Below are 57,671 nucleotides of genomic sequence, written 5' to 3'. Positions count from 1 at the left end.
CGCACACCACCGCCGTTCATCGTCACCGGCGAACCATTCCCGGCGAACGCCTCGTTGATCGCACTGTTGATCGCACCACTGATGGCCTGGCCCGAGGTCTGCGCAACGACCGGCGCTGCAATCACCTGCATCGCGCGCAGCTTGAGACTGTCCAGGGGATCGCCGACCGATTGCTGGAGCACGGCCGAAACGCTTGCCGAGAAGCCCAAGCCGCCGCCATAGCTCGCGGTGATCGCATGCGATCCGCGCGTCAGGGCAGACGTCGCGAAGCTCGCAACGCCGGCGGACAGCACGGCCGTGCCGATCGTCGTTCCGCCGTCCTTGAAGGTGACAGTTCCCGTCGGCGTTCCCCCACCGCTCGTCACCGATGCGGTGAAGGTCACGGACTCTCCGAGGCGACTGGGATTGCTGCTCGAGGTGAGCGCCGTCGCCGTCCCGGACACGGGCACGATCGTATCGTTATCGGTGGCGCTGTTATTGGCGGTATTGGATTCGTTCAGAAAGGCGGTCCTGATAGACACGGTCGCAGTATTGCTCAACGTTCCACTTGCGGCCGGCGAAATACTTGCCGAGACCGTGTAGGTCACGCTGCTGCCCGCGGGAAGGGTGACCGTCGCATCGTTGATATTGCCGGACCCGGCCGCGGTACAAGTGCCCCCGCCCGCTCCGCTGCAGGTCCATGTGGCGCCCGTCAACACCGCGGGCAAGGTATCCAAAACGGTCGCGTCTGCCGCGTTGGGACCGGCATTGCTCGCCGTGATGGTGTAGGTCGTCGTTCCACCCGCGGTCACGCTGGTGACGCCGTCCGTCATGTTGATGACGAGATCGACTCCGGCGGCGACGACATCACTATCCGTGCTTGAGTTGTTGCCCGGGTTTGGGTCCGTGGTGCCGCCGGGCGTTGTCACGGTTGCGGTATTGTTCAGATTGGCGGCTGTCAACGCCGAAGGTGAAACCGTGGCTTGGAGCGTATAAGTCACGCTCCCGCCAACGGGAAGATCGACCGCATTATCGTTGATGCTGCCGGATCCCGACGCCGTACAGGTCCCCCCTCCTGCCCCGACGCAGGTCCAGCTCGCGAGCGTCAGGTCCGCAGGCAGGACATCCACGACAGTCGCGCCCACGACAGCGTCAGGGCCGGCATTGCCCACCGTGATGGTATAGGTTTCTGCCGCACCAGCAGCAGCCACGGCACCGCCTTGGTCGCGTTGCCGACGGTGAAGAAAAGGCTTGTCGTTCCCGCATAGACCTCCTTGCTGAGGCCGAGCGGCAGCAGATACATCGCCAGCGGCGGCCCGCCGGAATGCGCGACCATCGTCGTCACGCCAGAGGCAAGACCGGCAGCGACCGCCTTCGGTGTCGAACGCGGGCGAATGATCACCTTTGGATCGCTCACCAACCACAAGCCAACGAAGATCAGCGTGACGACCGCCATCACGATCGCGACGGCGCGATGGTCCAGCACGCGAAACAGGAGATAACCGAGGCCGATGCCGACCACGAGCCCGGGCAATAGCAGCACGAGGTCCGGCTTCGACCAGGTCGAGGGTTTCCAGTAACGCAGTGCGAACAGGTCCATCGCAATGAACAGCGGTGCGAGCAGCCCACCGGCCGTCACCGGGTCCATCACGAACGACAGCAACGGAATGCCGACGATCGAAAAGCCGCCGCCGAACGCGCCCTTCATGAAGCAGATCAGGAAGACGCCGGTAAACGCGACGAGAATCGTGCTGACAGTCAACTCCATCTGCGCTTCTCCAGCTCCGTCGCGCGCAAGTCCGTCACGCCTTTCCGGATAGCGGCATCGGTCCGCTTACGACCTCGGATTCTTGTTCTGGAAAAACAGGCCGGGCAGCGCTGAGGGCACTCCAAAGGTCAATCCGAGGAACGCCAGAAACAGATCGAAATAACTCAGGTGCATTGTCGTCGCTCCGTAGCCACCGAGCGCGCCCGGTGCAATTTGCTCTTTGCCCGGAATATGATCCGACTTATTTCTCGGTACAATAAGAACATTGCACTCGGTACAATATTGCCCGGGGTTCTGAGCCGTAGGCACATGTCGGGCGGCGGCCCGCCCTCCGCGAGGTATGGCGGTGTGTTGGAGCTGATTGAGGTCGCGGTCTTGCTGCTGCGGCACGCAGGTTACGACCGCGGCCCTGCGCAGGCGTGATTGCTCGACCTGGTGGTCGAGTTCGCAGCCAAGCTGAGAGCGGGAGTCGCGGTGCTAGCAGCCGAGCTTGTCGGCGACCCCGCCAAAATCCTTGGCGACGATGTCCCAATTGCCGGTGGCTTCGAAATCAATCTTTTGCAGCGGACCGTACTCGGTCGGCCGCGCGACGAAGGCGGTCTTCAGCCCGTAGCTCTGCGCGGCCTTCAGGTCGTAATTATGCGCGGCGACCATCATCACCTCTTCCGGCTTGAGGCAAAGCAGTCGCGCGGCGCCGAGATAGGTCTCGGGATCGGGCTTGTAGTGCTCGAACAGCTCCGCCGACATGATGAGGTCCCAGGGGAGCCCTGCAAACTTCGCCATGTTGGTGAGGAGCGCGACGTTGCCGTTCGACAGCGGCGAGATCACGAACTTCGTCTTCAGCCGAGTCAGGCCGGCGACACTGTCGGGCCACGGATGCAGGCGGTGCCAGCCTTTGGTGAGGTGATCGAGATCGGATTCGGTGAGACCCTTGATCTGGAACTTCTCGACCAGCTTTTCCAGCGAGCGGCGGTGCAGATCGTCGAGCATGACGTAGCCGTGCTGCGGGTTCTTGCGCACCTCGTCCATCGAGGCCGAATAGACCGCGCGCCAGCCGTCAACCAAAGCGGTCCAGTCGGCGCTGATGCCGCGGCCCTTCCCCCACCACGTGAAGTCGGTAATCAGGCTGGTGCGCCAGTCGACGACCGTGCCGAACACGTCGAAGACGAGGGCTTTGACGGCGGAGAGATCGGGCATGTGCGTTTCTCTCTATATTGTTTCTTCTTGGTCATTCCGGGATGCGCGTCAGGCGCAGGCCCGGAATGACGGCAGTTGCATTGCTTAGTCGAGGTGGAATTTCGCGAGCTCGCGATGCTCGGCCTTGATGTAGCGCACGGTGCCGGTCACCGAGCGCATCACCACCGTCTCGGTCTCGATCACGCCGTCCTTGCGGAATTTTACGCCCGAGAGGAGCGAGCCCGTGGTGACGCCGGTGGCGGCGAACAGGCAGTCGCCGCGCGCCATGTCCTCGATGCCGTAGATCATCTTGGGATCGTTGACGCCCATCTTGGCAGCGCGCTCGCGCTTCTCGTCGGAATCCAGGATCAGGCGGCACTGCATCTGGCCGCCGATGCAGCGCAGCGCCACGGCCGCAAGCACGCCTTCCGGCGCGCCGCCGGTGCCGAGATACATGTCGACGCCGGTGTTATCAGGATCGGCGCAATGGATCACGCCGGCGACGTCGCCGTCGGTGATGAGGCGCACGGCAGCACCCGTCGAGCGCACACTCTCAATGATGCTGGCATGGCGCGGACGATCGAGCACGAGCACGGTGATCCCGGCCGCTGTGACGCCCTTGGCCTTGGCGAGGCGGTGAACGTTTTCGGCGGGCGAGGCATCGAGCTCGACGACGCCCTTGGCGTAGCCGGGGCCAATCGCAAGCTTCTGCATATAGACGTCGGGGGCGTGCAGCAGCGTGCCGCCATCGGCCATTGCCATGGTGGCAATCGAGCCCGGCATGTTCTTGGCGCACAGCGTTGTGCCTTCGAGCGGGTCGACGGCGATGTCGACCTCCGGGCCCGTGTTCATGCCAACCTTCTCGCCAATGAAGAGCATCGGCGCCTCGTCGCGCTCGCCTTCGCCGATCACGATGGTGCCCTGGATCGGCAGCTTGTTGAGCTCGCGCCGCATGGCGTCGACGGCGGCCTGGTCGGCAGGCTTCTCCTGCCCGTGCCCGCGCAGCCGCGCCGAGGACACCGCCGCCCGCTCCGTCACGCGCACGATCTCCAGCGTGAGAATGCGCTCGAGCAAGGCTTGCGGCGGGACTGAAATATGGGTCGACATCGGCTAACTCCTTCGAAACAGTTTGGGACGGAAATCTCCGCCCGCATCAACTCGTAACACCCACAGTTCGTTCGAACCGTGTCATTGCACGCTCAGTTCTTCTCGATCCGGATCACCTGCGGCCGTCCGCTGATCACCTTGTCCTTCTGCACGGCGGCGAGCGCGCGGCGTACCGCGTCCTCGTGCGTGGCATAGGTGATCAGGATGACGGGCACGGGCACCGCCTTGCCATCTGCCGGCGCAGCGCCGCCATTGGGATGACGCTGCACGATCGACTCGATCGAAATCTTCTGCTCGGCGAGCCGGGTCGCGATCGCAGCCGCAGTGCCGGGGAAATCACGCGCCAAGAGACGGATGTAGTAGCCGCCCTCGTGACGCTCCATCGGCGCCTTCTTGGTGTCGCGCAAATGCGAGATCGGCCGGCCGAACGGATTGGCGCGGATGCCGCGCGCAACATCCGCGATGTCGGCGACGACGGCGGATGCGGTTGCAGCACCGCCCGCGCCGGGGCCGACCAGCGTGATCGGCGGAATGCCCTCGCCATCGATCGTGACCGCATTGGTGACACCCATCGCCTGCGCGATCGAGGAGGATTTTGGAACCATGGTCGGATGCACGCGCTGCTCGATGCCCTTGGCGGTGCGCACGGCAACGCCGAGCAGCTTGAGCCGGTAACCGAGATCGTCAGCGGCGCGCAGATCTTCCGGCGCGATGGAGGAGATACCTTCGACATACACCGCGCTTTGAGCAACTTTCGTGCCGAAAGCGAGGCTGGCGAGAATGGCCAGCTTTTGCGCGGTGTCGTGGCCATCGACGTCGAAGGACGGGTTGGCCTCGGCATAGCCGAGCCGCTGCGCATCCTTGAGGCATTCGGCGAAGGACAGGCCCTCCTGCTCCATCCGGGTCAGGATGTAATTGCAGGTGCCGTTGAGGATGCCATAGACGCGATTGATGCCGGTTCCGGCAAGACCCTCGCGTAACGTTTTGATGACGGGGATCGCAGCACCGACCGCTGCCTCGAAATTCAGCGCACCGCCGTGCTTTTCGGCGGCCCTGGCAAGCTTCAGACCGTGCTTGGCCAGTAGCGCCTTATTGGCGGTGACGACCGATTTGCCGGCGTTGAGCGCGGCTTCAACTGCCGACAGCGCGGGATCGCCGGCGCCGCCCATCAATTCGACGAAGCAGTCGATCCCGGGATGCGTGGCCAGCGCCATCGGATCCTTGACCCATTCGACGCCGCGCAGATCGACGCTGCGCTTTTTGGCCTTCGAGCGCGCGGTGACGGCGACGACGCGAATTGCCCGGCCGCTGCGGCCGGCAAGCACGCGGCTTTGCGTTTCAATCAGACGGACAACTTCGGCACCCACGGTGCCGAGCCCCGCTATGCCCACTTTCAGGGGTGCGACCATGATGCTTTAGTGAACCTGCAGAAGAGAATTAGCGCCGGTTGGCGAGCGGAACGACGTTGTGCAACGTTTCGATGCCGCTTTCAAGGAAGCGGCGCACGCCGCGCGCGGCCTGCCTGATCCGTTGCTCGTTTTCCACCATGGCGATGCGGACATATCCTTCACCATGCTCGCCGAAGCCAACGCCGGGCGAGACCACGACGCCGGATTTCTCCACCATCAGGGTCGCGAACTGCATGCTGCCGACGCTGCGGAAGGCCTCCGGCAGCGGCGCCCAGGCGAACATCGAGGCATCCGGCGGTGGAATGTCCCAGCCGGCGCGGCCGAACGATTCCACCAGCGCTTCGCGGCGCTTGCGGTAGGTGTCGCGCATCTCCTTGATGCAATCGTCGGGGCCGTTCAGCGCGGCGGTCGCGGCGACCTGCACCGGCGTGAAGGCGCCATAGTCGAGATAGGATTTGACGCGGGCGAGCGCTGCAATGACGCGGTCATTGCCGACGGCAAAGCCCATGCGCCAGCCAGCCATCGAATAGGTCTTCGACATCGAGGTGAACTCGACGGTGACGTCGATCGCGCCGGGCACCTGGAGCACCGAGGGCGGCGGGTTGCTCTCGTCGAAATAGACCTCGGCATAGGCGAGATCGGACAGGATCAGGATCTCGTGCTTCTTCGCGAACGCAACGAGATCCTTGTAGAAGTCGAGGCTCGCGACATAGGCGGTCGGGTTCGAGGGATAGCAGACGACGATCGCCAGCGGCTTCGGGATCGAGTGCACGATCGCCCGCTCCACCGCCTCGAAGAACTCTGGCGTCGGCTCCGAGGGCACCGAGCGGATCACGCCGCCCGCCATCAAAAAGCCGAAGGCGTGAATCGGGTAGCTCGGGTTCGGGCAGAGGATGACATCACCCGGCGCGGTGATCGCCTGGGCCACGTTGGCAAAGCCCTCCTTGGAGCCGAGCGTCGCCACCACCTGAGTGTCGGGGTTGAGCTTCACGCCGAAGCGGCGCTCGTAATAGGCGGCCTGGGCCCGGCGCAGGCCTGGGATGCCGCGGGAGGCCGAGTAGCGGTCGGTGCGCGGCTTGCCCAGCGTCTCCTTCAGCTTCTCCAGCACATGGGCCGGCGCCGGCAGGTCCGGATTGCCCATGCCGAGGTCGATGATGTCGGCCCCGGCATTCCGCGCGGCCGCCTTGGCCCGGTTGACCTGCTCGAACACGTAAGGCGGAAGGCGGCGGATGCGGTAAAACTCGTCCATGGCTCTCTGGGCTCCGGGCAACCGGTCAGGACAGAATCGACAGGCTACGACGCCCGTCTGAAAGGCGCCCGCCCCTTGCGTAAAAATCGCTCAAAATCAATTACTTGGAGCGAATTTCGGCGACAAGGGCTGAACACCTTCGCCCTGACTCTCGGCTGAACTGAGGTCTTTTTAGCACGGAGTGGCGGGGGCGCCAGCGATTACCTTGCACCGCGCTACTTCGCATCCTTGGCGGCGACGGACTGGCGGTCGCGCGCGGCGGCAAGCTCGGCTTCGATCTTGGCGCGCTGGTCCGGCGGGATGACCGCTTGATCACGATCGGGCGGCAGATCGTGCACCGGAAGGTAGCTGCCGGGCTCCCTGGGATGGGCCTGCCCGTCGGTGGGCGTGTAGTCAGCCAGCTGACTCGAGCAGCCACCCAAGGCAAGCGCCGCTATCAGCAACGCGCCACAGATCGGCAGCGACTTTTGCAGGTCCCTCAACGCCAACACTTGGGAAATCCCCACCTCGTCCCAAAGCAAGCCGCCGGAGACTAACCCGACAACCTGCCCAAGCTCAAACCATTGCTGCCCACAAATGGTACGAGCGAGAATACTTCCAAGGCCCACTGGTCCAAGACGTGCCTTCTGATTGTGACAAAACCAAGGGCTCTGTCGCAGTGCAGCACATCTTGCAGCGTGTTTAGCGCCAAAAATGCGAGCTTCGCGGTGACGAATACGGAATGAATCGTTACTGTTCTGCTCATGAGTACCGCCACGACCGATACGCCCAAACCCGAGACGAAGTTCGATGCGAACGCCTTCGCGATGAATGTCGCGCAGGCGATGGAGAGCGGCGGCAAGGCGCTCGCCGCGTATCTGAAGCCGCGCGAGAGCGGCGAGGTGCAGGACCGCCCGCCGGCCGAGCTGACGGAAGTGGTCAAGACCTTCACCTCGGTCGCCGAATACTGGCTGTCGGACCAAACGCGTTCATCGGACCTCCAGACCAAGCTCGCCAAGGACTATCTCGACCTCTGGGGCTCGGCGGCGCGCCGCATGGCCGGCCAGGACGCCGCACCTGCGATCGCGCCCTCGCCGCGCGACAAGCGCTTTGCCGATCCGGAATGGAAGTCGAACCAGTTCTTCGATTTCATGATGCAGCTCTATCTGCTCACGACCAAATTTGCGCAGGAGCTGGTGCACGATGCCGAAGGGCTCGATCCGCAGACCCGCCGCAAGGCCGAGTTCTACGTCCAGCAGCTCACCAACGCGATCTCGCCGTCGAACTTTGTGCTGACCAATCCGGAAGTGCTGCGTGCGACGGTCGCGAGCAACGGCGAAAATCTCGCGCGTGGCCTGAAGATGCTGGCCGAGGACATCGCGGCCGGCAAGGGCACGCTGAAGATCCGCCAGTCCAACCCGGACAATCTCGTCGTCGGCGTCAACATGGCGACGACGCCGGGCAAGGTGATCTACCAGAACGAGATGATGCAGCTGATCCAGTATTCTCCGACCACGGAGAACGTGCTGCGCACGCCGCTGCTGATCATCCCGCCCTGGATCAACAAGTTCTATATCCTCGATCTCAAGCCGGAGAAATCCTACATCAAATGGTGCGTCGACCAGGGCGTCACCGTGTTCGTGATCTCATGGGTCAATCCTGACAAGCGGCTCAGCGGCAAAAGCTGGGAAGACTACATGAAGGAAGGCGTGTTGACGGCGATGGACGTCATCGAGCGCGCCACCGGCGAATTGAAGGTGCACACCGCCGGCTATTGCGTCGGCGGCACCATGCTCGCGACCACGCTGGCCTGGCTCGCCGAGAAGCGCCGCCAGCGGGTGGCGTCGGCGACGTTCTTTGCCGCGCAGGTCGACTTCACCCATGCCGGCGATTTGCTGGTGTTCGTCGACGAGGACCAGATCGCAGCGCTCGAGCAGGACATGAAGACGGCCGGCGTGCTCGAAGGCTCCAAGATGGCGATGGCCTTCAACATGCTGCGCTCCAACGATCTGATCTGGTCCTATGTCGTCAGCAATTATCTGAAGGGCCAGCAGCCGAGCGCGTTCGACCTGTTGCACTGGAATTCGGATGCGACGCGGATGACCGCGTCGAACCATTCCTATTATCTGCGCAACTGCTATCTGGAGAACCGGCTGTCGACCGGCACGATGGTGCTCGACAACACCCTGCTCGACCTCTCCAAGGTCATGGTGCCCGTCTACAACCTCGCCACCCGCGAGGACCACATCGCACCGGCCGAGTCGGTGCTGTACGGCTCGCAGTTCTTCGGCGGGCCGGTGAAATACGTGCTGTCCGGCTCGGGCCACATCGCCGGCGTCGTCAATCCGCCGGCCTCGAACAAGTACCAGTACTGGACCAACGACAACATCAAGGACGTCACCGTTGCGGACTGGCTGAAGGGCGCGGTCGAACACAAAGGCTCATGGTGGCCGAACTGGCGCGAATGGCTGGGCACGCTCGATCCGGAGGAAGTCCCGGCGCGCGTGGTCGGCAGCGAAGCCCTGCCCCCGATCGAGGACGCGCCCGGCAGCTATGTCAGGGTTCGTGCATAGCGCAATGGCGCGCGCTTTCATATAAGCTCACGACATCTAAGCTCACGAGATGGATTTTGGAGGGGACCGGACTATGACGCGTGAATTGTTCTGGCTGACGTGCACGGTGATCCTGACCGGGATCCTCTGGATTCCCTACACCATCAACCGCTGCCAGGTGCGCGGGCTCGGTGGCGCGATGGCCAACCCCTCACGCGCAGACAAGCCGCAAGCCGAATGGGCGAACCGGCTGATGTTCGCGCATGACAATGCGGTCGAGAACCTCGTGCTGTTCGCGCCGCTGGTGCTGATCCTGAACGCGATCGACTATTCCTCGAAATGGACCGTGCTCGCCTGCGCCGTCTATTTCTGGTCACGCGTCGCGCATCTGATCGTCTATGCGCTGGGGGTCCCGGTGTTCCGCACGCTGGCCTTCACCGTCGGATTCATCGCGCAAGCCGTGCTGGCGGTGGCGATCTTCAAGGTGGTCTAGAGATCAGGCCCCAGCCTTGCGAACGACGAGATTCAGCATGTTGGCTGGTGTCTGATCAAAACTCTGGATCACAGAGGTCTCCGACGTCAGCGTGAGCCACGGCCCCGCGCTGGCGTAGGTCGCCTCAAGCCACTCGGGCGATACGTAGCTGTAGTACCGTCCGAGGCTGTCGCGCCCATCGTCCTCGCCCATCTTGTAGCTGGCGTAAAACACGCCTGACGGTTTGAGCGCGCGATGAATCCTTCCGAGGATGCCGGCGAGTTCGTCTCGCGGCACGTGCAGCAGACAGGCACTCGCCCAGACGCCGTCATAGGCCTCTTCCGCGTCCAGTTGATCGAACCGCATCGCCTCGACGGGATGACCGAGCCGTCGTGACGCGATCTCCGCCATCTCCGGCGAGCCATCGGTCGCGCGCACCGAAAAACCTTCGGCCAGCATCACCGCCGAATGATTGCCGGCACCGCAGCCGAGCTCGAGGATCGCGCCGCCTGGTGACAGCAGGGCGAGAAAACCCCGCAGCCGCGTCGATGGCGCCTTCGCCCAGTCCGCGTAAGACTGGGCGTTCTGCCGATAGAATTGCAGAGTGGTCTCGTCCATGCGGTCACTCGCTCCCGGAGGCGCTACCTCCTACTCCTCCGGCAATCCCAGCATCAGCCGCATGTTCTGCACGGCCGCACCCGAGGCGCCCTTGCCGAGATTGTCCAGCCGCGCGACCAGCACCGCCTGATGATATTTGTCGCTGGCGAAGACATAGAGCTCGAGCATGTTGGTCTCGTTGAGCGCCTCCGGCTCGAGCTTGCCGCCCTCGCTCTGAAGCGGCATCACCGAGACGTATTTCGAGCCGGCGTAGCGCTTGGCTAGCGCGGCTTGCAGGTCAGCACCGCTCGGCTTGCCCGGCAGCGCGTCGAGCTGGAGCGGAATCGACACCAGCATGCCCTGCCGGTAATTGCCGACCGAGGGGATGAAGATCGGCCGCCGCGTCAGGTTGGAGTAGAGCTGCATCTCCGGCAGGTGCTTGTGCTCGAAACCGAGGCCGTAGAGCTCGAAGGACGGCGCGCTGCCGTCTTCAAAACTCGCGATCATCGACTTGCCGCCCCCGGAATAGCCGCTCACCGCGTTCACAGTGACGGGATAGTCAGCCGGCAACAGGCCGGCATCGACGATCGGCCGCAGCAGCGCGATCGCGCCGGTCGGATAGCAGCCGGGATTGGAGACCTTCTTCGCGGCCTTGATCTTGCCGGCCTGGTCCGGCGTCAGCTCGGCAAAGCCATAGGCCCAATCCGGCGCGACCCGGTAGGCGGTGGAGGCGTCCAGCACCTTCGGCCCCGAAGCGCCCATGCTGTCGACCAGCGCGACGGTTTCCTTCGCGGCATCGTCAGGCAGGCAGAGGATGACGAGATCGACCTCCTCCATCAGCGCCTTCTTGGCAGCGGGGTCCTTGCGCTTGTCGTCGGGAAGCGTCTTCACCACGACGTCGCTCTGGAGCTTGAGCCGCTCGTTGATGCCGAGCCCGGTCGTGCCCGAGCCGCCGTCGACGAACACGGTGGCGGGCTTCTTCATTGCGCCAGTGGTCGGGGCCTGTTTGGTGTCGACGAGACTGGTTTCAGAAAGACTCATGGCACGCTCCTTTCGAGCTTGTTGGTGTCACCGCCGGCACCTCGCCTTACGGAAACAGCGCGATCTGCTCCAGCCCCGCGGTTTCAGGAAATCCGAACATCAGGTTCATGTTCTGAATCGCCTGACCGGCCGAGCCCTTCACCAGATTGTCGAGCGTCGAAAGCACGATCGCCCGATCCTTGATGCGGTCGGCAACGACGCCGATCTGAACGTAGTTGGAGCCGCGTACGTTCTGCGTCTGCGGCAGCACGCCCTTTTTGGCGACATGCACGAACGGCTCGTTGGCGTACGCTTTCTGCAGCGCCGCCCGCAGATCGTCGGGCGTTGCACCGTTGAGCTTGACGTAGGAGGTGCAGAATTCGCCCCGCGCCATCGGAATCAGATGCGGCGTGAAATTCACCGTCACCGCTGAGCCCGCCGCGAGGCTGATTTCCTGCTCGATTTCGGGCGCGTGCCGGTGAGTGCCGACCGAATAAGGCGACAGCCCCTCGCCCGCTTCGCTGAACAGCGTACTCTGCTTCAGCCCGCGGCCGGCGCCGGTGAGGCCTGATTTCGCGTCGATGATGATGTCGTCAACGTCGATCAGCCTGGCCTTCGCCAGCGGAACCAGCGCCAGCAACACCGCCGTCGGATAGCAGCCGGGACAGGCGACCAGCCGGGCGGACGTGATCTTCTCCCGGTAGAATTCGGTCAACCCATAGACAGCCTCGCCTTGCAGTTCGAGCGCGCGATGCTCATGGCCGTACCACTGCGCATAGGTGTCCTTGTTGCGCAGCCGGAAATCCGCGGACATGTCGAGGATCTTGATCTTGGGATTGGCCTTGAGCACGGCCGCGATGATCTCCTGCGTGGTGCCGTGCGGCAGCCCGCAGAGCACCGCGTCGAGCTTGGTCCAGTCGACCTTTTCCCATTCCACGAGTTTTGGCAGGTCGAGCATGAAGAAATGCGGAAACACTTCGCTCATGGCCTTGCCCGCATGGGTGTTGGCGGTGAGCGCCGTGATCTCGGCATTCGGATGCCGCGCCAGCAGGCGCACCGCGTCGGCTCCGGTGTAGCCGGACGCACCGAGAATGCCGATCTTCTTCTTCATGCTCATCACACGCCCCCTTCAGGCGTAATCGCTTGCTGTGTTTGTACCGTGTCTGTTGCGAAGGCCAACGGTCTCGCTTCGCGCATCAGGCCTGCGATCGTGCGCGAGGCCGGATCCGCCTGTGCGCCAAGCGCATTGGCGATCGCCGCATAGTCGGCGTCGGACTTGTGCTGGTTGAGCTTGAAGCTGCCTTCGACCTCTTCAACCGTCATGACCAGACCCACGATCGCCTTCTTCATCGCCTCGAGCCGGCCCGCCGTCATCTTGGCCGACGTCCACGGCTTCTTGGGCAGCAGCCAGTTCTCGAACTTGTCGCTGAGCGTATCGATTTGCACCGCCAGCTCACTGTCCGACAACAACCGCACCGGTCCGGTTAGATGGACCGACTGGTAGAGCCAGGTCGGCACCTGATCCGGCGAGACGTACCAGTCCGGCGAGACATAGGCATCGGGGCCGTTGACCGCGAGCAGCCAGGAACTCGTCCCGTCCGCAAGCTTTAGCAGCGGATTGTGACGGGCGGCATGAAAGGCGGCCTGCGGCGTGCCGTCATCCGCATAGGTCAAATAGAACGGCAACGGCGAGGCGACCGGCTTGTGGCCGTCGAAGGCGCACATGGTGCCGAAGCCGCGCTCTTCGGCGAATTTCAGGCTCGCGGCGCGGTCCGGCTTGAAAAAGGGTGGCGTGTACATCGTGGTCTCCTGCTCGGCCTTCTTGGGGGCCGCCGGATCAGATCGCGCTGACAGGAGAGAGAATGCCGCGGATCGGATCCAGCGGCAAAGACGATGATCTCAAACGCGATCGACCGCCCGAACCGCTAAAGAGCGGCGGCGGCGACGGGCGAACAGAATGGTCGCGGCGTTGATCATGGTGCGCGGCTATTAAGGCCATATCGGCCCGACGTCAAGGTTTTGGAGCTGTCATTCCGGGCCACCGCAGCCTTGCGGTCACTACCATCTGGCCAGCCCGAGATGCCTGAAGAATGTCTCCCAGAAGGCCCCACCGCGGTTCAGCTCATACAGATGAGCGCCTGCTTGCTCGTTTCCACGAGCCGACGCCTTGCTGTACCAATTGATCGCCTGCTGGGTATCCTTCGGCACGCCCGTGCCACTCTCATAGGCCCACCCCAAATTGTATTGGGCCCAACCGTCGTTCTGATCTGCGGCCTTGCGCAGCAGGGATATGCCCTTGGCAAGATCCTGCGGCACGCCTTCGCCTTTGATGTGCAAGAGGCCGAGACCCGTCTGCGCGTACGTCGAGCCCTGCTCGGCCGCCTTCGAAAAGAGATCGAACGCCAGGGCAAAGTCCTGGGGAACGCCGCGTCCGTCCCGGTACATGGCCGCAAGCCGGGTCTGACTGTAGGCGTTGCCCTGATCCGCGGCCTTGCCGTACCAGTCGGCCGCCTGCTTCTCGTCGCGAGCCGTCCCTGTGCCAATCTCGTAGAGGTAAGCCAGTTGCTCCTGGCTGTAGACATCGCCCTGTTCGGCGGAGAGACGAAACCATTTGACCGCCTCGGCTCCGTTGCGCTTCGTTCCACTTCCGTCCCGATACATCGCGCCCAAATAGGACTGCGCGCGTGCATTGCCGATTTCGGCCAGCGGCTTCAACCGCTCCATCGCGCGTTGGAAATCATGCGCAAGATAAGCGTTCGCGCCGTCGGTGAAATCGGCACTGACCTCGACGACCGAGGCTGCTCCCTTCGGGGTCAGGCCGATCGGCCCGTACCTGAACTCATCGAGCTTATCAAACCCCTTGTCGATCGCGGAGGCAAACTCCGCGGGGCAGACCGGTGCGTCGAGCGTTAGGCGAAGAAGCGCATTGGAGCGAATAATTCGGCCATCGACGGCGATGGTGCCACTCACCTCGATCCGGCCGTGGACGGCTCCGTAACCCGTCCTGCCTTCGAACGTCGCCGAATAGGCGATCGGTGCTGGTTTCTCGTAGAAGAAGGTGTTTTCCGGAACCGTGAGTGAAGCGACCTCGCGGTATTCCATCGGTCGGCAAACAAAAGGCCGTCCAGTCGTCTGGCGTGCAGCCAACCGCAGGAGCGATCGCCTCGGATCAGTCAAAGGCAACATTCTGACGTGCATGGGCCGGTCCAGATCGATAGGCTTGCTGATCTGAAACGTTGATGTGATCGCGTAATCGTCTGTCAGCTCGCGCGGATTTGGATAAGTGTAATCACCGGCGCCAGTCAGGCCGGCCTGCTCGATCAGCGTCCTGGCGGCCATGCGTCGGTCTGCATCATCCAGTCCCTGCGCGAGCACGCGCCCCAGTTGCGCGCCGACGCTGGTCCCGGACAGGATCGACCGGGCTTCGCGTTTGCCATCATTGCCGAGGACGTAGTCCGTTTCCGCGGCCAGCCGGAAGCGCTCCGGTCCAGCCATAGGGATGCGGCCCAAAGCGCCCTTGTCGATGTTGAGAACCGGCTTGCCCGCGAGGTTCGGCGGCAGGGAGCCGAAGGCGAACAGCGAAGCGGTCGGATCGAGATATTGATCGATCTCCGGGACATAGGCGATCGCGTGGTCGAAATTCGGCGTGGCGACTTCGGTGAGCGTGTACCTCGCGTCCGAGTTCACCGCGACCAGATTGGCCTCAATGCCCTGGGCAGCAAGCAATGCCTTGAACAGCGTCGCATGCGCCTTGCAATCGCCGTAGCGCGACGCAAGCACCGCCGAAGCGGGCTGCGAGGTCCAGCCGCCGTCCTCAAGTCCAATCCCGACGTAGCGGATGTTTCGGGCCACCCAATTGTAAATGCGCTCGACTTTCGCGCGCGTGCCGATCGCATCGCCCGCAATCTCCCGCGACAGGCGCGTCAGCTTCTCATCCGGCCGCGCCATGGGCGCATTGCGTGCGTTCAGCATCGCCGCGAAAGCGGAATAGTCGGCGAACGTGCTCACCTCGAAACGCTCGGCACCCGCGAGAGTCTCATCGTCGATCTGGCGCGGTCTGGGCGCGTCTTGCTTGAAACGCACGCGATGGACGATTCGGTCGTTCACCCTCTCTTCACGGTGTTCGACATTGCGCAACGCGATCCGCAGCGGCCTTGATGCCGGTCCATCAACGGTAAGTTCGAGCAATTCGGGAGGCTGGCTCGCCGGCTCGCTCCAGGAGCGCGCAAATTCACCTGGAAATCTCGGTTGCTTCGCCTTGTAGACCAGACGCCCGCGGATACTGTCGCCGGGAGCAACATGCGGATAGGCGATGATCCTGTCGCGAACCTCGTCGAAATAGGGCGAGGAGGAATCTGTCGAAGCCGGTTGATCGCGGATGGCGCGCTCGTCGACCTCGACCACGCTGCCATCGGCCTTGAGAGTGGCAAGCGCCATCGACGACAAATCGTCAAAATAACTGTTGTACTGAAAGCTCTGCTGCGCGATCGCCTCGGCGCCCTTCTCGTCGAGCGCCTTGATTTCGAACTCGATGACCTCTGTACTCAGCCCCTTCTCATCGAATGTAACGGCGTAGCGCGCCACCGTTCGCCGCCAGCCCGGATCGACCCAGGCGGGCCGATCGGCGTCGGATGATTCTGCGGCATACGATTTGATGCATGGCGACGAGAGGAGCAACGCCACCAGGAAAGCTGAAGAAACGCGTACGATCATATGTTGACGCCCGGCCCCTAGGTCGGGAACTCAACTAACAGGCGAAACTTACCAGCCGCACTCTCGAAAAGAACGTCTTTTAAGTTTCTTCCGCGTCTTGGAGCTCAAGGCCTTGGAGCTCAAGGTCTTGGAGCTCAAGGTCTTGGAGCTCAAGGCCGTCCCGGGCACGCTCACACCACCCGCCAGATCCATTCCATGATCTTCGCGATCACGTCGCCGAACAGCAGGAGCGCCGCCGACCAGACCAGCGCCGAGACAAAATTGGCGGCCTGGAAGCTCCAATAAGGCATCTCGAAAATGCCGGCGGCGAGAGGCACGGAAGCGCGCAAGGGGCCGAAGAAGCGGCCGATGAAGATGCTGGGGACGCCCCAGCTCCGCACGAAGGCCTCACCCCTGGGAAGCAGTTCCGGATAGCGCGAGAGCGGCCACATCTGGGCGACCTGCTCCTTGTAGCGGTAGCCGAACCAATATGAGACCCAGTCGCCGAGCGCAGCCCCGATCCCGCCGGCAATCCAGACCGGATAGAAGCTGATGCCGCTGGCGCCGATCAGCGCGCCGATCGCCACCAGCGCGCCCCAGGCCGGGATCAAGAGCGAGATAAAAGCCAGCGACTCCCCGAAAGCCAGCAGGAACACGATCGGAGCGGCCCAGGCCTGGTGAGCGCGCACAAAGTCGGCCAGCGCGTGCGCATACTGCTCCATTCCAGATAGCCTTCCCGCCCCGTCACAGGTTCCACTCGATCGAAAAGACTGGTAGGCCGAGGGCTCGCGTGACATCAAGTCACAAAGCCCGGCCCAGGCCGGACCGAGACGTCAATTTGCCGGGAATTGCTGAGCCTGCGGCGTAAAATCGCCGGGATTGGCTCCCAACCACACCACCCGGTCTGCCGTGCTGTGACCTTTCCAGGCGAGCCGTGGCATAGTCGGCTTAACCGATTCGCCGCCTCTACGGCCCTCAAAGTGCATCAAGATACATGTCCAAACAATTGAAACCAAAAACAAAAGACGATTTTTTCGGTGGCGACGAGCCGAAACCCCGCACGCCCGCCAAGACGACTTCGCGCGCGGGCGGCGCGGAGGACAACTACACGGCGGCCGACATTGAGGTGCTCGAAGGCCTGGAACCGGTCCGGCGCCGGCCCGGCATGTATATCGGCGGCACTGACGAGAAGGCGCTGCATCATCTCTTCGCCGAAGTCATCGACAATTCGATGGACGAGGCGCTCGCGGGACACGCGACCTTCATCGGGGTCGAGCTCAGCGCCGACGGGTTCCTGACCGTCACCGACAACGGCCGCGGCATTCCGGTTGATCCGCATCCGAAGTTTCCGAAGAAATCGGCGCTCGAAGTCATCATGTGCACGCTGCATTCGGGCGGCAAGTTCGACAGCAAGGTCTATGAGACCTCCGGCGGCCTGCACGGCGTCGGCATCTCCGTGGTGAACGCCCTCTCCTCGCTGCTCGAGGTCGAGGTCGCGCGCAGCCAGCAACTGTACCGCATGACGTTCGAGCGCGGCCATCCGAAGGGCAAGCTCGAGAATCTCGGCAAGATCAACAACCGCCGCGGCACGCGCGTGCGCTTCAAGCCCGACACCGACATCTTCGGCGCCAAGGCCGCGTTCAAGCCGCAGCGCCTGTTCAAGATGACGCGCTCGAAGGCGTATCTGTTCGGCGGCGTCGAGATCCGCTGGAACTGCGCGCCCGAACTGCTCAAGGGCGTCGAGGACGTGCCGGCGGAGGCGACGTTCCATTTCCCCGGCGGCCTCAAGGATTATCTGGCGGCAGCGATCCACGCCGACACGCTGGTGCATCCCGACATCTTCTCCGGCAAGTCGGGCCGCAATGGCGCACACGGCGCCTGCGAATGGGCCGTGGCCTGGACCGCCGATGCCGACGGCTTCCTGTCGTCCTACACCAACACCGTGCCGACGCCGGATGGTGGTACGCACGAATCCGGCTTGCGCAGCGCGCTGTTGCGCGGCCTGAAGGATCACGCCGAGCGCGTAGGCCAAGGCAAGCGTGCGGCCTCGATCACCTCTGAAGACGTGATGGTCGGCGCGGCCGTGATGCTCTCGGTGTTCGTGCGCGAGCCTGAATTCCAGGGCCAGACCAAGGATCGTCTCGCCACGGCGGAAGCACAGCGCATCGTCGAGCAGGCGATGAAGGATCCGTTCGACCATTGGCTGTCGGGCAATCCGAACATGGCCAACCGGCTGCTCGACTTCGTGGTCGATCGTGCCGAGGAGCGCCTGCGCCGCCGCCAGGAAAAGGAAACCGCGCGCAAGACCGCCGGCAAGAAGCTGCGCCTGCCCGGCAAGCTCGCCGACTGCAGCGATGCGGGTTTGGAGGGCTCAGAACTCTTCATCGTCGAAGGCGACTCGGCCGGCGGCAGCGCCAAGCAGGCGCGCGACCGCAAGACACAGGCCGTGCTGCCGCTGCGCGGCAAGATCCTCAACGTTGCCTCCGCGGGCAAGGACAAGCTGACGGCGAACGCCCAGCTCGCCGACCTCGTGCAGGCGATCGGTTGCGGCATGCTCGCGCAGTATCGCGAAGAGGATCTGCGCTATCAGCGCGTCATCATCATGACCGACGCCGATGTCGACGGCGCCCACATCGCTTCGCTGCTGATCACGTTCTTCTATCGGCAAATGCGGCCGCTGATCGACCAGGGCCATCTCTTCCTCGCGGTGCCCCCGCTCTACAAGCTGACCCACGGCACCAAGTCGATCTACGCCCGCGACGACGCGCACAAGGCGGCGCTGATCAAGAGCGAGTTCAACGCCAACGCCAAGGTCGAGGTGAACCGCTTCAAAGGCCTCGGCGAGATGATGCCGGCGCAACTCAAGGAAACCACCATGGATCCGCGCAAGCGGACCATGCTGAAGGTGGTGCTGCTCGCCGACGACCGCGACACCACTGCGGATTCGGTGGAACGGCTGATGGGCACCAAGGCCGAAGCGCGCTTCGCCTTCATCTCGGACAAGGCCGAGTTTGCCAACGACGATCTGCTCGACGTCTGAAGCCGCGCCCTCCGTCAAAAGCCCCGGCCCAAGTCCGGGGCTTTTTTCATTTGTGATGACGATTCGGCGTTTCCGGACGGCTAGGCCAACGACTCACCGAACCCAAGGCAGAGGCAGGATTGCCTCCATTTCAGACAAAGTCGGATTTGCTAACGAAACCTTACCTGAAAACCGGCATCAAAAATCGTCTCAACATATTGAATCTACGTTGATTTTTAAGATTCAAGCGATCGCGGCCAGAATCTCCACCGAGCGGCGTTTCCCGGCGACTGTGCCTGCCCTGCAACAGCATTTCGGTGGAAAGCGTCTATAGTCCGGGCATCAGATCACTAGGACTTCAGTGCGCTCGCGCCTGCCGGACCGACCAAAGCTTGGGGATTTCAACATGAAGAAGATTTTGCTCGCACTGACCGCGGTTGCCGCGATGACCGGTTCGGCCTCGGCGGCTGACCTCGCTGCCCGTCCCTACGTCAAGGCCCCGATGGCTGCTCCGGTTGCCAACTGGACTGGCTTCTACATCTTCGGTGGTGGCGGCGGCGGCATCCAGGCTTCGGACCAGACCATTCAGTCCACCGCGACCGGCACTCCGCTGACGATCGCTCAGCGCCAGGGCGCTTCGGGCTGGTTCGGCACCGTCGGTCTCGGCTACGACTGGCAGTTCAGCGGCACCTGGGTCGCCGGCGTGTTCGCTGACGGTCAGTTCGGCAGCATCAAGGGCACCGTTCAGGATCCGCTCAACGGCATCACCGGCAAGCAGAAGATGGAAGACTCCTGGGCCGCCGGCGTGCGCCTCGGCTGGCTGGTTGCTCCGAACGTTCTCTCCTACGTCAACGGCGGTTACTCGGGCGCTCACTTCGGCAGCACGAGCTTCACCAACCTGGCTGGCGTTCCGGTCGGCGTGCATCTCAACGGCTACAACCGCAACGGCTTCTTCATCGGCGGCGGCGTCGAGAACAACCTGAACATCTTCGGCATCCAGTCCCCCGGCTGGTTCATGAAGACCGAATACCGTTCGGCGTTCTACGGTTCGAAGACCCAGAGCGAACTGTTCGACGGCACCAACCTGCCGGTTGGCAACGACATCCGTGCCAACCACTGGAACCAGACGGTTTCGACCTCGCTGGTCTACCGCTTCAACTGGACCGGCCCGGTCGTCGCCAAGTACTGAGCTAAGCTGAACTCAACTTCAGACGTCAAAGCCCCGGCATCGCCCGGGGCTTTTTCGTTGTGCGATGCTTTAAGCGTGTGACGCTTGCCTTCAGCGCCCTGGCCGCCTCGGCCGCGCTGAGCTCGATATGCAGGCTCTGAAGGGGAGAGAAGCCGAACTGCGTCCGCGTTGATTCGTAGAGAGGGTTGAACAGCGCGGCCGCAGCCGTAATGCCCAGGACCACCTTGCGCACGGACATGCGTCCTCCCGCCAGTCCTGCATCCCCAGCCATTGTATCTGAACCGCAGCTACGGTTAGTCTGGCCGCAAGTTTTCGTGACCTGCGGCAATCGTTCAAGCCGTGGGCCGCGACAGAAGCAGACCTATGGGGAGGAATGCATGCGCAGATTTCTGCTGATCGCAGGCCTGTTTGCTCTCGTCGTCGGGCTGCTCTGGATCGGACAAGGCACGGGCACCGTTCCCTGGCCGCGATCGAGCTTCATGGTCAACCAGCTGCAATGGGCCGGCTATGGCGCAGCCATGGCCGGGTTCGGGCTGGTGCTGATCTGGCAGAGCAACCAATAAAAGAAACCAGGGAATACAAGCATGACATCCAGCAGGTTCGATCTTCGCGGCAAGGTCGCGATCGTCACAGGAGGTAATGGCGGCATCGGGCTCGGCCTGGCTCATGGCCTCGCAGACGCCGGCGCCGATATCGCCGTGGTCGGACGCAACGAAGCCAAATCGGCCGCGGCCGTCGCCGATCTCAAAGCGCGCGGCGTGAAGGCGATTGCCGTCACCACCGACGTGACCGACAAGGCCGCGATCGCCGCAATGGTCGAGCGTGTCGTTGGGGATCTCGGCCGTATCGACATCCTCATCAACAATGCGGGCATGAGCATCCGCAAGCCCCCGCACGAGCTCGAGCTCGACGAGTGGAACACTGTGATCAATACCAACCTCACCAGCGCCTTCCTGTGCTCTAAGCTGGCCTATCCGGCGCTGAAGGCGTCCGGCAACGGCAAGGTGATCAACATCGGCTCGATGATGTCGATCTTCGGCGCGAGCTTCGCCACCGCCTATGCGGCAAGCAAGGGCGGCATCGTGCAGTACACGCGCGCCTGCGCCAATGCCTGGGCACCCGACAACATCCAGGTCAACGCCATCCTGCCGGGCTGGATCGACACCGACCTCACCCGCGGCGCGCGCAAGCAGGTCGATGGATTGCACGAGCGCGTGCTGGCCCGCACGCCCGCAGGGCGCTGGGGCGACATCGACGACTTCGCGGGCATCGCGGTGTTTCTCGCCTCATCCGCTTCGAACTTCGTCACGGGCACCGCCATCCCCGTTGACGGCGGGTTCTCGGTGATGGCCTGACGCCGCCTTGCACGCGAAAACACTGCACGCAAAAAAGAAGCCCCGGCATTGCCGGGGCTTTTGAATTTGGCAGTGATCGTCTTTTTTTTGCAGCTTGGTCGTTTGTTGCTCAGTAGCGGGCGATGACCGGCGCGTCGAACTTGTAGCTCGCGCGCACGACGGCCCACTGGATGTCACGCGGCTTGGCATCGAAGGTGTAGTTACCCGAGGTGCCGCCGAGCTGATAGGTCTGCCCGCCGAAGGCCGCGTAGTTGTATTCGAGGCCAACGATCCAGTTGCGGGTGATGCCGTATTCCCAGCCCGCGCCGACGGTCCAGCCGTTGGCCCAGTGGGTCTGACCGCCCGAGCCCGTCGCCGGGGCGACGGTGTCGCTGACGTTGAGACGGTTGTTCACGCCGGCATAGCCGCCCTTGATGTAGAACAGATTGTTCTGCACGGCGAAGCCCGCACGACCGACGACGGTCGCGAGCACGTTGGCGCGCCAGGAGAACACGTCGTCAGCGGCACCGATGGTGGTGTTCACGACCGTGCCCTTGTTGTCGAGGCCGGAGATCGTGCCTTCCATGCCGAACACGTAGTTGTTGGCCTGCCAGTTGTAACCGATCTGGGCGCCGCCCATGATGCCCGACTTGCGCTGGCGGAAGCTGTCGCCGGGCGCGAGGTCGCCGAACGGCGCGCCGGTTCCGTTGTTGATGAACTGCTCGTTGGTCCAGGCGCCACCGATATGGCCGCCGACGTAGAAGCCGGTCCAGTTGAACAGCGGCTCGGCATAGGCCGGCGCCTTCGTGTAGCGCGCACCGAGATCGGCCGCGGAAGCAGCGCCGGTCGAAACCAGAGCGGTCGTGCAGGCGAAGGCGGCGATCAATTTGTTACGCATGGTACACCCCGTGTCCTTTGATGGATGCACGGTCACACGCAGTTCTTACTCAAATTTGAATCAAGAAAGTTAAGATGCCGGATTGGCGAGCATCACGCCGTGAATCCGTTTGCGCTGTTGCACGCACGCAACGCGCCGTGCGCGATTTAACGTGGCATTATCCCTACCGGATCGTTGCGCTACGATCCCGGCGCGGCCTTCGACTGCACATGCTCGGGCCGCACGCCAAGCGCAATGAGGCGCGCCGGAATGCCCTGGAGCCAGGGCAGCGCGGTGATGAGGCGCACGACCAGCGGCACCTTCAGCGGCCGGTCGCCGCCCTGCAAGGCGCCGCTGATGATGTTGTTCTGCACGATCACCTGCATGGCTTGCGTCATCTTCACCGGGAACTCGCGCCGGCGGCGCACGGCATCGAGCTCGTCCTCGGACGGGCAACCGTGCTGAAGCTTGTCGGCGAGCAGGTTCGCGGTGGCGACCGCATCCTGCACGGCGAGATTGACGCCGACACCGCCGACCGGCGACATCGCATGCGCGGCATCGCCAATACAAAGCAGACCCGGCCGCGTCCAGCGCTTGAGGCGGTTGATCGCGACGGTGAGCAGCTTGAAATCGTCAAAACTCTTCACGTCGACAATGCCGCTCTTCAGGATCGGCGCCATGCGCACGATGTCGTCGGTCAGCGCCTGCAATCCCCTCGCCTTCACCGCGTCGTATTGTCCCTTGTCGATGACATAGGCGCATTGCCAATAGTCGCCGCGGTCGAAGGTGATCATCATCTTGCCGGACTCGACGCGCGCGAACAGGTTCTCGGTCTCATCTGCTTTGCGGCCGACACGGAACCAGAGCACATCCATCGGCGCGCCGATCTCCTCGACCTCGAGACTGGCACACTCGCGCACGATCGAATGCCGGCCGTCGCAGGCAATGGTGAGATCGGCCTCGATGTCGACGATGCCATCCGGCGTCTTCGCGCGCACGCCGGCGATGGTCTCGCCGCGGCGGATCAGGTCGACGGCTTCCGTATTCATCATCACCTTCAGCGCAGCAAAGCGCTTGCCGGCCTCGCGCAGAAAATTCAGAAAATCCCATTGCGGCATGAAGGCGATGAACGGGTATTTGGTGTGGAGCCGGCTCAGATCGGCGATCCGCACCGGCGTGCCGCCGAACAGGCCGTCCATTTTTTGCAAGCGCTGATGCGGCAGCTTCAGGAAGCCGTCGATCAGGCCGAGCTCGTCCATCACCTGGAGCGTCGAGGGATGCACGGTGTCGCCGCGAAAGTCGCGGAAGAAATCCGCATGCTTCTCCAGCACCACGACGTCGATACCGGCACGCGCCAGGAGATAGCCGAGCATCATGCCGGCGGGCCCGCCGCCGACGATGCAGCATCGGGCTTTCAAGTAGGCTGCCTGCGGAGATCGCGGCGTATCGGGTTCCACGGCGGGGTCCTCATTTACGACTTAAGTTTTCTGTGCGGTGCAGCAAACAGTATTCATTTGCCGCAGTTGTGAATGGCCGTTAGCGTCGCCCAAGACTTCGATTGATTTCGGGAAATTGCGGTGCGGACGATCCTCATAGTGCTCGGCGTGTGGATTCTGATCAACGTGCTTTTCGTCGTGATCATGATTCCGCCGCGCAGGCCGCGGAGGCTGGATCCGCGGCGGACCGGCACGCTTGCATCGGTGCCGATCGACCAGAACGGTTATCCGTTCGAGGAGCAGGAGAAGCTCCTGCTGCGCCACGTCATCATCTCGATCGCGATGGGCGCGTTCTTTTCGCTGGCTCCGCCCTTGATGGAAGCCGTCGAGTCCCTTAGGCGCTTCATCAGGAAGCGCCTCGGGTAGCGAAGGCGCGCCCGGCACCTTCGCCCACACCGCTCAATTGTTGCTGCGGTTGGCCGTCCGAAAGCTCTTGACCTCCGACACGCTGCCGTCGCGATAAGTCAATTCGACCGACATGAATTGCGTGGTCGGCGGCAGCTTCTGGTAGAGCAGCATGCCGGCCGAAATCGCGGAGGGATCGCGGAGGTCGCAAGGCGGCAGTTTCAGCACCTTGTCCGGCATCGCCGTGTCGATACCGATGCGCACCTCGCGGATGGCACAGCGATACGACACCAGATGCGTGTAATAGACCAGCAACCCGTTGAACTCGCGATATGACAGCCAGCTCGTGGCGGTCATGTCGAGGATCTTGCGCTGGTCGCGGATCAACGCGGCCTCGGGATCGAACTTGATCGGAAACGGTCCCTGCATGTCGCCGGACTGATCGACAAAGCGGACCTCGATGGTGCCGGCCGCAGCGTCCGGCGGCAGTTCGATCGACGGGTTCGGCATCCGCTTGCGCGTGCGCGGATCGAGCGTGTCGATGAAACCGGTCTCGCGGAAATCGCCATTGCCGGCCATACGCCAGGAAATTCCGAGCGTCGGGTCGGCGAAGGAGAACACCACGCTCCAGCCGCCATTGTGGCGCGAGAAGCTCGCGATCGGCGCGTTGGTGGTTTCCTCTTTCGGCACGCGCGGCACCGAGACCGGCGGCAGCGCCGCGAGCTTCTGCGGCGGCGGATCGGCGGGACGCGCAGCGGTTGCGACGGCCGTGTCCTTGGCGACGCCGCTGAGGAAGACGTCGTCGACCATCTGGTCGAAATAGACCGGCACCTGCCTGTGCTTGACGGTGTCGGCCATCTCGCTGACGAGACGGCGGGTGCGTTGCGCCACCTGCACGAGGTTCTCGCCGGGCTGAAGCAATTCCTTGGCAAAAGTGCGCGTGAACACCGAATTGGGATTGGCGTCGTCGTTGGAGAGACGATCGAGCGCGGTCTGGCGGGGACCTGCCGAGAACACCGAGAACACGCCTTCGGGCAGTTGCACCATCGGTGCAAGCCCGCCGCCGCCTGAGACCGCGCGCGTGCCGGAACGTTCGAACGGATTGTTGCGGCAGGCGTCGAACACCAGGATCGAGGTCCGCGCCTTCTTGTTCTGGAGGCGCTCGACGATGCGGTCGGCGAGGATCGAGGCGTCGCGCACCAGCTCCTCCTGCCCTTCCGTCGCCGCCGGCACGTCGGTCGGCAGCAGATAGTTCTGGCCCGCGATTTCGAAGCCGTGGCCGGCGTAGAAGAAGAACGCGGTGTCGCCCGGCTCGATCGTCCTGTCGAAGGCGAGCAGCGTCTCGGAGAACTGCTGACGGTTCTGGTTCTCGGCGACCATCACCGAGAAGCCGAGCTGCTTCAGCGTGTCGCCCATGGTACGAGCGTCGTTGACGGCCTTGAGCAGTTTTGGGACGTTCCTGTAATCGTTGTTGCCGACGACGAGCGCGACGCGCTTCTCGGCATGCGCGGGAAACGCGAAGCCGCTCACGCTCGCCGCGAGGCCCAGGGCCGCCAGAATTCTAAAAAGCCGACGCGTCATCGCGAAATTCCCGTTGCAGATCGGCGTTGTGCCGGTTCCCTCGAACAGTGGTTCATTGGAACCCTCCACCGTTGATGATAGTCGATCCAGCCACAGCGAGGGTTCAACGCCAGCAGCCTTCGGTTTCATCATCTGACCTATGGCAGATTCCGCCGGAATCTGCTCTTTCTAGGGCCATTGCGCTGCAAGCGGGGGCTGCCGTGTATCGCTGGTGTACTGACGAAGTCGAACCTCATGACCGCTTCGATTATTGGCGCGAGGTCCGGTCCAAGGGCCTGTTCGGTGTCACTGCCGAACTCGAGCGCGAACGACGTGGCGACTTCTACGGCGAATTTTCGCTGCGCCAGTTCGGCGGCGGCGGCCTCGTCGAGCTGAAGGCCTCGCATTACACGGTCGAGCGCAGCACCTCCGACATCGCCTACGCGCCTGGCGACAGCATCTGCGTCTACCAGCAACTCGGCAGCGGCGGCTGGTTCGGCGGCATGCGTGGCAGCGACTTCGCGATCGCCAATGGCGGCTTTGCCACCAGCCATACCGACCTGCCCTACCGCACCACGCCGCTCGGCGCCGGCGGCTTTCACCTGCGGATCCTGAAGATCCCCGTCAGCGCCCTCCCCACGGAGGACAGGCGGGTTCGTGAGCTTGCGCCGCGGATGTTCGACGATCCCACATTGGCGCCTCTGCTCGGGGCCTGCTTTGCCGATCTCGGCGAGGCCGCCGTGGGCGGCGATGACGGGACCGCTGATGCGGCCTCCCTGGTCCAGACACTGGCCCATCTGGCGCTGATCGAGCGCGGCATCGTGCGGCCCGGCAGCCGGCTCGGACAGGCTGCGCTGCGGACCGCCCGCCTGTCGCAGGCGCGACGCCTGATCGCGGGCCACCTCCAAAATCCAGATCTGGCACCGGCGATGGTGGCCGACCTGCTCGCCGTCTCCGTGCGTCACCTGCACATGCTGTTCGAGGCAGCCGAGAAGAGCTTCTCGCAGACGGTGACCAACGAACGCCTGAAACAGAGCCGCCGCCTGATGCGCGAGGCGCCGGATCGGCTGATCGTCGATATCGCGACCTCCTGCGGTTTCGAGAGCCTGGCGACCTATTACCGGGTCTTCAACGCCGCCTATGGCATGGCCCCCGGCGATTTCCGCGCTCAGGGTCCGGACCAGCGTTAACCGCCGTTTTCACGGCTCTCACTGGCCTGCCGGGCGGGGCGGAAAAGCCGAGCCGGGCCCGTGATTTGGGCAAAACCTCAGGGTTTTTAGAGCCTTCCCGCGCCTGCTCCATTGACTTTGGCCGATTCCGCCCTATGTTCCGGGTCGACGCGGCTCGGTATCGAAGAGCGATTCCTGAGCCTTGCGCTTGGTTCGCGTGAGTCAGCACCCCCAGCTTCTTTGAAAGCGCGCCGTTTCGGGGTGGAACGCGACAGCCTTAATCACCTTCGATTCCGAACGGCGGTTTCGACCAGAGGCTCAATGTCCTTTTCAGATCTCGGACTGTCCGAAAAAGTCCTCGCCGCAGTAGCGGCTACCGGTTACACCACCCCTACCCCCATTCAGGAACAGGCGATCCCCCACGTCCTCGCACGCAAGGACGTCCTCGGCATCGCGCAGACCGGCACCGGCAAGACCGCGGCCTTCGTGCTGCCGATGCTCACCATCCTTGAAAAGGGTCGCGCCCGCGCGCGGATGCCGCGCACGCTGATCCTCGAGCCGACCCGCGAGCTCGCGGCGCAGGTGAAGGAAAACTTCGACCGCTACGGCGCCGGCCAGAAGCTTAACGTCGCCCTGCTGATCGGCGGCGTCTCGTTCGGCGACCAGGATGCCAAGCTAACGCGCGGCGTCGACGTGCTGATCGCCACCCCCGGCCGCCTGCTCGACCACACCGAGCGCGGCGGACTGCTGCTCACCGGCGTCGAGCTGCTCGTCATCGACGAAGCCGACCGCATGCTGGACATGGGCTTCATTCCCGACATCGAGCGCGTCTGCAAGCTCGTCCCCTTCACGCGGCAGACCCTGTTCTTCACCGCGACCATGCCGCCGGAAATCCGGCGCATCACCGAGACCTTCCTGCACAATCCCCAGAAGGTCGAAGTTTCCAAGCCCGCCACCACCGCCGTCACCGTCACGCAGTGTCAGGTCCCGGCCGGGCGCGAGACGCATGAAAAGCGCGAGCTGCTTCGCCGCCTGTTGCGCGAGGCCAAGGATCTCCAGAACGCGATCATCTTCTGCAATCGCAAGCGCGAGGTCGCGATCGTTCACAAATCGCTGCAAAAGCACGGCTTCAGCGTCGGCGCCCTGCACGGTGACATGGACCAGTCGGCCCGCACGGCGGCGCTCGAACAGTTCCGCAAGGGCGAGCTGCCGCTGCTGGTCGCCTCCGACGTCGCCGCCCGCGGCCTCGACATTCCCGAGGTCAGCCACGTCTTCAATTTCGACGTCCCCCACCATCCCGACGATTACGTCCATCGCGTCGGCCGCACCGGTCGCGCAGGCCGGTCCGGCATGGCGATCTCGCTCGTCACGCCGCTCGACCAGAAGTCGATGGTTGCGATCGAAAAGCTGATCGGCCAGAGCATTCCGCGCGCCGAAGGCGACTACGAAGTCAAAGCAGAATCCGGCGATGCGGGTGAGCGTCCGCGCGAGCAGCGCGGCCGTGAGCGTTCGCGCGGCGGACGCGGCAAGCCGCAGCGCGGCGGTCGCGACCGTGAGCGCAGCCACGAGCCCCGTGAACCGCGTGGCGAGGCAAGGCTCACTTCTGAAACAAGGCACACTTCTGAAACAAAGCCCGCTTCTGAAGCGAGGCCTGCAGCCGAAGCACGGCCCGCTCCCGAGGCGAAGCCCGCACGCGAGGCAAGGTCTCCGCGCGAAGCCAGGCCTCCGCGCGAAGCAAACCAATCATCCGAGCCGCGTCAGGGCTCGCGCCAGAAGACCGATCCTTCGCACGTGCCGTCGATCGGCCGTCCCGAACCGCGCCGCCAACGCGAGGCCGATTCCGAGCCGGGCGATCATTCGCACCTGCCGGCGTTCCTGCTCCGCCCCGTGCGCTCTCCCGCCGGCGCCTGAAGCCGCTTGGGAAGGAACAAAGCGCCTCTGGTCGGTTGAACAGAGGCGCCCTACACTTTTTATGATGCATTGGTGCCCGTATATTTACTGGCCGTTCACAATCCTCCGTTAGCCTACGAACATAATTTAAGCATTTCTGCGGTCGACGGCGCATCGGCCGTCGTGGGGTATGTTCTGTGGTCAAGGTTCTCAACGAACACGAACGCACGATGGCGTTCGCCGAAGTAGCGCTCGGTCAGATCCGATCGCTTCGACAGACTGCAATTCCCCGCAACTACGAGATCTGGTACGTCTACGCCACCGGCTACAACGCGCCGCTCAACAAGATCATCAACGAGACGCTGGCCCGCCACGGCAAGCTGACCGAAGGCGATCTTGAGCAGATCTACGAGACCTATCTTTCCCACATCAAGACCACCGACCGCATCGACAAGGTCGGCGCGCGCGTCATCGGCGAGATCGATGACGTGATGAAGGTACTCGGCGACGCGCTCGGGATGACCGGCTCCTACGATGCCAGCCTGTCGGGCGCGACCGAAAAACTGTCGTCGGCCAAGAGCCGCGAGCAGATCACCTCGATCGTCGAGACGCTGCTGCGTTCGACCAGCGAGATGCGCGAGACCAACAAGGCATTGGAAGACCGGCTGACGCTGTCGAAGAGCGAGATCAGCAATCTCCAGCAGAGCCTGGAGGCGATCCGCGCCGAGAGCCTGACCGATCCGCTCACCGGCCTTGGCAACCGCAAATATTTCGATCGCATGATCGCCATGGCGGTGCAGAGCGCGCTGGCCTCGGGCGAACCGCTGTCGCTGCTGCTATTCGACATCGATCACTTCAAGTCGTTCAACGATTCCTACGGCCATCTCACCGGCGACCAGGTGCTGCGGCTCGTCGGCCTCTCCCTGAAGCAGACCATCAAGGGCCAGGACATCACCGCGCGCTATGGCGGCGAGGAGTTCGCGGTGGTGCTCCCCAACACCGCGCTGCGCCAGGCCCTCACGGTTGCCGATCACATCCGCCGCGCCGTGATGGCGAAGGAATTGAAGAAGAAGTCCACCGGCGAGATCCTCGGCCGCGTCACCATCTCCGTCGGCGTCTCCATGCTCAAGCAGGGCGACGATACCGATGCGCTGATCGAACGCGCCGATGCCTGCCTCTACGCCGCCAAGCGCAACGGCCGCAACCGCGTGATCTGCGAGGCCGATCCGGAATTCGCGATCGAGTCGCACAGCCGGGTGGCGTGACGGAAGCAGCGCGCCGAACCGCGCGTGCTTGACATTCCAACCTGACGACCAACATCTTCCTCGTCGCGCGACCGCGAGCGTTCAGAGGACTTGTCGTCTTGCCCAATCCCCGTGATTTTCACACGCCCCAGCCGTCCTACAGCAAAGACGATCTGCTGAGATCGGGCGAAGGCGGATATTTCGGCCCCGGCAATGCGCAATTGCCGGCCCCGCCCATGCTCATGATGGACCGCATCACCGAGCTCAGCCTGGACGGCGGCGAGTTTGGCAAAGGCCACATTGTCGGCGAGCTCGACATTGTGCCGGGCCACTGGTTTTTCGATTGCCACTATCGCGGCGACGAGATGATGCCGGGCAGTCTTGGCCTTGATGCGATGTGGCAGATGGTCGGTTATTGGCTCGGATGGTCGGGTTCACCGGGCAAGGGCCGCGCCATCGGCGTCGGCGAAGTCGAGTGCACGGGCGAAATCACACCGAACGCGCAACGCGTGCGCTACGAAGTCGCCATGCGGATGGTCCGGCGTGGCAAGCTGGTGCTTGGAATTGCCGATGGGCGCGTGCTGGCAGATGGCGTCTGTGTTTTCACGGCGAAGGATATGCGGGTTGGCCTGACCAAGGCCGTGGATTGAAGTCCCGTGGGCAAAGGCGCGCACGCCGTGCCCACCATCTCCCTACACGACGACCTCAACGGTGGGCACGCCTCGCTTTGCCCACCCGAACCGCCTTCTTGGCCGCGCGCTTCTTCGCCGGTTTGCTTGCGGCCTTCTTCGCCGCAGCCTTCTTCCCTGCCTTCTTTTTCTTGGGCCGCTTCTTCACCTTGGCGCGCTGAGCGGCCGCGAGCGCCGCCCTCGCCCATTGCGCAAGCTCCGCGGAATCGTCGAACAGGCGCGCGGGCAGCTCCCAATAGGAGTTCACCAGCACGGTCTTGGCGCGGGTCGTGTACTGGAACGGCTTTGAGCCTTCGGCTTCAAAGTCCGGGATGGTCACCTCGTCGGCGCGGAAGAACAGGCCCGCGCGCAGAGACAGCGCGAAGTTGACGCCGTCGACGGAGATCCCGTGGCCGGAGAACATCTTTCGGATGGTGACGGGGCCGAAATCGGCGAACAGGTCGATCAGGAATTCGCGGTCCATTAAAGGCTTCCCCGGGCGAGCAGGTAAGCCTTCATACCACTGCCGTCATTGCGAGCGAAGCGAAGCAATCCAGACTGTCTCCGCAGAGAGATCCTGGATTGCTTCGTCGCTTCGCTCCTCGCAATGACGCCTGGCTTTACCCGTCGATCTTCGCCGGCCGCAGCTCGACCGACTCGCCGCAGCCGCAGGCGGAGATCTGGTTGGGGTTGTTGAAGACGAACTGGGCCTGCATCTTGTCGGCCTTGTAGTCCATCTCGGTGCCGAGCAGGAACAGCACGGCCTTGGGCTCGACCAGGATCTTGACGCCCTTGTCCTCGACGACCTCGTCGGTCGGGCGCACATCGTGCGCGTATTCGACGGTGTAGGACTGACCGGCACAACCACCATTCTTGACGCCGACGCGCAGGCCGATGATCTCGGAGTCCGCGCGCTGGGTCAGCTCGTTGATGCGCTGCGCGGCAGCATCGGTCAGCCGCATGACCTGCGGCCGGGGCCGCTTTGGCTTGGGTGTGGACGCCGGTGATGAGCCTGAAGAAATTTGGGTCATGTCACTCATGTGGTCCGTTGCGGAGCAAGTTCAATGGCAGTGGTGGGTCACCACATGTTGAGGACGAGGCGGGCCTCGTCGCTCATGCGTTCCGGCGTCCAGGCCGGCTCCCAGATCACCTTGACGTCGACCACGCCGACGCCGGGGACGCTGGCGACCGCGTTCTCGACCATGGTCGGCAGCTCGCCGGCGGCCGGGCAGTTCGGCGTCGTCAGCGTCATCTGGACGTCGACCGAGCGGTCGTCCTTGATCTCGACCTTGTAGATCAGGCCGAGCTCGTAGATGTCAGCCGGGATTTCCGGATCGAACACGGTCTTGAGGCCCGCGATGATCTCGGTGGTGAGACGCTCGGTCTCCTCCGGCGGCAACGCCGACTGGGTTTCCATCGGATTGGCTTTGGCTTCGGCCGTGTCACTCATGCGAACAAATCCCGCGCCTTCAGCAGCGCCTGTACCAGATGATCGACTTCTTCCCGCGTATTATACATGCCGAACGACGCCCGGCAGGTGGCCGTCACGTTGAACCGCTCTAAAAGCGGCATCACGCAATGGGTGCCGGCGCGGACCGCGATGCCCTGGCGGTCGATCACGGTGGCGACGTCGTGGGCGTGCGCGCCCTTCAGCTCGAAGGAGATCACCGGGCCCTTGCCGCGGGCCGTGCCGATCAGCCGCAGCGAGTTGATTTCGCGCAGCCGGTCCTGGGCATAGGTGACGAGATCGGCCTCGTGGGCGGCGATGCGCTCCTTGCCGATCGAGTTGACGTAGTCGATGGCGGCGCCAAGGCCGACCGCCTCGACGATCGCGGGCGTGCCCGCCTCGAACTTGTGCGGGGGATCGCCATAGGTGACGACGTCCTGCGAAACCTCGCGGATCATCTCGCCGCCGCCATTGTAGGGGCGCATCGCGACGAGGTGGTCGTACTTGGCCCAGAGCACGCCGATGCCGGTTGGCCCGTAGACCTTGTGTCCGGTGAAGACGTAGAAATCGCAGCCGAGGTCCTGGACGTCGACCGGCATATGCACCGCGCCCTGGCTGCCGTCGACCAGCACGGGAATGCCGCGGGCATGCGCGATCTTCACGACGTCCTTGATCGGCACGATGGTGCCGAGCGCGTTCGACATCTGCGTGATCGCGACCAGCTTGGTCTTCGCCGTCAGCAGCTTCTCGAACTCGTCGATGAGGAAATTGCCCTCGTCGTCGACCGGCGCCCATTTGATCACCGCACCCTGGCGTTCCCTGAGGAAATGCCATGGCACGATGTTGGAATGGTGCTCCATGATCGAGATGACGATCTCGTCGCCGTCCTTGATGTTCGGCTGCCCCCAGGACGACGCGACCAGATTGATGGCCTCCGTCGCGTTGCGGGTGAAGATCACTTCTTCGGTGCGAGGCGCGTTGATGAACTGCGCGACCTTGGTGCGACCGCCCTCATAGGCTTCGGTCGCGGCATTGGCGAGGTAGTGCAGGCCGCGATGCACGTTGGCGTATTCGCTCGTATACGCCTGCGTCATGCGGTCGAGCACGGCGCTCGGCTTCTGGGCGGAAGCCGCGTTGTCGAGATAGACCAGCGGCTTGCCATAGACCTGCATGGCGAGCGCGGGAAAATCCTCGCGCACCCGCGCGACGTCGTAGGACCCGTTCTTGACAGCGGGATGCGTGCTCATGGGCGCCGCTCCAGCCAACGCTCGGCGATGCCGATGACATGCTCGCGCAAACCGTCGTCGGCGATCTGCTCGATGGCTTCACCGACAAAGGCCTGGATCAGCAGCGCCTGGGCCTGCTTCTCCGGCAGGCCCCGCGCCTTCAGATAGAACAACAGGCTGTCGTCGAGCGCGCCGGCGGTGGCGCCGTGACCACAGGAGACGTCGTCGGCAAAGATCTCGAGCTCAGGCTTGTTGTAGGCCTCGGCTTCATCCGAGAGCAGCAACGCGCGGATCATCATCTTGCCGTCGGTCTTCTGCGCGTCGGGGCGGACGATGATGCGGCCCTGGAATACCGAATGGGCGCGATCGTCGAGCACAGCGCGGAAGACTTCGCGGCTGACGCAATTGGGCACGGCATGGTCGACGACCAGCGTGGTGTCGCCATGCTCGGTCTTCTGCAACAGGTTGACGCCGTTGACCGAGAGCTCGCTGCCCTCGCCGGCCAGCGTGAAGAAGCCCTGAAGACGGCTGACGGCAGCGCCCGTGGTCATATTGAAGACGTTGAACTTCACATTGGCACCAACAGTGACGAACTGTGAAGTGATGTTCACGGCATCAGGCGCATCGTCCATCAGGCGGATATGCGCAACATCGGCGTTGTCGCCGACCGAGATGATAACCGCGTCGTTGACCTGGTAGGCATTGGCGCCCGCCGCAACGAAGCTTTCAATGATGGTGGCGCGAGCGCCCTTCCCGACCACGATCTGCGAGCGTGTGAAAGCCGACGCCGAGGCGGCGGTCGCGATGTGGATGATCTGGATTGGCGCGGACAGCTGGGTGCCATCGGCAATCGACAGGACGACGCCGTCGGTTGCCATCGCCGCGTTCAGCGCGATCACGGCATCGGTGGACGGGGTCTTCAGGAGACCGGCATCCGTCGCCAGCGTCTCCCGCAGCGTCTTGACGCTGATCTCGGAAGCGAGCGCCTTCACATCGGACAGATCGGCGGCGAACGCGCCATCGACCAAAACCAGCTTGCGGGCGCCATCGATCGCTTGCGTCTTCACAGCATCCGCGGCGCGCTTCAGCGCAGCCGCATCGGGCGCGGCTGCCAGCGGCAGCACCTCGCCGACCAGCGCGCGCAGATCGGTGTATTTCCATTCCTCGATCCGGCGATGCGGCAGGCCGAGACGCTCATAGGTCTCGAATGCCTCACGGCGCACCGCGATCACCGCCGGCGAACCCGGCAGGCGGCCTTCGGCGCTGGCGAAGAGATCGCTCACCGCACGGCCGTTTCCGGTCTTTGCCACAGCAACGTTCATCTCAAACAATCCTTACGCAGCGTCCTCGAACTGGGCGTAGCCGGATGCTTCCAGCTCCAGCGCCAGTTCCTTGCCGCCGCTCTTCACGACGCGGCCCTTCGACATCACGTGCACGATGTCGGGCACGATGTAGTTGAGCAGCCGCTGATAATGGGTGATGACGACCATCGCACGCTTGGGCGAATGCAGCGCGTTGACGCCGTCGGCCGCGATGCGCAGCGCGTCGATGTCGAGGCCGGAATCCATCTCGTCGAGGATGCACAGGCTCGGCTCGAACAGCGCCATCTGCAGCACCTCGTTGCGCTTCTTCTCGCCGCCGGAGAAGCCGACATTGACGCCGCGCTTGAGCATGTCCTGCGGGATGTTCAGCGACTTCGAGACTTCGCGGACCTTCTTCAGGAAGTCCGGCACCATCAGCTCGGTCTCGCCGCGCGCCTTGCGCTGCGCATTCAGCGCGGTCCGGAGGAAATTCATGGTGGTGACACCGGGAATCTCGACCGGATACTGGAACGCCAGGAACACGCCCTTGGCGGCGCGCTCTTCAGGCTTCATCTCCAGGAGGTCGTCACCCTTGAACAGGATCTGGCCGCCGGTCACCTCATAGCCGGGCTTGCCGGCGATGACGTGGGAGAGCGTCGACTTGCCGGAGCCGTTCGGCCCCATGATCGCGTGGATCTCGCCCTCGTTCACGGTCAGCGTCAGCCCGTGGAGAATCTCACGCTCCTCGACACGAACCTGCAGGTCTTTCACTTCAAGCAAAACCATTATGTTTTTCCATCTATCTCCTCATCCTGAGGAGCGCCGAAGGCGCGTCTCGAAGGATTGAGGCCAACAATCTTTCCGGTATCCATCCTTCGAGACGGCCGCTTCCGCGGCCTCCTCAGGATGAGGCCGGGGCTAGCCGACCGACCCTTCAAGCGAGATCGAGATCAGCTTCTGCGCTTCCACCGCGAATTCCATCGGCAGTTGCTGCAGCACGTCTTTCACGAAACCGTTGACGACGAGGCCGACGGCTTCTTCTTGGCTAAGGCCGCGCTGGATGCAGTAGAACAGCACGTCCTCGGAGATCTTTGACGTCGTCGCCTCGTGCTCGAACGTCGCCGACGAGTTCTTGGCTTCGATGTACGGCACGGTGTGCGCGCCGCATTTGTCGCCGATCAACAAGGAATCGCAGGCGGTGAAGTTGCGCGCGCCGGTGGCCTTGCGATGTGCCGTGACGAGGCCGCGATAGGTGTTCTGCGACTTGCCGGCGGCGATGCCCTTGGAGATGATGCGGCTCGACGTGTTCTTGCCGAGATGGATCATCTTGGTGCCGCTGTCGACCTGCTGATGTCCGTTCGAGATCGCGATCGAATAGAATTCACCACGGGAATTGTCGCCGCGGAGAATGCAGCTCGGATATTTCCAGGTGATCGCCGAACCAGTCTCGACCTGGGTCCAGGAAATCTTGGAATTGTTGCCACGGCAGTCACCACGCTTGGTGACGAAATTGTAGATGCCGCCCTTGCCTTCCGAATTGCCGGGATACCAGTTCTGCACCGTCGAATATTTGATCTCGGCATCGTCGTGCGTGACGAGCTCGACCACGGCGGCGTGCAGCTGGTTCTCATCGCGCTGCGGCGCGGTGCAGCCTTCGAGATAGCTGACGTAGGAGCCCTTGTCGGCGATGATCAGCGTGCGCTCGAACTGGCCGGTATTGCGCTCGTTGATGCGGAAATAGGTCGACAGCTCCATCGGGCAGCGCACGCCCGGCGGCACATAGACGAACGAGCCGTCGGAGAACACCGCTGAATTCAACGTCGCATAGAAATTGTCAGAGGTCGGCACCACGGAGCCGAGATATTTCTGCACCAGCTCGGGATGCTCGCGGATCGCCTCCGAGATCGGCATGAAGATCACGCCGGCCTTCTTCAGCTCTGCCTGGAAGGTGGTCGCAACCGAGACCGAATCGAAGACAGCGTCGACCGCGATCTTGCGCCTGTTAGGATCTTGCTCGCCGGGCTTGGGCTCGACGCCTTCGAGCATGGCGACTTCGCGCAGGGGAATGCCGAGCTTCTCGTAGGTCTTCAGGATCTCCGGATCGATCTCGTCGAGCGAGTTGATCGTCTTCTTCGGCTTCGGGGCCGAATAGTAATAGAGGTCCTGGAAGTCGATCTTGGGATAGTCGACGCGCGCCCAGGTCGGCTCGGTCATGGTCAGCCAGCGCCGATAGGCCTCAAGCCGCCACTGGAGCATCCAGGCGGGCTCGTTCTTCTTCGCGGAAATGAACTTGACGGTGTCTTCCGAGAGCCCCTTGGGGGCCTTGTCGGATTCGATCAGGGTCTCAAACCCATAACGATACTGGTCGACGTCGATGCGCTTCACGCGATCGACCGTCTCTTGCACGGCTGGCATTCTATCCTCCGCTCGTGGTTTCAAGGACCACGGTGGATCAAACTCGGACGAGTATTACGATGTTTTTCGGCAGAAAGCACGGGCTTAGAACCGTTCAAGCCGTGTTTCGTCGCTTAGCGTCTAAGTAGGGTATTACCAAGCTTTCGCCAAGCCTCTAACGCCCTGTTGATGTCATCTGGTTCCGTGGACCAGCCCAGACTGAGGCGCACCGCTCCCTGGGCGATTGCGGGGTCGAACCCCATCGCCGAGAGCACGTGGGACGGCTGGACCTTGCCGGAGGAGCAGGCCGAACCGGAGGATACGGCGATGCCTTCGAGATCGAATCCGATCACGGCCGTTTCGGCCTTGAGCCCGGGCGCGGTGAACAGAACGGTATTTGGCAACCGGCCCACATCGTCAGAGAAGACGGCCGCCCCGGCTATGGCGAAGATGCCATTTTCCAAGCATTTTCTGAGGGTTACAATCCGCTCTCCATCCTCCGGCAGAGCCTGAAGCGCGGCCTTCACCGCCGCACCAAAGCCGGCGATACCGGCGACGTTCTCGGTTCCGGCGCGGCGATTGAGCTCCTGCCCTCCGCCCCGCAGCACCGGCTCCAATCCTGCAAGGCCTTCCGCCACCACCAGCGCGCCCACGCCCTTGGGGCCGCCGATCTTGTGCGCAGAAAAGGTCGCAAGGTCCGCGCCTACCGCGTTAATATTGAACGCAATTTTGCCCAGTGCCTGGATCGCATCGACATGCAGGAGGCCTCCGGCGTCATGAACGATCCGGGCGGCTTCGGCGATCGGCTGGAGTGCGCCGGTCTCGTTGTTGGCCGCCATGATCGAGACCAGGGTCGGTGGACCGTCCTTGAGCAGCGCATTCAGATGATCGAGATCGACCACGCCGGTGCGCGTCACCCTGATATGGCCGACCTTGTCCGCCGGGAACCGGCCGCCCGCCAGTACCGAGGCATGCTCGATGGCCGAGACCAGCAGCCGCGCGACGGGGCCGCGGGACGGTCCCCGCAGGCCGGGTGACAGCGCCAGCCCATTGGCCTCGGTTCCGGCGGAGGTGAAGACGACGTTCCGCGGCAGCGCCCCGACCGCTGCCGCAAGCGCCGCACGCGCGTCCTCGACCAGCCGTCGCGCCTCCCGCCCCTCGGCATGGACCGAGGACGGGTTGCCGATCAGCTCCCAAGCGGCAAGCATTGCGTTCCGCGCTTCAGCGCGGAGTGGCGTGGTCGCATTCCAGTCGAGATAGACGCGATCAGGCATGAAAGTAATATATTACCCTGCGCGCGGGACCTGCTCCGCCCGCCGCCGCTCCCGACATGGGCCCCTGACGGACGCTTGGCAACCGCGATTCCAGATCCAGGTTTGGCCATGACACCGCGGTGACGCGCTAACACGTTGACCCCATTGCGGGATGTTCAAGATGCTTGCTTTTTGACCCACGCCTCATGTTAGAACGCGCGCGTCAGTTCACGGCGCGCCGCTCGCGCGTCATCCGAGGGCACCCCGCTCCATCCTTCAATTCGCGCTTCCGTCGGCATCGTTGCCGATGAGGCTACAATCGGTTGATTGCTGCGGATCATCTCTCCAGGAAATCAATCAAGAGATCATCGATGCCTGAAGTTATTTTCACCGGCCCCGCCGGCCGTCTCGAAGGCCGCTATCACCCGGCCAAGCAGAAGAACGCGCCGATCGCGATGGTCCTGCATCCGCATCCGCAGTTTCACGGCACGATGAATCATCAGATCATCTACCAGTGCTACTACGCCTTCGCGCATCGCGGCTTCTCGGTGCTGCGCTTCAATTTCCGCGGCGTCGGCCGCAGCCAGGGCTCGTTCGACCACGGCACCGGCGAATTGTCGGACGCCGCAGCAGCGCTCGACTGGGCGCAGACCATCAATCCAGAAGCGCGCGCCTGCTGGGTCGCCGGCTTCTCCTTCGGCGCCTGGATCGGCATGCAGCTCTTGATGCGCCGCCCCGAGGTCGAAGGCTTCATCTCGATCGCGCCGCCCGCCAATCTCTATGACTTCTCGTTCCTTGCGCCCTGCCCGTCGTCGGGCCTGATCGTGCACGGCGAGAAGGATGCGGTGGTGCCGCCCAAGGACGTCAACACGCTGGTCGAGAAGCTGAAGACGCAGAAGGGCATCGTGATCGACCAGCAGATCATCCCCGGCGCCAACCACTTCTTCGACGCCAAGCTCGAGCCGCTGATGGAAACCATCACCGCGTATCTCGACATGCGTCTCGCCAACGTGCGCTGAAGCTCTGTAGCCCGGATTGCGCTTCGCTCCATCCGGGCTACGAAACCAAGCGCTCCGCTCAAGCCGCGAGCTTGAGCAGATGCGCGTCGTGACGCACGAGGAACGCGCGCAGCAATTGCGGATAGTCGGCGCCGACCGCGGTGCTCACGCTCGGACGCTGCGCCAGCGCAGCTCGCCACGCCCGCACCTTCGGCACATCGCGGAAGATGCCGTGCTCGGTCAGTTGGTCGAACAGGTCGAAATAGCGGAAGACCGGCGCGAACACCGCGTCGACCAGGCTGAACGCCTCGCCTGCGAAATACGGGCCCTCACCAAGCGCAGCTTCGACACGCACGAACTTCGCCGCAAGCGCCTGGCGCTTGCTCTCGAACGTCGCTGGATCCGTCGTGGTCTCCAGCCCCCAGAGATCGCCGAGGGTCGCCGAGCCGAACTCCATCCAGGCGCGGTGCTCGGCACGCTTCAATGCATCTGCCGGATGCAGCTTCGCACCACCTTGCGTCTCCTCGATGTATTCGCAGATCACGTTGCTCTCGAACAGAGCGACGTCGCCCTTGTCCGTCGTCACCACCAGCACCGGCACCTTCCCGAGTGGCGACAGCTTTAAGAACCAGTCAGGCTTGTTGGCGAGGTCGATGTCGATCCGCTCGAACGGCACGCCCTTCTCTTTCAGCGCGATCACGGCACGCTGCACATAGGGGCAAAGCTTGTGGCTGATCAGTTTGAGCGAAGCGGGCTTGTTAGGTGAAGCGGTCATGGTGGCGATCCCGGCGGTTTGATGTCATCGCCGTCAAGATAGATGCATCTGCATGAACTCGTCAAGGTCCATGCATTTGCATCGACCGCCCGTGACCTCAGGGCCGCGCGATCACCCCGCCCGTCATCGGCATCGGCACGCCCGTGGTGGCCGGATAGGACAGCGGCAGGCCCTTCAGGCCGCGGGCGGCGAGGAAGCCGAAGGCTTGCGCCTCGATGGCATCGGAGGCCCAGCCGAGCGTCTCCGCGGGCTCGACGGTCGCCGATCCCACCTGCTCCCTGAGCATCCGCAGCATGGTGAGGTTGCGGGCGCCGCCGCCGCAGACGATCCAGCTGCGCGGCCGCCGCGGCAGCAGCGGAACGATGCGGGCGATTGCGGCTGCGGTGAAGGCGGTCAGCGTCGCGGCACCATCTGCCGGCGCCACATCGCCGAGCTTGAGCGCCGCAAAGTCGTTGCGATCGAGCGATTTCGGCGGCGACACCGCGAAGAACGGCAGCTCCAGGGCGCGTGCGATCCAGGCCGCGTCGGCCTTGCCGAGTGCTGCGAACTTGCCCTCCGCATCGAACGCCTGGTTCATGGTGCGGTACATGAAATCGTCGAGCAGCGCGTTGCCGGGCCCGGTGTCGCAGGCAATCAGCGTGTCATTGCCGTCGATATAGGTGATGTTGGAGACGCCGCCGATATTGACCACGACAATCGGCCCCTCGCGCTCCAGCGAGTTGGCGAGCGCCCGGTGGTAGACCGGCACGAACGGCGCGCCCTGGCCCCCGGCCTCGACGTCGGCGGCGCGGAAATCGTGCATCACGGGGATATGGATCGCCCTCGCCAGCGCCGGCGCGTCGCCGATCTGCACCGTCAGCCGCCGCTCCGGGCGGTGCAGCACGGTCTGGCCGTGGAAACCGACGATGTCGATGTCTTCCGGCTTCATGCGGTTCTGGGCGACGAAGGCGGCCACGGCCTCGGCATGCGCCTGCGTTACCGCGCGCTCGGCCTCGGCCAGAATGCCCGGCCGGGCATCGCGTTGCGGCAGGTGCACGGCCTCGCTCAGCGCCTGCCGCAGCAGACTGCGCTCGGCCGGGCTATAGGGCCGGTAACCAGAGGGCCCGAACGCCTTTACCTGCTTTCCGTCGGTTTCGATCAGCGCGATATCCACCCCGTCCAGCGAGGTGCCGCTCATCAAACCGAGTGCCGTCAACATCATGGGATCAGCGTCCTCAAAACCCCACTCTGGCATGCCGATCTTGTGCCAGAGGGACACATCTTATAATGCCACAGGCCAAAGTGGCGGGCAGCAATCGAGTTCCCACGGAAGACCCTTAAATTGCGCCCAAAACAGTAAACCAAGAATTGTCAGGCATGCCGACAGATGACTGCATTTAAATCGGATTTCCTCAACACCCTCAGGGAACGTGGATTCATCCACCAGTGCTCCGATTTCGAGGGGCTGGACGCGCTCGCCGCCAAGGGCGAAGTGACCGCCTATGTCGGCTACGATTGCACCGCGCGCTCGCTGCATATCGGCAATTACCTGACCATGATGATGCTGCACTGGCTCCAGCAGTCCGGCAACAAGCCGATCACGCTGATGGGCGGCGGCACCACTATGGTCGGCGACCCCTCCGGCAAGGACGAGACGCGCGCAATCCGCACCGTTGCCGAGATCGAGTCCAACAAGGAGTCGATCCGCGGCGTGTTCGCCAAGGTACTCAACTACGGCAATGGCAAGAGCGATGCCATCATGCTCGACAATGCGGAGTGGCTGACCAAGCTGAACTGGATCGAGATGCTGCGCGACGTCGGCCGGCACTTTTCGGTCAACCGCATGCTGACGATGGACTCCGTGCGCCTGCGCCTCGAGCGCGAGCAGGAGATGAGCTTCATCGAGTTCAACTATATGATCTGCCAGGCCTACGACTTCGTCGAGCTGGCCAAGCGGACCGGCTGCCATTTGCAGATGGGCGGATCGGACCAGTGGGGCAACATCATCATGGGCGTCGATCTCGGCCGCCGCATGGGCACGCACCAGCTGTTCGCGCTGACGACGCCGCTGCTGACGACGGCCTCAGGCGCCAAGATGGGCAAGACCGCGCAGGGCGCGGTGTGGCTCAACGCCGACCAGTTCAGCCCTTACGATTTCTGGCAATACTGGCGCAACACCGAGGACGCCGACGTCGGCAAGTTCCTGAAACTGTTCACGACGCTGCCGATGAGCGAGATCAGGAAGCTCGAGGCGCTCGGCGGCTCCGAGATCAACGAGGCCAAGAAGGTGCTCGCCACTGAGGCGACCGCGCTGCTGCACGGCCGCGACGCCGCAAACGAAGCGGCCGAAACCGCGCGCCGCACTTTTGAGGAAGGCGCACTCGCCGAGACGCTGCCGACCGTGGAAATTCCGCGCGGCGAGCTGGACGCCGGCCTCGGCGTGCTCAACGCCTTCGTCAAGGCAGGTCTCGTTGCCTCCAACGGCGAGGCACGACGCCAGATCAAGGGCGGCGGCCTGCGCGTCAACGACGAGCCCGTCACCGACGAGAAGATGGCGCTATCAGCGGCCAATCTGACGCCGGAAGGCGTGATCAAATTGTCCTTCGGCAAGAAGAAGCACGTCCTGATCAGGCCTGCATAGGCGTATGAGCTTTTCGCTGCTTGTCAGGGCGCGCCGAAGCGCGCTCCCTGACCGGCAATGGATCAGAACACGCCCAAGGAAGCGATCGGGGAAAACGCGCGGACAGAGCAAGGCGCCGTGCGCATCGCGCTCACCGTGCTTGCGCTCTTGTTCACGCTGGCCGTGCTGGGCCGCGGGCTCGGCGACAGCTTTACGGTATTCCTCAAGCCGATCTCGGAAAGCTTTGGCTGGGACCGCGCGCAGATCGTCTCGGTCTATTCGCTCACCTGGCTCGCGAGCGGTCTCACCGCCCCCTTCGTCGGACGCTTGTTCGACCATTCCGGACCGCGCATCGTCTATGCGCTCGGCCTGCTGCTGCTCGGCGCGGCCTTCCTGATTGCGGCCCACGCGCAGCACCTGTGGCAGTTCCAGCTCTCGATCGGCCTCTGCGTCGGCATCGGCGTCGCCTTCATCGGCATCGTGCCGAACTCGATCCTGCTCGGCCGCTGGTTCGGGCCGCGCCTGCCAACCGCAATGTCGGTGGTGTATTCGGCGATGGGCGGCGGCGTGCTGGCGTTGCTGCCGGCCTCGCAGCTTCTGATCGATCACATCGGCTGGCGCGACACCTACCAGCTGTTCGGCTTCGCAGCACTGGGCCTGCTGGTGCCGCTCATGCTGCTGCCGTGGCGGTTGTTCGCTGCGGGCTCGCCGCATGTCGTGAAGAGGACCGACCCTGATTTCGTCGACAGCGGCTGGACGCTTCTCCGCGCGATGCGTCACCACGCCTTCTGGGCGCTGTTCTCGACCTTCTTCTTCACCGCCGTCGGCATGTATGCGATCGCAGCCCAGATCGTGGCCTATCTGATCGATGCCGGCTTCCCGCCGCTGCAGGCCGCGACCGCCTGGGGCTTTTCGGGCGTCGTCCTGGTGTTCGGGATGCTGGGGGTCTCCGCGCTCGACGGCCTGATCGGGCGCCGACCGTCCGTGCTGCTGAGCTACGCGATCTCGATCCTCGGCATCGCCCTGCTCTGGCTGCTGCAATATTCCCCGAACATCCTTCTGCTCACCGGCTTCGTCGTCTGCTTCGGCAGCATGATGGGCTCGCGTGGCCCGCTGATCAGCGCGACCGCGATGCGGATCTTCCAGGGCAAGCGGATGGGCACGATCTACGGCACCATCTCGATCGGCAGCGGCCTCGGCTCGGCATTCGGCTCCTGGAGCGGCGGCCTGATCCATGACGCCACCCATGGCTACAATGCGCTGCTGGTCTTCGCACTTGCGAGCGTGATCCTCGGAATGATTCCATTCCTGATCGTGCCCGCCTTGCGGCGCTAGGTCTCCCAGAGGTAACCTGAGCGCATTCGTGTCACCGGAAAATTACGGATGGGCACGACGCGAATGCGCGTAAAAAATGCGGAGCGCACGTGGCTGAAATCCCAGCCTGCGGTGTTTTGTCCGACATGACAAAATTGTCAGCGCGAATTGACGGACCACAGCTTGCGAGGCGGAACCGAATGCGGTCCAAGTCGCGACATTGGATGGAGGGCACAAACCAATGAACTTTCCCTATCTCACTCGCTTTCAACCGGTTCTCTTGAGCCTGTTTCGCTTCATCACCGGCCTCTTGCTGTTCCAGTATGGCGTCGCCAAGCTGTTCAAGTTTCCGGTGCTCCCCTACTTCGCGGACATCCCGCCGCTGATCTACGCGGCAGGTACGCTTGAGCTGGTGCTCGGCGCGACCCTGATGCTCGGCCTGTTCACCCGGCTCTCGGCGTTCATCCTCGCGGGTGAAATGGCCTTCGCCTACTTCATGGGTCACATGCTCAAGACCGGCACGCCGGTGTTCCTGCCGCTGCTCAATGGCGGCACCGCCGCGATCCTGTTCTGCTTCGGCTGCCTCTATCTCTCGGCAGCGGGCGGCGGCTCGATCAGCGCTGACGCTGCAATGGGCAAGGAGAGCGACGCGGCGGGCGGTGCCTACGCCCGGCGCTGACGCGCCCCGCGATTAACGCGCGCGTAACAGGACGAACAAGACGGCACCGGCAGATTTGCCGGTGCCGTCTCAGCGCGGACCCAGCACGTTCCAGATAAGGACGAGCGCCGCGACGAGCAGCACGGACATGATGATGCGGTGAACGAATCGGTTCATTGCAGTTCCAGCCGAGCGCGATGATCACCAAAGTCTGAGATCGATAGTCTCCAGCATGCGCCGACGCACGACGATTGGCCTGCACGGTTGCGCATAGGGCTGCGGACGATCGCGTGCGCGACGGGCTGCCGCATGGCTATGTTCATGATTAGTAAGAACTTCATGCTACCGATGCGAGCAATAACAACCAGTTCGTAGAGGCTGTGATGAAGCTGCTGAGCCATCTGAAAATCCGCACCAAGCTCACCAGCATGGTCTGCCTTGCGGCTCTCACAGTCACGGCCATCATCGCGGTATCAGCCTTCCTCAGCAAGAGCCGCATGATGGAGGACCGGGTCCAGCAGATGAAGACCGCGGTCGACATGCTCTATAGCTTGGCACAGTCGGTTCAGGATGACGTCACCGCCGGCAAGCTGACGCAGGCCGAGGCCAAGGCCCAGTTCCACATGCGTGGCCGGCGTATGACCTTCAACGGCAATCAGGGCTACCCTGTCGTCTACAATCCCGACACCTCGCTGCTCGTGAACGGCGCCAATCAACAGCTCGAAGGCAAGATCACGGGCGCCGTCGACGCCAACGGCGTCATGATCGCCGATGCGATCATCAACATCGCTGCCCAGAACGCCCAGGGCGGCGTGACATCCTACCTTTATCCCCGCCCCGGCCAGACAGAGGCGGTGCGCAAGACCGTGTTCGCGCGCAAGTTCGCGCCCTGGAACGCGACGATCAGCTACGGCCTCTATGTCGACGACATCGACGCCGATGTGCGCGCGCTGGCGCTGGAGCTCGCTGCGGTTGGCCTCGGCCTGATGCTGCTGATGGCCACCTTGTCCTGGCTGATCGCCCGCGACGTGCTCGGTGCCCTCGACCGCCAGAAGAACCGCATGCAGGAAATCTCCGAAGGCGCCATCGACCAGCCGGTCGAGGAGACCGATCGTGGCGACGAGATCGGCCGCATGGCCGAGACGCTCGAAGTGCTCAGGCAAACCGCGCTGACCGCGCGCAACCTGGAGGCCGAGCAGGTCGTCGCCAAGACCCGCAACGAGCAGGAAAAGCGCGATGCCCTGATCTCGCTCGCCGACCGCTTCGACGCGTCCGTCGGCCAGCTCGTCGGCCTGATGGCCTCGGGCTCCGGCGAGCTCGAGACCACCGCCAAGTCGATGTCGTCCACTGCGGAAGGCACCAACCGTCGCGCCGCTGTGGTCGGCTCCGCCGCCACTGAAGCCAGCCAGCGCGTCCAGACGGTCGCGGCCGCCGCCGAGGAGCTTTCCTCCTCCATCACCGAGATCAGCCGTCAGGTAGCGCAATCCGCTGAGGTCACCGGACGCGCCGTCGACAGCGCACGCCGCACCGACACCATCGTGCGCGCCCTCTCCGACGGCGCCCAGCAGATCGAGCACGTTGCCGAGCTGATCTCCAGCATCGCCGCGCAGACCAACCTGCTCGCGCTCAATGCCACCATCGAGGCCGCACGCGCCGGTGAAGCCGGCCGCGGCTTTGCCGTCGTCGCATCCGAAGTGAAGTCACTGGCGAGCCAGACTGCGGAAGCCACCCGCGAGATCGGCGACAAGATCGCGCAGATCCAGGGCGCGACCAAGGAGGCCGTGGACGCCATCGGCGGCATCACCGCCACCATCGAGGAGGTCAGCCGGATCGCCACCTCGATCGGCGCGGCCATCGAGGAGCAAGGCGCTGCCACCGCCGAGATCGCCCGCAGCGTCTCGCAGACCGCGGAGGCGACCAAGGAAGTCACCACCAATATCGGCGTCGTCAGCACCGCGGCGAACGAGACCGGCAATGCCGCCGGCATGGTGCTCACGGCGGCCAGCAACCTCTCCAAGCAGGCCGAGCAACTCTCGGGCGAAGTCAGCACGTTCCTGGCCGGCGTGCGCGCGGCGTAAGCGGCGCAACATCTGCGCTGGTCCGAGTGCGCCGAGGCATCAGCGAATCGCTGCCTCGATCGGACCGCCTGATTACGCGAACACGAGCATACCCCCATGCTTTCCTGGACACGTCGCCGCAAGCGGCGGCGTTCCATCTGCATATGCGTGTCCACGGCTGCGCGGATTGCGCCGCACCTGAACGCGTCATTCCCTGCATTCAGGAATGGTAAGAACTTCCTGATACGGCTGCGCGAGAACAAGCCTTTTACAACCGTTCGCGAGGCCGTCATGACGCTGCTCAGTCACCTGAAGATTCGTACCAAGCTCACCAGCATGGTCGCGCTTGCGGCGCTCACGGTCACCGCCCTCATCGTCGCATCTGCCTATCTCAGCAAGACCCGCATGCTCGAAGACCGCGCGCGCCAGATGCAGACGGCGGTCGATCTGCTGCACGGCTTCGCGCAATCGCTCCAGGACGAGGTTACCGCCGGCAAGATGACGCTGGCCGATGCGCAGGCCCAGTTCAAGCTGCGCGGCCGGGGAATGAAGTTCAACGGCGGCCAAGGCTATCCCGTGGTCTACACCGCCGATTCAACGGTGATGATGAACGGCGGCGCGCCCCAGTTCGAGGGCAAGAACAACGGGATCAAGGATGCCAATGGCATCGTGATCGGCGATGCCACGGTGAACGTGGCCAAGCAGGCCGCTGAAGGCGCCATCCTGTCCTATCTCTTCCCGCGTCCGGGCCAGACCGAGCCGGTTCGCAAACTGATATTCGCGCGCCAGTTCGCGCCCTGGAACGTCGCGATTGCCTACGGCCTCTATGTCGACGACATCGATGCCGACGTGCGTGCGCTGACGCTGGAGCTCGCCGCGATCGGTGTCGGCCTGATGCTGCTGATGGCCACCTTGTCCTGGCTGATCGCCCGCGACGTGCTCGGTGCCCTCGACCGCCAGAAGAACCGCATGCAGGAAATCTCCGAAGGCGCCATCGACCAGCCGGTCGAGGAGACCGATCGTGGCGACGAGATCGGCCGCATGGCCGAGACGCTCGAAGTGCTCAGGCAAACCGCGCTGACCGCGCGCAACCTGGAGGCCGAGCAGGTCGCCGCCAAGACCCGCAACGAGCAGGAGAAGCGCGACGCCCTGATCTCGCTCGCCGACCGCTTCGACGCGTCCGTCGGCCAGCTCGTCGGCCTGATGGCCTCGGGCTCCGGCGAGCTCGAGACCACCGCCAAGTCGATGTCGTCCACCGCCGAAGGCACCAACCGTCGCGCCGCCGTGGTCGGCTCCGCTGCAACTGAGGCCAGCCAGCGCGTCCAGACGGTCGCGGCCGCCGCCGAAGAGCTCTCCTCTTCCATCACCGAGATCAGCCGTCAGGTCGCGCAGTCCGCCGAGGTCACCGGACGCGCGGTGGACAGCGCGCGCCGCACCGACACCATCGTCCGCGCCCTCTCCGACGGTGCCCAGCAGATCGAGCACGTCGCCGAGCTGATCTCCAGCATCGCGGCGCAGACCAACCTGCTTGCGCTCAATGCTACCATCGAGGCCGCACGCGCAGGTGAAGCCGGCCGCGGCTTTGCCGTCGTTGCGTCCGAAGTGAAGTCGCTCGCGAGCCAGACTGCGGAAGCCACCCGCGAGATCGGTGACAAGATCGCGCAGATCCAGGGCGCGACCAAGGAGGCCGTGGACGCCATCGGCGGCATCACCGCCACCATCGAGGAGGTCAGCCGCATCGCCACCTCGATCGGCGCCGCCATCGAGGAGCAAGGTGCCGCCACCGCCGAGATCGCCCGCAGCGTCTCGCAGACGGCGGAAGCCACCAAGGAAGTCACCACCAATATCGGCGTCGTCAGCACCGCAGCGAACGAGACCGGCAACGCCGCCGGCATGGTGCTCACGGCGGCCAGCAACCTCTCCAAGCAAGCCGAGCAACTCTCCGGCGAAGTCGGCACGTTCCTGGCCGGCGTGCGCGCCGCGTAGTCACGCAGAACATTCCTGGGAGATCGTCATGCCCGGGCTTGTCCCGGGCATCCACGTTTTGGCGATGTCGAAGGGCGTGGATGGCCGGACAAGCCCGGCCATGACGCTGGAAAAGCAGCTTGGCTTTGCTACCGCCGCGCGAGACTGCAGCCGCTCGAAAGCTGGCGTGTCGATCCGGTCGAACCGTCGTTCGACTGCGAGGGGAATTCCTCGAACGGCGTGTTCTGCTTGCCGGTGTTGAATTCGAAGATCTTGCGGAACAGGCCCGGGGCCATCGCCGAGATCGGATTGACGCGCATCACGGGCGTGGCCGGCGTGCCGACGACCTCGTAGGTGACGCCGATCAATCCCTCGTTGTTGCCGTTGCCGAGGAAGATGCCGAACAGCGGAATCTGGCCGAAGATGTTGTTGACGCCATACATCGGCACGAAGGTGCCGCTCATGCAGACCTGGTTGCCGGGATAGTCGATCGAGCCTTCTATGGTGGCGCCGATCATCGGGCCCTTGACGACGCCATCGCGGATCGTGAGCGCGCCGTTCTGCCGCGTGAACTCGGCGCGCAGTGCGCTGAAGGAGATGCCGTTGCCGGTGCCGTTGGGCGCGCCTGCGGCGACGCGTTCGAGCTGCGCCTCGCCCTTCACCGTGAAGTCGCGCACGTTGATGAGGCCTTCGCGCGACGTGTTCGGCTCGGAGCCCGGCGGCTCCATCGCCACCACCATCTGGCCGCCGACCGCCTTGGTGTAGGTGTCGGTGAATTTCAGCAGCGAGCCCGCGTCGTTGGTCTGGAGGTAGATCACCTCGCGGCTGCCCTGGGTGCGGCCGCCGCGCAAATCGGCGGCAACCGGCGTGTCCTTGCCGATCCTGCCGTTCAGCGTGAAGGCTTTGACCGTGCCGCTACGGCGCGACATCTTGGCGTCGACGCTGCGCATCGCCTCGCCATTGAAACCCATGACGGCACCGAGCTTCACGTCGATGTCGAAATCGACGTTCTTCATCTTGTTCTTGGAATCGTCCTTGGAATTGCCCGAGATCGCCGATTTCAGGAAGCCGCGACCGTCGAACACGTCGCCGCGCATCGTGCCTTTGACCACGCCGTCCTGGCCGCGCTCGACCTTCAGTGACGCCTTGTCGCCGTCGGACGGCGAATAGGTCGGGAAGTTCGCATTGATGAGGTCGCCGTTCGGATCGACTTCCAGCGAGCCCTTGATCGAGGCGCCGCCGCCTTCGATGACGATGTCCTCCAGCCGCGTCGATTGCGCCGTCGGCACCACCTTGAAGCTGGCCTTGCCTGATTTGCCGGGCAGCTTGACCCAGCCGGGCAGGATGTTGTCGAGCTTGACCGAGGTCAGGTCGGCCTCGATGCCGAGCTTGGTCGTCGCGTCGGGACCGCCGGCAATCTTGCCGGACACCTTGATCGGCAGCGATCCGCTCACGGCGGGGCTGAGGTCGAAGCCGAGGCGTGCGCGGCTGGCATCGTCCAGCGTCGTCTGCAGCTTGACGTCCGCATCGCCCTCGGCCGGCTTGCGATAGTCGAGCGAGGCGGCCTGCCCGTTGATCTTGACGTCGCCCTTGACCTGATAGCCCTGGTTGTTCGCGACGATCTTGAGGTTGTTGGCCTCCAGCTTCTGGTTCATCACCAGCTTGTCGGCGGCAAAGCCGTTGAGATCGGCGGTGACGGCATAGATGGTGTCTGCCTTGGTCAGCTCGCCCTTGACGGGCAAGCCGAGCTGGACGTTCGCCGAGAACGTCCCCTTGCTGGTGTTGGGATCGACGGTGGTCGCCGACAGATCGCTCAGGCGATCATTGGAAAGAATTTCCGCAGCTGCCTGCACCGGACCATCGGCGCGGAATCTGGTGCGCGACGGCGACGGTTTGGGCGCCATATCAGGCACCTCGAAGGTGAAGTCGGAGATCGTGATCTTGCGGCCGGCAGGCGTGTCGGCAATGCCCTGCCCGATCGTCACGGTCGCGGTACGCCCGGTCACGCGCGCCTTCAGATCGGCATCGTGCACGACCGGCATGCCATCCACCGGGCGGACCGCGACGCCGCTCGCCACGATGTTGACCGACAGACCGTCATCGGGGATCGGTGGGCCCTTGCGCGGAAGGTTCTTCGTCGGCGAATTGATACCGATCTCGATACGCTGGAGCGTACCGCGATCGATCCGCTCGATCACCCATTGGCGCAACTCCGGAACGACGAGCGTCGGCCACATCCGCTTCAGCGCGGAGGCCGACATCGGCGTTCCCGCAAAGCCTAGCGTCAGCCGCGGCTCGCCGGAATAGTCGATGGCGCCGGTGCCGGCGACGCCGATCTCGCCATTGCTGATATCGGCCTGCGTCAACAGCAGACGCTTGTGGTCGGTGTCGAAGCGGAAGCCGATCGCAATCCGGTTGAAGACGAGCGGCGGCTCGTTGTCGATACCGCCGAGCAGGATCGATCCACCGCTGAAGCCGAGTTGCCAGTCGTTGATGCTGCCATTCGGCGGTTCGAGATGCGCCAGAAGCGTCAGACGGTTGGCGCCCGAGAGAATCTTGAACGGCGCGACCAGCACGCGCCGGTTGGCGTCCCACTCGATATTGATCTCGGCCGAGTCGATCGCCATCGGATAATCGGGCGTATCGGTATCGATGATGTTGCCCGCGCCGATCGTGACCTTGCCGCGGAAGAAGGTCGGCACGCCGTCGCGGCCGAGCTCACCCTTGAGCTCGCCGGTCAGCGGCAGATCGGCGGTATAGGTGAGGTCCTTGACCCGCAGCGCCAACAGGATGTTGGCAGTCGAGACCTTGTCGGCGCGGATATCGACCGAGCGCACGCCGTTCTCGGCGGGGCCGATCGTGGCCCGCAGCGACCACGGGCGCGCGCCCTCCTCGCCGAGACTGAGCGTGACGCCGCCATGGCTCGGCCGACGCAGGCTGAGCGTGATGTTCTCAAACGACCATTTGCTGCCGCGCTGCTGATCGTCGACGATCAGATTACCGTTCTTCAGACCGATCTCGTTGAGGTTCTGGCCGTCGAGGCCGGTCATGCTCAGACTGTCGAGCCAGTCGAGGCCCTGAAGAACGCCGCTCTGCGCGGCTGCCTGCGGTGCGGCTTGCGACGCATCGGGCGTTGCGGGCACCGTCCCGAAGGGCGGTGGCGGAACTCCATTGCGCGGGAATGTCGGCGGCAGGCCCGCTTCCTTCTTCGACGCGACGCCGGTCGCGAGCGGCTTGGCCGTGTCGCCGGCGGACACCGTGACGGTCCCGTCAGGGGCGATCCGGATCGCAAGCTCGGCATCGACGAGGTTGAGGCTCTCGGCGCGGAGGTGCCCCATCAGCAGACCCGCCCCCGACAGCTTGACCTCGGCCTTCGGCGCAGTGGCGACGATGGCGTGGTCGTGGTCGCGGACGATGATGTCGCGGATGCGGACGGCGATGCGGACCCGTCCGGCCCGCTCAATCTGGGTGCCGCCGATCTCGACCGTATTGCCGTGACCGATATTGTCCTCGATGGCGGCAGCGAGCCACGGTGTTGCGATATCGAGATTGATCGGACCGGCGCCAAGCCGCCACCACAGCGCGCCGAAACAACCAACGAAGATGACGACGAGAGCCCCGACCACGATGGCCAGCCGCTTCAGCCAGCGGCCTCCGCCCAGCGAGCGGCGCAACGACCCAAACCCGTCGCCAAAACGATGGAAGCCCGAACTGGAACGCGACAACAGCCGGCGCGCCCGATGGCCCGCCGCCGCTTCCTGATCCGGATCCCAGTCGGCGTCGTCCCATTGCTGCGGCTCAGACTGGCCGCCGCGCCGATCGGGATCCCGATTGTAATCCTGGGGCGACGTATTCCTTGCCATTGCCTCTCGATACAGGCGCCCATCGTAGGATTGGGCACCACCGGGACCGCAGCCGTCGGCGGGAAGCGAAGCTCCCTGCGCCGGCACTGCCGTCATACCTCGACTATTCCTGCTGTTCGTCATTTCGCCCCGGGAGCGCGTTCAACGAGCAGTGGGGTGGTGCGTGGAATTCCTTGTAACCATACTCCGGCGCCGTCAGACTCGCCCAGCCGAGGGCGCGATTCCGGCACACCGGACGAGAGCTGCAATACCGCTTTGGTTGACCCGCCGAAAGCGACGAAAGGAAGGCGTATGTCCAAGACATCCCGAAAGAAATCGTCCAAAACGCCCTCCGGCAGTCCGACGGCAAAAAAGAAGGCCCTGAAAACGCGGGCGTCTGCTCAAACAAAGTCCACGAAAACCCAGCGGACACCGGCCAGCAAATCAACCGCGACCATAGCAAAGACAGCATCGCATGGGGCCGCATCGAAACAGTTAAATTCTTCCAAATCGGCGGCCTCAGCGAAGGCGGCCCTGACCGAAGGCCAGAAGGCCCCAGCCTTCCGCCTGCCCCGCGACGGCGGCGGCGTGGTCACGCTGTCGGACCATGCCGGCCAGAAGCTCGTCCTGTTCTTCTACCCCCGCGCCGACACGCCCGGCTGCACCCGGGAGGCCATCGACTTCACCCGGCTGGCCGGCGACTTCAAAGCAGCCGGCACCGCCGTGCTCGGCATCTCCGCCGATTCGTTAAAGGCCCAGGAGAAGTTCCGCGACAAGCACAGCCTCGGCGTCCCCCTGATCTCGGACGAGACACACGGGATGCTGGAGGCGTATGGCGCCTGGGGCGAAAAGTCTATGTATGGCAAGAGCTTCCTCGGGATTCTTCGCACCACGGTACTGGTCGGGAGCGACGGCAAGGTGGCCCGGATCTGGCGCAATGTCCGGGTCGACGGCCATGCCGATCAGGTGCTGGAAGCGGCAAGAAGTCTTTAACCAATCCGTTAAGTTCAAGCAGTTCCGTTTCCGGAAAATTAACCATGACCGGCCCAGATTGCTGCGGCAATTAGGCCGCAAGGAACCCATCCGACCGGCGCGGGAGTGCCGATGTCGAAAAGTTCTGCCCAATTCTCGCAGTACCCCCAGCATCATCCCCACGACCACGGACGGGCCTTCCATCGCGGTCTCGCCACTGCTGCGGCGGCGGCTGCGATTCCTCTTCCCGACGCTGACGACGCCTACACCATCGTGCATCACGGCAAGCAGGTTCGCCTGGGGCCCGTGGTGTTCTGGATCGTGGTCGGCACCGTCGTCCTGCTCGGGCTCTGGTCGGCCGCAACCGCCACCTATTTCGCGTTCCGCGACGACGTCCTGACCCGGCTGATCGCCCGCCAGGCCGAGATGCAATACGCCTATGAGGATCGCATCACCGAACTGCGCGCCAAGGTCGACCGCACCACCAGCCGGCAGCTGCTCGACCAGGAGCAGTTCGACCAGAAGCTCGACCAGATCATGAAGCGTCAGACGGCGCTGGAGTCCCGGGCCACGGCGCTCGGAGCCATGCCCGACGTGACCGGATCGATCCCGCGCGCGACGCCGCAGCGTGGCGACGCCAGCCAGAACACTACGCAGGGCACACCAAAACCTTCGCCGATCAGCGACACCGTGATCTTCGTGGCGCCGCCGGATCGCGAAGCACGGCTTGAGTCGCGCGCGCCGGCCGTGATGGCCGCGCCGACCAATCAATTCGCCAAAAACCAGGGCTTCGACAATGTCCTGGTCCGGCTCACGTCCTCTCTCGATCAGGTCGAGCGTCGCCAGATCGCATCGCTCAGCGCCGTCGAGGAAGGCATGGATTCGCGCATGCGCCGGATGCGCGGCGTCGTCAGCGATCTCGGTTTGAACATGGCCAATCTCGAAGCCGCCGTGCCGCGGACCGCGATGGGCGGCCCGTTCGTTCCCGTCAAGCTGACGGCCAATGCCGGACCGTTCGAGAAGCAGCTCAATCGCATCAATGTCGCCCGCGCCGAGATGGATCGTCTCAATCGCACGCTGGCACTGGTGCCCTATCGCAAGCCCGTCATCGGCGAGGTCGAGTTCACCTCCGGTTTCGGCGTGCGCAGCGATCCCTTCCTGGGCCGGCCCGCGATGCACACCGGCCTCGACTTCCGCGCCGCGACCGGCGATCCCGCACGCGTCACCGCCAGCGGTAAGGTCGTGTCGGCCGGCTGGTCCGGTGGTTACGGCCGCATGGTCGAGGTCGACCACGGCAACGGGCTGTCGACCCGCTACGGCCATCTCTCCGAGATCAACGTCAAGGTCGGCGAGATCGTCAAGCTCGGCCAGGTCGTCGGCCTCGTCGGATCCACGGGCCGCTCCACCGGTCCGCATCTGCATTACGAAACCCGCATCGACGGCGAAGCGGTCGATCCGCAGAAGTTTTTGCGCGCCGGCGTGCGGCTCAGCGCAGGCTAGAACTCCGCCTGACCGGCAACCCAACTAGGAACGTCACGTAGCCAGGCGGATTGAAGGACTCCATGGGCGCCCAGGGAGATCCTCACGATGGCCAAGACGACGAAATCAACTCGCACATCTGCGCGCGCGGCTACCATCCACGATCAAAAGCTGGAGCGCGGCGAAGGCGGCGAACTTCATCAAACCGCGACGGGCAAGGCGAGTGTCCTCACGACGGCCCAAGGCGGCCCGGTCTCAGACGACCAGAACTCGTTGAAGGTCGGCCCTCGCGGACCCACCTTGCTCGAGGACTTCCATTTCCGGGAGAAGATTTTTCACTTCGACCATGAACGCATCCCCGAGCGGGTCGTGCATGCACGCGGATATGCGGCGCACGGCTTCTTCGAGACCTACAAGTCGCTTGCGAAGTATACCAGCGCCGACCTGTTTCAGCGCGCCGGCGAGAAGACACCCGCCTTCGTGCGATTTTCAACCGTCGCCGGAAGCAAGGGCTCGGTCGACCTCGCCCGGGATGTGCGGGGCTTTGCGGTCAAGCTCTATACCCAGGAAGGCAACTGGGACATCGTCGGCAACAACATCCCGGTCTTCTTTATCCAGGATGCCATCAAGTTTCCCGATCTGGTCCACGCCGTGAAGGAAGAGCCGGATTGCGCCTTTCCTCAGGCCCAGTCGGCGCACGACAATTTCTGGGACTTCATCAGCCTCACCCCCGAAAGCATGCATATGATCATGTGGGTGATGTCCGATCGCGCCATTCCGCGTTCGTTTCGCTTCATGGAAGGGTTCGGCGTCCACACGTTTCGGCTCGTGAACGCGAAACGGGAATCCACGTTCGTCAAATTTCACTGGAAGCCAAAGCTTGGCCTGCAATCGGTCGTGTGGAACGAAGCGGTCAAGATCAATGGCGCCGATCCCGACTTCCACCGGCGCGATCTCTGGACGGCGATCAAGACCGGCAATTTCCCGGAATGGGAGCTGCGGCTGCAATTGTTCGATCAGAAATTCGCCGACGCCTTCGATTTCGACGTTCTCGATCCGACCAAGATCATTTCCGAAGAGATGCTGCCGCCGATCCCGGTCGGCCGGTTGGTGCTCGATCGCATGCCCGACAACTTCTTTGCGGAGACCGAACAAGTCGCCTTCATGACCCAGAACGTTCCGCCGGGAATCGACTTCTCCAACGACCCCTTGCTCCAGGGACGCAATTTCTCCTACCTCGATACCCAACTCAAGCGGCTGGGCAGCCCCAATTTCACGCATATTCCGATCAATGCGCCCAAATGTCCGTTCGCACATTTTCAGCAGGACGGGCACATGGCCATGCGCAATCCGGTCGGGCGCGCCAACTACCAGCCGAATTCCTTTGGAGAAGGTCCCAGGGAATCGTCCCAGCGCGGCTTCACACCGTTCGCCGAGGTCGAGCAAGGCGCCAAGCGTCGTCTGCGCGCTGAAAGCTTCGCAGACCATTACAGCCAGGCGCGGCAGTTCTTCATCAGCCAGACCGCGGGCGAGCAGTCCCACATCGCCGCCGCACTCACCTTCGAGCTCAGCAAGGCGAAAACGCCTGTGATCCGGGAGCGCATGGTTTCGCATCTCCTCAACATCGACGAGACGCTGGCCAACAAGGTCGCAGACAAGCTCGGTCTGCAAAAGATGCCCAAACCCGCGGACGCGGCCGTGCCGACGCGTCAGGATCTCGAACCGTCCCCTGCCCTTAGCATCGTCGAAAACGGTCCTCAGCGCTTCGAAGGGAGAAAACTTGGCATCCTCGTCTCCGACGGTTCGGATGCAAATGTCCTCAAGGCCCTCAAGAGCGCCCTCGACAAGGCCGGTGCCGCCTACGAGATCATCGCGCCCAAAGTGACGGGCGTCAAAGCCAGCGACGGCGGCTGGATCGAGGCCGATCAGATGATCGACGGAGGACCATCCGTTCTGTACGACGCGGTCGCGCTTCTGCCGGCCGCAGACGCGATCGACGATCTGCTGCTGGAGTCTACGGCGCGCGACTTCGTTGCCGACGCCTTCGCACACTGCAAGTTCATCGGCTACGTGGAGGCGGCTCTGCCCTTGTTCGAAAAAGCGGGCGTTTCTGCCGAAGATTTCGACGAAGGCTGCATCCTCATGGGAAGTCCGAAGTCGGCAAAATCGTTCGTCGACAGTCTCTCCCCATTGCGGGTTTGGGAACGCGAGCCGAACGTCAAGATGCCCTAGGCGGGTAAGCCAGCCGGCGCGACAAGCGTCTCGACTTGCTTAGCGCCGGCCGCCGCCCATGCCGCCTCCGGGAACACCGAAGCCGCCACCCATTCCACCGCCGGGCCCCATGGGCCCGCCACCCGGACCACCAGGCGAGCCAAGACCACCAGGGCCTGACGGGCCGCTGGATCCCGACGGCGCGGACCCCGGATTCGTGCCCGGGCTCGATCCCGGGGCAGTCGTCCCCGGTGCGCCGGGCTGGCTGCCGCCAGGCGTGGTGGTGGGACGATTAGGATGCATGATCGAGCCACCCGGCGAGCGTCCGGGATTGCCGGCGCCGCCAGGCCCTTGCGGGGACGATCCCGGGCCCTGGCCGATCGCCTGCG

At 63.8% G+C, this 57,671-nt stretch carries 49 protein-coding genes (2 of these 49 cut by a window edge); 20 read left to right on the top strand and 29 right to left on the bottom strand.

Annotation, left to right across the window (positions count from 1 at the left end; genetic code table 11):
- The 7 genes from BMW89_RS32835 to BMW89_RS32800 form a co-directional block, all read right to left on the bottom strand.
- Positions 1-1,151: the 5' portion of an Ig-like domain repeat protein gene (locus BMW89_RS32835; RefSeq protein ID WP_244547750.1), read on the bottom strand. Its footprint begins 1,003 nt before the window's first position; the window shows 1,151 of its 2,154 coding nt (coding positions 1-1,151); its start codon is at positions 1,149-1,151; its stop codon lies beyond the left edge, outside the window.
- A complete protein-coding gene (locus BMW89_RS37580) occupies positions 1,085-1,747 on the bottom strand; it encodes a sulfite exporter TauE/SafE family protein (RefSeq protein ID WP_244547748.1) in 663 nt (220 codons plus the stop codon). The genes BMW89_RS32835 and BMW89_RS37580 overlap by 67 nt, the downstream gene beginning before the upstream one ends.
- Before the next feature lie 477 nt (positions 1,748-2,224).
- Positions 2,225-2,944, bottom strand: a complete 720-nt coding sequence (locus tag BMW89_RS32820) for a haloacid dehalogenase type II (protein WP_092034475.1) — start codon at positions 2,942-2,944, stop codon at positions 2,225-2,227.
- An 84-nt stretch (positions 2,945-3,028) separates the two neighbouring features.
- On the bottom strand, positions 3,029-4,030 hold the full coding sequence (gene glpX / locus BMW89_RS32815) for a class II fructose-bisphosphatase (RefSeq protein WP_092034474.1): 1,002 nt from the start codon (positions 4,028-4,030) through the stop codon (positions 3,029-3,031).
- A gap of 92 nt (positions 4,031-4,122) precedes the next feature.
- The gene (locus tag BMW89_RS32810; protein WP_092034473.1) at positions 4,123-5,439 is read right to left on the bottom strand and encodes a homoserine dehydrogenase; all 1,317 of its coding nucleotides are present in this window, start codon (positions 5,437-5,439) and stop codon (positions 4,123-4,125) included.
- A gap of 28 nt (positions 5,440-5,467) precedes the next feature.
- Positions 5,468-6,688: an LL-diaminopimelate aminotransferase gene (locus tag BMW89_RS32805; RefSeq protein WP_092034472.1), complete on the bottom strand. Its 1,221-nt coding sequence runs from the start codon at positions 6,686-6,688 to the stop codon at positions 5,468-5,470.
- A gap of 215 nt (positions 6,689-6,903) precedes the next feature.
- On the bottom strand, positions 6,904-7,179 hold the full coding sequence (locus tag BMW89_RS32800) for a hypothetical protein (protein WP_092034524.1): 276 nt from the start codon (positions 7,177-7,179) through the stop codon (positions 6,904-6,906).
- A gap of 252 nt (positions 7,180-7,431) precedes the next feature.
- Between BMW89_RS32800 and BMW89_RS32795 the strand changes: the two genes are divergently transcribed.
- Positions 7,432-9,240 carry a PHA/PHB synthase family protein gene (locus BMW89_RS32795; protein ID WP_092034471.1) on the top strand — a complete coding sequence of 603 codons (1,809 nt, stop codon included), beginning with the start codon at positions 7,432-7,434 and terminating at the stop codon, positions 9,238-9,240.
- Between the two features lie 73 nt (positions 9,241-9,313).
- The gene (locus BMW89_RS32790) at positions 9,314-9,712 is read left to right on the top strand and encodes an MAPEG family protein (protein WP_092034470.1); all 399 of its coding nucleotides are present in this window, start codon (positions 9,314-9,316) and stop codon (positions 9,710-9,712) included.
- 3 nt (positions 9,713-9,715) lie between these two features.
- Here the strand turns inward: BMW89_RS32790 and BMW89_RS32785 are convergent, their stop codons facing one another.
- From BMW89_RS32785 to BMW89_RS32760, 6 genes are all read right to left on the bottom strand, one after another.
- Positions 9,716-10,309, bottom strand: coding sequence for a class I SAM-dependent methyltransferase (locus BMW89_RS32785; protein WP_092034469.1), 594 nt, complete (start codon positions 10,307-10,309; stop codon positions 9,716-9,718).
- Between the two features lie 30 nt (positions 10,310-10,339).
- The gene (gene argC, locus BMW89_RS32780) at positions 10,340-11,329 is read right to left on the bottom strand and encodes an N-acetyl-gamma-glutamyl-phosphate reductase (protein ID WP_092034468.1); all 990 of its coding nucleotides are present in this window, start codon (positions 11,327-11,329) and stop codon (positions 10,340-10,342) included.
- A gap of 46 nt (positions 11,330-11,375) precedes the next feature.
- Positions 11,376-12,425, bottom strand: coding sequence for an N-acetyl-gamma-glutamyl-phosphate reductase (argC, locus tag BMW89_RS32775; protein ID WP_092034466.1), 1,050 nt, complete (start codon positions 12,423-12,425; stop codon positions 11,376-11,378).
- A complete protein-coding gene (locus tag BMW89_RS32770) occupies positions 12,425-13,108 on the bottom strand; it encodes an FMN-binding negative transcriptional regulator (protein WP_092034464.1) in 684 nt (227 codons plus the stop codon). The genes argC (BMW89_RS32775) and BMW89_RS32770 overlap by 1 nt, the downstream gene beginning before the upstream one ends.
- 258 nt (positions 13,109-13,366) lie before the next feature.
- Positions 13,367-16,021: a DUF3857 domain-containing protein gene (locus BMW89_RS32765; protein WP_092034461.1), complete on the bottom strand. Its 2,655-nt coding sequence runs from the start codon at positions 16,019-16,021 to the stop codon at positions 13,367-13,369.
- A gap of 170 nt (positions 16,022-16,191) precedes the next feature.
- Positions 16,192-16,722 (bottom strand): DedA family protein, encoded by a 531-nt coding sequence (locus BMW89_RS32760; protein WP_092034458.1) that lies wholly within the window; start codon positions 16,720-16,722, stop codon positions 16,192-16,194.
- A gap of 272 nt (positions 16,723-16,994) precedes the next feature.
- On the opposite strand from BMW89_RS32760, the gene parE reads away from it, so the two are divergent.
- Positions 16,995-19,040, top strand: a complete 2,046-nt coding sequence (parE, locus tag BMW89_RS32755) for a DNA topoisomerase IV subunit B (RefSeq protein WP_092034456.1) — start codon at positions 16,995-16,997, stop codon at positions 19,038-19,040.
- A gap of 385 nt (positions 19,041-19,425) precedes the next feature.
- Positions 19,426-20,208, top strand: coding sequence for an outer membrane protein (locus BMW89_RS32750; protein WP_177196496.1), 783 nt, complete (start codon positions 19,426-19,428; stop codon positions 20,206-20,208).
- Between the two features lie 25 nt (positions 20,209-20,233).
- On the opposite strand, the gene BMW89_RS32745 is transcribed toward BMW89_RS32750, so the two are convergent.
- Positions 20,234-20,446: a hypothetical protein gene (locus BMW89_RS32745; protein ID WP_092034451.1), complete on the bottom strand. Its 213-nt coding sequence runs from the start codon at positions 20,444-20,446 to the stop codon at positions 20,234-20,236.
- Between the two features lie 139 nt (positions 20,447-20,585).
- Between BMW89_RS32745 and BMW89_RS32740 the strand changes: the two genes are divergently transcribed.
- Both BMW89_RS32740 and BMW89_RS32735 read left to right on the top strand, forming a co-directional pair.
- On the top strand, positions 20,586-20,771 hold the full coding sequence (locus BMW89_RS32740) for a hypothetical protein (protein ID WP_092034448.1): 186 nt from the start codon (positions 20,586-20,588) through the stop codon (positions 20,769-20,771).
- 21 nt (positions 20,772-20,792) lie between these two features.
- A complete protein-coding gene (locus BMW89_RS32735; protein WP_092034446.1) occupies positions 20,793-21,563 on the top strand; it encodes an SDR family NAD(P)-dependent oxidoreductase in 771 nt (256 codons plus the stop codon).
- Positions 21,564-21,672: 109 nt separating this feature from the next.
- Here BMW89_RS32735 and BMW89_RS32730 read toward each other — a convergent pair whose 3' ends face one another.
- Both BMW89_RS32730 and BMW89_RS32725 read right to left on the bottom strand, forming a co-directional pair.
- Positions 21,673-22,440 carry an outer membrane protein gene (locus BMW89_RS32730; RefSeq protein WP_092034443.1) on the bottom strand — a complete coding sequence of 256 codons (768 nt, stop codon included), beginning with the start codon at positions 22,438-22,440 and terminating at the stop codon, positions 21,673-21,675.
- Positions 22,441-22,619: 179 nt separating this feature from the next.
- Positions 22,620-23,876: an FAD-dependent oxidoreductase gene (locus BMW89_RS32725; RefSeq protein WP_092034440.1), complete on the bottom strand. Its 1,257-nt coding sequence runs from the start codon at positions 23,874-23,876 to the stop codon at positions 22,620-22,622.
- A gap of 120 nt (positions 23,877-23,996) precedes the next feature.
- Between BMW89_RS32725 and BMW89_RS32720 the strand changes: the two genes are divergently transcribed.
- On the top strand, positions 23,997-24,281 hold the full coding sequence (locus tag BMW89_RS32720) for a hypothetical protein (protein WP_092034437.1): 285 nt from the start codon (positions 23,997-23,999) through the stop codon (positions 24,279-24,281).
- Between the two features lie 33 nt (positions 24,282-24,314).
- Here the strand turns inward: BMW89_RS32720 and BMW89_RS32715 are convergent, their stop codons facing one another.
- Positions 24,315-25,841, bottom strand: coding sequence for a caspase family protein (locus tag BMW89_RS32715; RefSeq protein ID WP_092034523.1), 1,527 nt, complete (start codon positions 25,839-25,841; stop codon positions 24,315-24,317).
- Positions 25,842-26,041: 200 nt separating this feature from the next.
- On the opposite strand from BMW89_RS32715, the gene BMW89_RS32710 reads away from it, so the two are divergent.
- The 4 genes from BMW89_RS32710 (at position 26,042) to fabA (ending at position 30,773) form a co-directional block, all read left to right on the top strand.
- Entirely contained in the window at positions 26,042-27,010 is a 969-nt protein-coding gene (locus tag BMW89_RS32710; protein WP_092034434.1) for an AraC family transcriptional regulator, read from the top strand.
- A gap of 300 nt (positions 27,011-27,310) precedes the next feature.
- On the top strand, positions 27,311-28,900 hold the full coding sequence (locus tag BMW89_RS32705) for a DEAD/DEAH box helicase (protein WP_092034432.1): 1,590 nt from the start codon (positions 27,311-27,313) through the stop codon (positions 28,898-28,900).
- Positions 28,901-29,076: 176 nt separating this feature from the next.
- A complete protein-coding gene (locus BMW89_RS32700) occupies positions 29,077-30,144 on the top strand; it encodes a GGDEF domain-containing protein (protein WP_092034429.1) in 1,068 nt (355 codons plus the stop codon).
- 98 nt (positions 30,145-30,242) lie between these two features.
- Positions 30,243-30,773 carry a bifunctional 3-hydroxydecanoyl-ACP dehydratase/trans-2-decenoyl-ACP isomerase gene (fabA, locus tag BMW89_RS32695; RefSeq protein WP_092034427.1) on the top strand — a complete coding sequence of 177 codons (531 nt, stop codon included), beginning with the start codon at positions 30,243-30,245 and terminating at the stop codon, positions 30,771-30,773.
- A 55-nt stretch (positions 30,774-30,828) separates the two neighbouring features.
- Here fabA and BMW89_RS32690 read toward each other — a convergent pair whose 3' ends face one another.
- From BMW89_RS32690 to BMW89_RS32655, 8 genes are all read right to left on the bottom strand, one after another.
- Positions 30,829-31,275 carry a TfoX/Sxy family protein gene (locus BMW89_RS32690; RefSeq protein WP_092034425.1) on the bottom strand — a complete coding sequence of 149 codons (447 nt, stop codon included), beginning with the start codon at positions 31,273-31,275 and terminating at the stop codon, positions 30,829-30,831.
- Between the two features lie 136 nt (positions 31,276-31,411).
- Positions 31,412-31,822, bottom strand: a complete 411-nt coding sequence (locus BMW89_RS32685) for a HesB/IscA family protein (RefSeq protein WP_092034422.1) — start codon at positions 31,820-31,822, stop codon at positions 31,412-31,414.
- 47 nt (positions 31,823-31,869) lie between these two features.
- Entirely contained in the window at positions 31,870-32,241 is a 372-nt protein-coding gene (locus BMW89_RS32680; RefSeq protein ID WP_092034420.1) for an SUF system Fe-S cluster assembly protein, read from the bottom strand.
- Positions 32,238-33,485 (bottom strand): cysteine desulfurase, encoded by a 1,248-nt coding sequence (locus BMW89_RS32675; protein ID WP_092034418.1) that lies wholly within the window; start codon positions 33,483-33,485, stop codon positions 32,238-32,240. The genes BMW89_RS32680 and BMW89_RS32675 overlap by 4 nt, the downstream gene beginning before the upstream one ends.
- Entirely contained in the window at positions 33,482-34,786 is a 1,305-nt protein-coding gene (gene sufD / locus BMW89_RS32670) for a Fe-S cluster assembly protein SufD (protein ID WP_092034416.1), read from the bottom strand. The genes BMW89_RS32675 and sufD overlap by 4 nt, the downstream gene beginning before the upstream one ends.
- 12 nt (positions 34,787-34,798) lie before the next feature.
- Entirely contained in the window at positions 34,799-35,551 is a 753-nt protein-coding gene (gene sufC / locus BMW89_RS32665; protein ID WP_092034414.1) for a Fe-S cluster assembly ATPase SufC, read from the bottom strand.
- A gap of 132 nt (positions 35,552-35,683) precedes the next feature.
- The gene (gene sufB / locus BMW89_RS32660; protein ID WP_092034412.1) at positions 35,684-37,180 is read right to left on the bottom strand and encodes a Fe-S cluster assembly protein SufB; all 1,497 of its coding nucleotides are present in this window, start codon (positions 37,178-37,180) and stop codon (positions 35,684-35,686) included.
- A 113-nt stretch (positions 37,181-37,293) separates the two neighbouring features.
- Entirely contained in the window at positions 37,294-38,433 is a 1,140-nt protein-coding gene (locus tag BMW89_RS32655) for a cysteine desulfurase family protein (RefSeq protein ID WP_092034410.1), read from the bottom strand.
- Between the two features lie 350 nt (positions 38,434-38,783).
- Between BMW89_RS32655 and BMW89_RS32650 the strand changes: the two genes are divergently transcribed.
- Positions 38,784-39,431, top strand: coding sequence for an alpha/beta hydrolase (locus tag BMW89_RS32650; RefSeq protein WP_015686431.1), 648 nt, complete (start codon positions 38,784-38,786; stop codon positions 39,429-39,431).
- 58 nt (positions 39,432-39,489) lie between these two features.
- On the opposite strand, the gene BMW89_RS32645 is transcribed toward BMW89_RS32650, so the two are convergent.
- Both BMW89_RS32645 and BMW89_RS32640 read right to left on the bottom strand, forming a co-directional pair.
- Complete coding sequence (locus BMW89_RS32645) at positions 39,490-40,185, bottom strand: glutathione S-transferase family protein (protein ID WP_092034408.1); 696 nt, start codon at positions 40,183-40,185, stop codon at positions 39,490-39,492.
- A 97-nt stretch (positions 40,186-40,282) separates the two neighbouring features.
- The gene (locus BMW89_RS32640) at positions 40,283-41,386 is read right to left on the bottom strand and encodes an anhydro-N-acetylmuramic acid kinase (RefSeq protein WP_092034406.1); all 1,104 of its coding nucleotides are present in this window, start codon (positions 41,384-41,386) and stop codon (positions 40,283-40,285) included.
- A 165-nt stretch (positions 41,387-41,551) separates the two neighbouring features.
- On the opposite strand from BMW89_RS32640, the gene tyrS reads away from it, so the two are divergent.
- The 5 genes from tyrS to BMW89_RS32615 all read left to right on the top strand — a co-directional run bounded on the left by tyrS (position 41,552) and on the right by BMW89_RS32615 (position 48,799).
- Entirely contained in the window at positions 41,552-42,805 is a 1,254-nt protein-coding gene (tyrS, locus tag BMW89_RS32635) for a tyrosine--tRNA ligase (protein ID WP_092034403.1), read from the top strand.
- A gap of 57 nt (positions 42,806-42,862) precedes the next feature.
- Complete coding sequence (locus tag BMW89_RS32630) at positions 42,863-44,119, top strand: MFS transporter (RefSeq protein ID WP_092034401.1); 1,257 nt, start codon at positions 42,863-42,865, stop codon at positions 44,117-44,119.
- A gap of 220 nt (positions 44,120-44,339) precedes the next feature.
- Entirely contained in the window at positions 44,340-44,777 is a 438-nt protein-coding gene (locus BMW89_RS32625; RefSeq protein ID WP_092034399.1) for a DoxX family protein, read from the top strand.
- A 362-nt stretch (positions 44,778-45,139) separates the two neighbouring features.
- Positions 45,140-46,834, top strand: coding sequence for a methyl-accepting chemotaxis protein (locus BMW89_RS32620; protein WP_092034396.1), 1,695 nt, complete (start codon positions 45,140-45,142; stop codon positions 46,832-46,834).
- A 270-nt stretch (positions 46,835-47,104) separates the two neighbouring features.
- Positions 47,105-48,799, top strand: coding sequence for a methyl-accepting chemotaxis protein (locus tag BMW89_RS32615; protein WP_092034394.1), 1,695 nt, complete (start codon positions 47,105-47,107; stop codon positions 48,797-48,799).
- Between the two features lie 128 nt (positions 48,800-48,927).
- Here BMW89_RS32615 and BMW89_RS32610 read toward each other — a convergent pair whose 3' ends face one another.
- Positions 48,928-52,737 carry a YhdP family protein gene (locus tag BMW89_RS32610; protein ID WP_177196495.1) on the bottom strand — a complete coding sequence of 1,270 codons (3,810 nt, stop codon included), beginning with the start codon at positions 52,735-52,737 and terminating at the stop codon, positions 48,928-48,930.
- A gap of 195 nt (positions 52,738-52,932) precedes the next feature.
- Here BMW89_RS32610 and BMW89_RS32605 point away from each other — a divergent pair, with 195 nt between their 5' ends.
- The 3 genes from BMW89_RS32605 to katE all read left to right on the top strand — a co-directional run bounded on the left by BMW89_RS32605 (position 52,933) and on the right by katE (position 57,303).
- A complete protein-coding gene (locus BMW89_RS32605; protein WP_092034390.1) occupies positions 52,933-53,613 on the top strand; it encodes a peroxiredoxin in 681 nt (226 codons plus the stop codon).
- Positions 53,614-53,724: 111 nt separating this feature from the next.
- Positions 53,725-55,092 (top strand): M23 family metallopeptidase, encoded by a 1,368-nt coding sequence (locus BMW89_RS32600; protein ID WP_177196494.1) that lies wholly within the window; start codon positions 53,725-53,727, stop codon positions 55,090-55,092.
- Between the two features lie 87 nt (positions 55,093-55,179).
- Complete coding sequence (gene katE, locus BMW89_RS32595; RefSeq protein WP_092034386.1) at positions 55,180-57,303, top strand: catalase; 2,124 nt, start codon at positions 55,180-55,182, stop codon at positions 57,301-57,303.
- Between the two features lie 39 nt (positions 57,304-57,342).
- Here katE and BMW89_RS32590 read toward each other — a convergent pair whose 3' ends face one another.
- A protein-coding gene (locus BMW89_RS32590) for a DUF5666 domain-containing protein (RefSeq protein ID WP_092034384.1) crosses the window boundary here: on the bottom strand, positions 57,343-57,671 show its 3' portion. The gene runs 880 nt beyond the window's last position; only the last 329 of its 1,209 coding nucleotides appear in the window; its start codon lies off the right edge, out of view — the gene reads right to left on this strand; it ends in the stop codon at positions 57,343-57,345.

Source organism: Bradyrhizobium sp. OK095, from assembly GCF_900109945.1.
Classification (GTDB): Bacteria; Pseudomonadota; Alphaproteobacteria; order Rhizobiales; family Xanthobacteraceae; genus Bradyrhizobium.
This window is presented reverse-complemented; position numbering and strand designations above follow the sequence as displayed.

Coding starts and splice junctions, on each gene's coding strand:
- BMW89_RS37580 (WP_244547748.1), bottom strand. CDS start 1,747: ATGGAGTTGACTGTCAGCACGATTCTCGTCGCGTTTACCGGCGTCTTC.
- BMW89_RS32820 (WP_092034475.1), bottom strand. CDS start 2,944: ATGCCCGATCTCTCCGCCGTCAAAGCCCTCGTCTTCGACGTGTTCGGC.
- glpX (WP_092034474.1), bottom strand. CDS start 4,030: ATGTCGACCCATATTTCAGTCCCGCCGCAAGCCTTGCTCGAGCGCATT.
- BMW89_RS32810 (WP_092034473.1), bottom strand. CDS start 5,439: ATGGTCGCACCCCTGAAAGTGGGCATAGCGGGGCTCGGCACCGTGGGT.
- BMW89_RS32805 (WP_092034472.1), bottom strand. CDS start 6,688: ATGGACGAGTTTTACCGCATCCGCCGCCTTCCGCCTTACGTGTTCGAG.
- BMW89_RS32795 (WP_092034471.1), top strand. CDS start 7,432: ATGAGTACCGCCACGACCGATACGCCCAAACCCGAGACGAAGTTCGAT.
- BMW89_RS32790 (WP_092034470.1), top strand. CDS start 9,314: ATGACGCGTGAATTGTTCTGGCTGACGTGCACGGTGATCCTGACCGGG.
- BMW89_RS32785 (WP_092034469.1), bottom strand. CDS start 10,309: ATGGACGAGACCACTCTGCAATTCTATCGGCAGAACGCCCAGTCTTAC.
- argC (WP_092034468.1), bottom strand. CDS start 11,329: ATGAGTCTTTCTGAAACCAGTCTCGTCGACACCAAACAGGCCCCGACC.
- argC (WP_092034466.1), bottom strand. CDS start 12,425: ATGAGCATGAAGAAGAAGATCGGCATTCTCGGTGCGTCCGGCTACACC.
- BMW89_RS32770 (WP_092034464.1), bottom strand. CDS start 13,108: ATGTACACGCCACCCTTTTTCAAGCCGGACCGCGCCGCGAGCCTGAAA.
- BMW89_RS32765 (WP_092034461.1), bottom strand. CDS start 16,021: ATGATCGTACGCGTTTCTTCAGCTTTCCTGGTGGCGTTGCTCCTCTCG.
- BMW89_RS32760 (WP_092034458.1), bottom strand. CDS start 16,722: ATGGAGCAGTATGCGCACGCGCTGGCCGACTTTGTGCGCGCTCACCAG.
- parE (WP_092034456.1), top strand. CDS start 16,995: ATGTCCAAACAATTGAAACCAAAAACAAAAGACGATTTTTTCGGTGGC.
- BMW89_RS32750 (WP_177196496.1), top strand. CDS start 19,426: ATGAAGAAGATTTTGCTCGCACTGACCGCGGTTGCCGCGATGACCGGT.
- BMW89_RS32745 (WP_092034451.1), bottom strand. CDS start 20,446: ATGTCCGTGCGCAAGGTGGTCCTGGGCATTACGGCTGCGGCCGCGCTG.
- BMW89_RS32740 (WP_092034448.1), top strand. CDS start 20,586: ATGCGCAGATTTCTGCTGATCGCAGGCCTGTTTGCTCTCGTCGTCGGG.
- BMW89_RS32735 (WP_092034446.1), top strand. CDS start 20,793: ATGACATCCAGCAGGTTCGATCTTCGCGGCAAGGTCGCGATCGTCACA.
- BMW89_RS32730 (WP_092034443.1), bottom strand. CDS start 22,440: ATGCGTAACAAATTGATCGCCGCCTTCGCCTGCACGACCGCTCTGGTT.
- BMW89_RS32715 (WP_092034523.1), bottom strand. CDS start 25,841: ATGACGCGTCGGCTTTTTAGAATTCTGGCGGCCCTGGGCCTCGCGGCG.
- BMW89_RS32705 (WP_092034432.1), top strand. CDS start 27,311: ATGTCCTTTTCAGATCTCGGACTGTCCGAAAAAGTCCTCGCCGCAGTA.
- BMW89_RS32690 (WP_092034425.1), bottom strand. CDS start 31,275: ATGGACCGCGAATTCCTGATCGACCTGTTCGCCGATTTCGGCCCCGTC.
- BMW89_RS32685 (WP_092034422.1), bottom strand. CDS start 31,822: ATGACCCAAATTTCTTCAGGCTCATCACCGGCGTCCACACCCAAGCCA.
- BMW89_RS32680 (WP_092034420.1), bottom strand. CDS start 32,241: ATGAGTGACACGGCCGAAGCCAAAGCCAATCCGATGGAAACCCAGTCG.
- BMW89_RS32675 (WP_092034418.1), bottom strand. CDS start 33,485: ATGAGCACGCATCCCGCTGTCAAGAACGGGTCCTACGACGTCGCGCGG.
- sufD (WP_092034416.1), bottom strand. CDS start 34,786: ATGAACGTTGCTGTGGCAAAGACCGGAAACGGCCGTGCGGTGAGCGAT.
- sufC (WP_092034414.1), bottom strand. CDS start 35,551: ATGGTTTTGCTTGAAGTGAAAGACCTGCAGGTTCGTGTCGAGGAGCGT.
- sufB (WP_092034412.1), bottom strand. CDS start 37,180: ATGCCAGCCGTGCAAGAGACGGTCGATCGCGTGAAGCGCATCGACGTC.
- BMW89_RS32655 (WP_092034410.1), bottom strand. CDS start 38,433: ATGCCTGATCGCGTCTATCTCGACTGGAATGCGACCACGCCACTCCGC.
- BMW89_RS32650 (WP_015686431.1), top strand. CDS start 38,784: ATGCCTGAAGTTATTTTCACCGGCCCCGCCGGCCGTCTCGAAGGCCGC.
- BMW89_RS32645 (WP_092034408.1), bottom strand. CDS start 40,185: ATGACCGCTTCACCTAACAAGCCCGCTTCGCTCAAACTGATCAGCCAC.
- BMW89_RS32640 (WP_092034406.1), bottom strand. CDS start 41,386: ATGATGTTGACGGCACTCGGTTTGATGAGCGGCACCTCGCTGGACGGG.
- tyrS (WP_092034403.1), top strand. CDS start 41,552: ATGACTGCATTTAAATCGGATTTCCTCAACACCCTCAGGGAACGTGGA.
- BMW89_RS32630 (WP_092034401.1), top strand. CDS start 42,863: ATGGATCAGAACACGCCCAAGGAAGCGATCGGGGAAAACGCGCGGACA.
- BMW89_RS32625 (WP_092034399.1), top strand. CDS start 44,340: ATGAACTTTCCCTATCTCACTCGCTTTCAACCGGTTCTCTTGAGCCTG.
- BMW89_RS32620 (WP_092034396.1), top strand. CDS start 45,140: ATGAAGCTGCTGAGCCATCTGAAAATCCGCACCAAGCTCACCAGCATG.
- BMW89_RS32615 (WP_092034394.1), top strand. CDS start 47,105: ATGACGCTGCTCAGTCACCTGAAGATTCGTACCAAGCTCACCAGCATG.
- BMW89_RS32610 (WP_177196495.1), bottom strand. CDS start 52,737: ATGACGGCAGTGCCGGCGCAGGGAGCTTCGCTTCCCGCCGACGGCTGC.
- BMW89_RS32605 (WP_092034390.1), top strand. CDS start 52,933: ATGTCCAAGACATCCCGAAAGAAATCGTCCAAAACGCCCTCCGGCAGT.
- BMW89_RS32600 (WP_177196494.1), top strand. CDS start 53,725: ATGTCGAAAAGTTCTGCCCAATTCTCGCAGTACCCCCAGCATCATCCC.
- katE (WP_092034386.1), top strand. CDS start 55,180: ATGGCCAAGACGACGAAATCAACTCGCACATCTGCGCGCGCGGCTACC.